Annotated in this window: 52 protein-coding genes and 1 pseudogene (1 of these 53 cut by a window edge); 27 read left to right on the forward strand and 26 right to left on the reverse strand. The window is 66.0% G+C overall.

What is annotated here, in order from left to right; all coding sequences use genetic code 11:
* Positions 1 to 3613 (forward strand): type I secretion C-terminal target domain-containing protein (locus E4487_RS24720; protein ID WP_175254247.1); only part of this gene is annotated, 3613 nt, incomplete at its 5' end.
* Between the two features lie 69 nt (positions 3614 to 3682).
* On the forward strand, positions 3683 to 4024 hold the full coding sequence (locus tag E4487_RS20520; protein WP_037054237.1) for a hypothetical protein: 342 nt from the start codon (positions 3683 to 3685) through the stop codon (positions 4022 to 4024).
* Positions 4025 to 4096: 72 nt separating this feature from the next.
* Here E4487_RS20520 and lapD read toward each other — a convergent pair whose 3' ends face one another.
* The 4 genes from lapD to E4487_RS20540 all read right to left on the reverse strand — a co-directional run bounded on the left by lapD (position 4097) and on the right by E4487_RS20540 (position 7827).
* Entirely contained in the window at positions 4097 to 6043 is a 1947-nt protein-coding gene (gene lapD, locus E4487_RS20525; protein WP_175254248.1) for a cyclic di-GMP receptor LapD, read from the reverse strand.
* Between the two features lie 10 nt (positions 6044 to 6053).
* On the reverse strand, positions 6054 to 6734 hold the full coding sequence (gene lapG / locus E4487_RS20530; RefSeq protein WP_037054232.1) for a cysteine protease LapG: 681 nt from the start codon (positions 6732 to 6734) through the stop codon (positions 6054 to 6056).
* A 72-nt stretch (positions 6735 to 6806) separates the two neighbouring features.
* Entirely contained in the window at positions 6807 to 7205 is a 399-nt protein-coding gene (locus E4487_RS20535) for a YbaN family protein (protein ID WP_037054230.1), read from the reverse strand.
* 37 nt (positions 7206 to 7242) lie between these two features.
* The gene (locus E4487_RS20540; RefSeq protein WP_175254249.1) at positions 7243 to 7827 is read right to left on the reverse strand and encodes a YecA family protein; all 585 of its coding nucleotides are present in this window, start codon (positions 7825 to 7827) and stop codon (positions 7243 to 7245) included.
* Positions 7828 to 7994: 167 nt separating this feature from the next.
* On the opposite strand from E4487_RS20540, the gene recQ reads away from it, so the two are divergent.
* From recQ to E4487_RS20560, 4 genes are all read left to right on the forward strand, one after another.
* Positions 7995 to 10127 (forward strand): DNA helicase RecQ, encoded by a 2133-nt coding sequence (recQ, locus tag E4487_RS20545; protein ID WP_175254250.1) that lies wholly within the window; start codon positions 7995 to 7997, stop codon positions 10125 to 10127.
* Positions 10128 to 10201: 74 nt separating this feature from the next.
* On the forward strand, positions 10202 to 11362 hold the full coding sequence (locus E4487_RS20550) for a diguanylate cyclase (protein WP_134678201.1): 1161 nt from the start codon (positions 10202 to 10204) through the stop codon (positions 11360 to 11362).
* Between the two features lie 116 nt (positions 11363 to 11478).
* Positions 11479 to 11910 (forward strand): MarR family transcriptional regulator, encoded by a 432-nt coding sequence (locus E4487_RS20555; protein WP_037054223.1) that lies wholly within the window; start codon positions 11479 to 11481, stop codon positions 11908 to 11910.
* A gap of 334 nt (positions 11911 to 12244) precedes the next feature.
* On the forward strand, positions 12245 to 14281 hold the full coding sequence (locus E4487_RS20560) for a FimV/HubP family polar landmark protein (RefSeq protein WP_175254251.1): 2037 nt from the start codon (positions 12245 to 12247) through the stop codon (positions 14279 to 14281).
* A gap of 60 nt (positions 14282 to 14341) precedes the next feature.
* Here E4487_RS20560 and E4487_RS20565 read toward each other — a convergent pair whose 3' ends face one another.
* Positions 14342 to 16528 carry a patatin-like phospholipase family protein gene (locus tag E4487_RS20565; RefSeq protein ID WP_175254252.1) on the reverse strand — a complete coding sequence of 729 codons (2187 nt, stop codon included), beginning with the start codon at positions 16526 to 16528 and terminating at the stop codon, positions 14342 to 14344.
* 72 nt (positions 16529 to 16600) lie between these two features.
* On the opposite strand from E4487_RS20565, the gene E4487_RS20570 reads away from it, so the two are divergent.
* Both E4487_RS20570 and E4487_RS20575 read left to right on the forward strand, forming a co-directional pair.
* Entirely contained in the window at positions 16601 to 16885 is a 285-nt protein-coding gene (locus tag E4487_RS20570) for a SelT/SelW/SelH family protein (RefSeq protein ID WP_134678199.1), read from the forward strand.
* Positions 16886 to 16999: 114 nt separating this feature from the next.
* Positions 17000 to 17500, forward strand: coding sequence for a hypothetical protein (locus E4487_RS20575; RefSeq protein WP_150609198.1), 501 nt, complete (start codon positions 17000 to 17002; stop codon positions 17498 to 17500).
* A 54-nt stretch (positions 17501 to 17554) separates the two neighbouring features.
* Here the strand turns inward: E4487_RS20575 and E4487_RS20580 are convergent, their stop codons facing one another.
* The 3 genes from E4487_RS20580 to E4487_RS20590 all read right to left on the reverse strand — a co-directional run bounded on the left by E4487_RS20580 (position 17555) and on the right by E4487_RS20590 (position 19589).
* The gene (locus E4487_RS20580; RefSeq protein ID WP_175254253.1) at positions 17555 to 18406 is read right to left on the reverse strand and encodes a DMT family transporter; all 852 of its coding nucleotides are present in this window, start codon (positions 18404 to 18406) and stop codon (positions 17555 to 17557) included.
* Entirely contained in the window at positions 18403 to 18738 is a 336-nt protein-coding gene (locus tag E4487_RS20585) for a tRNA-binding protein (RefSeq protein ID WP_037054214.1), read from the reverse strand. The genes E4487_RS20580 and E4487_RS20585 overlap by 4 nt, the downstream gene beginning before the upstream one ends.
* Before the next feature lie 86 nt (positions 18739 to 18824).
* Positions 18825 to 19589 (reverse strand): AraC family transcriptional regulator, encoded by a 765-nt coding sequence (locus E4487_RS20590; RefSeq protein WP_037054212.1) that lies wholly within the window; start codon positions 19587 to 19589, stop codon positions 18825 to 18827.
* Between the two features lie 134 nt (positions 19590 to 19723).
* Here E4487_RS20590 and E4487_RS20595 point away from each other — a divergent pair, with 134 nt between their 5' ends.
* Positions 19724 to 20542 (forward strand): UDP-2,3-diacylglucosamine diphosphatase, encoded by an 819-nt coding sequence (locus E4487_RS20595; RefSeq protein ID WP_037054210.1) that lies wholly within the window; start codon positions 19724 to 19726, stop codon positions 20540 to 20542.
* Positions 20539 to 21579, forward strand: coding sequence for a glycosyltransferase family 1 protein (locus tag E4487_RS20600; RefSeq protein ID WP_175254254.1), 1041 nt, complete (start codon positions 20539 to 20541; stop codon positions 21577 to 21579). Before E4487_RS20595 ends, E4487_RS20600 begins: the two co-directional genes overlap by 4 nt.
* Positions 21580 to 21634: 55 nt before the next feature.
* On the opposite strand, the gene E4487_RS20605 is transcribed toward E4487_RS20600, so the two are convergent.
* The 3 genes from E4487_RS20605 to E4487_RS20615 form a co-directional block, all read right to left on the reverse strand.
* The gene (locus tag E4487_RS20605; RefSeq protein WP_037054206.1) at positions 21635 to 23023 is read right to left on the reverse strand and encodes an adenylate/guanylate cyclase domain-containing protein; all 1389 of its coding nucleotides are present in this window, start codon (positions 23021 to 23023) and stop codon (positions 21635 to 21637) included.
* Between the two features lie 159 nt (positions 23024 to 23182).
* Positions 23183 to 23770, reverse strand: coding sequence for an HD domain-containing protein (locus tag E4487_RS20610; RefSeq protein WP_175254255.1), 588 nt, complete (start codon positions 23768 to 23770; stop codon positions 23183 to 23185).
* 39 nt (positions 23771 to 23809) lie between these two features.
* A complete protein-coding gene (locus E4487_RS20615) occupies positions 23810 to 24127 on the reverse strand; it encodes an Mpo1-like protein (protein ID WP_037054201.1) in 318 nt (105 codons plus the stop codon).
* Between the two features lie 133 nt (positions 24128 to 24260).
* Between E4487_RS20615 and E4487_RS20620 the strand changes: the two genes are divergently transcribed.
* A complete protein-coding gene (locus tag E4487_RS20620; RefSeq protein WP_037054198.1) occupies positions 24261 to 25274 on the forward strand; it encodes an AraC family transcriptional regulator in 1014 nt (337 codons plus the stop codon).
* Between the two features lie 18 nt (positions 25275 to 25292).
* Here the strand turns inward: E4487_RS20620 and E4487_RS20625 are convergent, their stop codons facing one another.
* On the reverse strand, positions 25293 to 26747 hold the full coding sequence (locus E4487_RS20625) for a TrkH family potassium uptake protein (RefSeq protein ID WP_037054195.1): 1455 nt from the start codon (positions 26745 to 26747) through the stop codon (positions 25293 to 25295).
* A gap of 3 nt (positions 26748 to 26750) precedes the next feature.
* Complete coding sequence (locus E4487_RS20630; RefSeq protein WP_175254256.1) at positions 26751 to 28205, reverse strand: TrkH family potassium uptake protein; 1455 nt, start codon at positions 28203 to 28205, stop codon at positions 26751 to 26753.
* A gap of 298 nt (positions 28206 to 28503) precedes the next feature.
* Here E4487_RS20630 and E4487_RS20635 point away from each other — a divergent pair, with 298 nt between their 5' ends.
* Together E4487_RS20635 and E4487_RS20640 are read left to right on the forward strand one after the other, a co-directional pair.
* Positions 28504 to 28875, forward strand: coding sequence for a YkgJ family cysteine cluster protein (locus tag E4487_RS20635; protein ID WP_152488469.1), 372 nt, complete (start codon positions 28504 to 28506; stop codon positions 28873 to 28875).
* Between the two features lie 116 nt (positions 28876 to 28991).
* Positions 28992 to 29552 (forward strand): nitroreductase family protein, encoded by a 561-nt coding sequence (locus E4487_RS20640; RefSeq protein WP_037054187.1) that lies wholly within the window; start codon positions 28992 to 28994, stop codon positions 29550 to 29552.
* Positions 29553 to 29564: 12 nt separating this feature from the next.
* Here the strand turns inward: E4487_RS20640 and E4487_RS20645 are convergent, their stop codons facing one another.
* The 5 genes from E4487_RS20645 to E4487_RS20665 all read right to left on the reverse strand — a co-directional run bounded on the left by E4487_RS20645 (position 29565) and on the right by E4487_RS20665 (position 32913).
* Positions 29565 to 30893 (reverse strand): HAMP domain-containing sensor histidine kinase, encoded by a 1329-nt coding sequence (locus tag E4487_RS20645; RefSeq protein WP_175254257.1) that lies wholly within the window; start codon positions 30891 to 30893, stop codon positions 29565 to 29567.
* Positions 30894 to 30958: 65 nt separating this feature from the next.
* Positions 30959 to 31372, reverse strand: coding sequence for a Spy/CpxP family protein refolding chaperone (locus E4487_RS20650; RefSeq protein WP_037054182.1), 414 nt, complete (start codon positions 31370 to 31372; stop codon positions 30959 to 30961).
* Between the two features lie 138 nt (positions 31373 to 31510).
* On the reverse strand, positions 31511 to 32188 hold the full coding sequence (locus E4487_RS20655; RefSeq protein WP_037054180.1) for a response regulator transcription factor: 678 nt from the start codon (positions 32186 to 32188) through the stop codon (positions 31511 to 31513).
* Positions 32189 to 32191: 3 nt separating this feature from the next.
* Positions 32192 to 32572 carry a translation initiation factor 2 (IF-2, GTPase) gene (locus E4487_RS20660; protein ID WP_037054178.1) on the reverse strand — a complete coding sequence of 127 codons (381 nt, stop codon included), beginning with the start codon at positions 32570 to 32572 and terminating at the stop codon, positions 32192 to 32194.
* A 41-nt stretch (positions 32573 to 32613) separates the two neighbouring features.
* Positions 32614 to 32913 (reverse strand): YciI family protein, encoded by a 300-nt coding sequence (locus E4487_RS20665; protein ID WP_037054175.1) that lies wholly within the window; start codon positions 32911 to 32913, stop codon positions 32614 to 32616.
* A gap of 119 nt (positions 32914 to 33032) precedes the next feature.
* On the opposite strand from E4487_RS20665, the pseudogene E4487_RS20670 reads away from it, so the two are divergent.
* The 7 genes and pseudogenes from E4487_RS20670 to scpB form a co-directional block, all read left to right on the forward strand.
* Positions 33033 to 33866 (forward strand): annotated as a pseudogene (locus E4487_RS20670) (PHP domain-containing protein); the annotation flags it as partial.
* Positions 33854 to 33916: a CxxxxCH/CxxCH domain-containing protein gene (locus E4487_RS25000; RefSeq protein ID WP_371923277.1), complete on the forward strand. Its 63-nt coding sequence runs from the start codon at positions 33854 to 33856 to the stop codon at positions 33914 to 33916. The pseudogene E4487_RS20670 and the gene E4487_RS25000, both read left to right, overlap by 13 nt.
* Entirely contained in the window at positions 33913 to 34539 is a 627-nt protein-coding gene (locus E4487_RS20675) for an L-threonylcarbamoyladenylate synthase (RefSeq protein WP_037054172.1), read from the forward strand. The genes E4487_RS25000 and E4487_RS20675 overlap by 4 nt, the downstream gene beginning before the upstream one ends.
* 82 nt (positions 34540 to 34621) lie before the next feature.
* Positions 34622 to 35836 (forward strand): tryptophan--tRNA ligase, encoded by a 1215-nt coding sequence (locus tag E4487_RS20680; RefSeq protein ID WP_175254258.1) that lies wholly within the window; start codon positions 34622 to 34624, stop codon positions 35834 to 35836.
* A gap of 139 nt (positions 35837 to 35975) precedes the next feature.
* Positions 35976 to 36689: a ScpA family protein gene (locus E4487_RS20685; RefSeq protein ID WP_175254298.1), complete on the forward strand. Its 714-nt coding sequence runs from the start codon at positions 35976 to 35978 to the stop codon at positions 36687 to 36689.
* Between the two features lie 43 nt (positions 36690 to 36732).
* On the forward strand, positions 36733 to 37626 hold the full coding sequence (locus E4487_RS25005; RefSeq protein ID WP_037054166.1) for a DUF4261 domain-containing protein: 894 nt from the start codon (positions 36733 to 36735) through the stop codon (positions 37624 to 37626).
* Positions 37627 to 37706: 80 nt separating this feature from the next.
* Positions 37707 to 38504: an SMC-Scp complex subunit ScpB gene (gene scpB / locus E4487_RS20695; protein WP_134678189.1), complete on the forward strand. Its 798-nt coding sequence runs from the start codon at positions 37707 to 37709 to the stop codon at positions 38502 to 38504.
* 18 nt (positions 38505 to 38522) lie between these two features.
* On the opposite strand, the gene gltS is transcribed toward scpB, so the two are convergent.
* The 3 genes from gltS to E4487_RS20710 are packed head-to-tail and all read right to left on the reverse strand — an operon-like array spanning position 38523 to position 41454.
* The gene (gene gltS / locus E4487_RS20700; RefSeq protein ID WP_175254259.1) at positions 38523 to 39731 is read right to left on the reverse strand and encodes a sodium/glutamate symporter; all 1209 of its coding nucleotides are present in this window, start codon (positions 39729 to 39731) and stop codon (positions 38523 to 38525) included.
* A 35-nt stretch (positions 39732 to 39766) separates the two neighbouring features.
* Entirely contained in the window at positions 39767 to 40708 is a 942-nt protein-coding gene (gene hutG, locus E4487_RS20705; protein WP_175254260.1) for a formimidoylglutamase, read from the reverse strand.
* 20 nt (positions 40709 to 40728) lie between these two features.
* Entirely contained in the window at positions 40729 to 41454 is a 726-nt protein-coding gene (locus E4487_RS20710; protein WP_175254261.1) for an IclR family transcriptional regulator, read from the reverse strand.
* Between the two features lie 164 nt (positions 41455 to 41618).
* On the opposite strand from E4487_RS20710, the gene rluB reads away from it, so the two are divergent.
* On the forward strand, positions 41619 to 42734 hold the full coding sequence (rluB, locus tag E4487_RS20715; protein WP_152488478.1) for a 23S rRNA pseudouridine(2605) synthase RluB: 1116 nt from the start codon (positions 41619 to 41621) through the stop codon (positions 42732 to 42734).
* Between the two features lie 56 nt (positions 42735 to 42790).
* Here rluB and E4487_RS20720 read toward each other — a convergent pair whose 3' ends face one another.
* The 5 genes from E4487_RS20720 to E4487_RS20740 form a co-directional block, all read right to left on the reverse strand.
* Positions 42791 to 43717 carry a GGDEF domain-containing protein gene (locus E4487_RS20720; RefSeq protein ID WP_150609223.1) on the reverse strand — a complete coding sequence of 309 codons (927 nt, stop codon included), beginning with the start codon at positions 43715 to 43717 and terminating at the stop codon, positions 42791 to 42793.
* A 241-nt stretch (positions 43718 to 43958) separates the two neighbouring features.
* On the reverse strand, positions 43959 to 44699 hold the full coding sequence (locus tag E4487_RS20725; RefSeq protein WP_037054145.1) for a YciK family oxidoreductase: 741 nt from the start codon (positions 44697 to 44699) through the stop codon (positions 43959 to 43961).
* A 105-nt stretch (positions 44700 to 44804) separates the two neighbouring features.
* Positions 44805 to 45476, reverse strand: coding sequence for an N-acetylmuramic acid 6-phosphate phosphatase MupP (gene mupP / locus E4487_RS20730; RefSeq protein WP_175254262.1), 672 nt, complete (start codon positions 45474 to 45476; stop codon positions 44805 to 44807).
* Positions 45476 to 46174 (reverse strand): bifunctional 2-polyprenyl-6-hydroxyphenol methylase/3-demethylubiquinol 3-O-methyltransferase UbiG, encoded by a 699-nt coding sequence (gene ubiG, locus E4487_RS20735; protein WP_037054140.1) that lies wholly within the window; start codon positions 46172 to 46174, stop codon positions 45476 to 45478. The genes mupP and ubiG overlap by 1 nt, the downstream gene beginning before the upstream one ends.
* 91 nt (positions 46175 to 46265) lie before the next feature.
* Positions 46266 to 47606: a TRZ/ATZ family hydrolase gene (locus tag E4487_RS20740; RefSeq protein ID WP_175254263.1), complete on the reverse strand. Its 1341-nt coding sequence runs from the start codon at positions 47604 to 47606 to the stop codon at positions 46266 to 46268.
* 159 nt (positions 47607 to 47765) lie between these two features.
* On the opposite strand from E4487_RS20740, the gene mtnA reads away from it, so the two are divergent.
* From mtnA to E4487_RS20770, 6 genes are all read left to right on the forward strand, one after another.
* A complete protein-coding gene (gene mtnA / locus E4487_RS20745) occupies positions 47766 to 48842 on the forward strand; it encodes an S-methyl-5-thioribose-1-phosphate isomerase (protein WP_175254264.1) in 1077 nt (358 codons plus the stop codon).
* 224 nt (positions 48843 to 49066) lie between these two features.
* Positions 49067 to 51838 carry a DNA gyrase subunit A gene (gene gyrA / locus E4487_RS20750; RefSeq protein ID WP_175254265.1) on the forward strand — a complete coding sequence of 924 codons (2772 nt, stop codon included), beginning with the start codon at positions 49067 to 49069 and terminating at the stop codon, positions 51836 to 51838.
* 119 nt (positions 51839 to 51957) lie between these two features.
* Positions 51958 to 53043: a 3-phosphoserine/phosphohydroxythreonine transaminase gene (gene serC / locus E4487_RS20755; protein ID WP_175254266.1), complete on the forward strand. Its 1086-nt coding sequence runs from the start codon at positions 51958 to 51960 to the stop codon at positions 53041 to 53043.
* Between the two features lies 1 nt (position 53044).
* Entirely contained in the window at positions 53045 to 54139 is a 1095-nt protein-coding gene (gene pheA, locus E4487_RS20760; RefSeq protein ID WP_373921553.1) for a prephenate dehydratase, read from the forward strand.
* A gap of 87 nt (positions 54140 to 54226) precedes the next feature.
* Positions 54227 to 55336 (forward strand): histidinol-phosphate transaminase, encoded by a 1110-nt coding sequence (gene hisC, locus E4487_RS20765; protein WP_175254268.1) that lies wholly within the window; start codon positions 54227 to 54229, stop codon positions 55334 to 55336.
* Positions 55333 to 56287 carry the start of a bifunctional prephenate dehydrogenase/3-phosphoshikimate 1-carboxyvinyltransferase gene (locus E4487_RS20770; RefSeq protein ID WP_134678180.1) on the forward strand. Its footprint extends 1286 nt past the window's final position, so the window shows 955 of its 2241 coding nt (coding positions 1-955); its start codon is at positions 55333 to 55335; its stop codon lies beyond the right edge, outside the window. The genes hisC and E4487_RS20770 overlap by 4 nt, the downstream gene beginning before the upstream one ends.

Below are 56287 nucleotides of genomic sequence, written 5' to 3' on the forward strand. Positions count from 1 at the left end.
TGCCAGCCTGGGCCTGACCTACGAAGTGGTACGCACCGATGGCGATGGCGACCAGGTCACCGCCTCGGAAACCCTGGTGCTGGCTGACGAACAAGGCTCGATCCTGACCTTCGACGACGACGGCCCGACCGTGACTCCGCCCGAATGCGCCGAAGTCGAGGAGGTCAACGGCTATGTCACGCAAGGCGTCATCGAAGCCGACTACGGCAGTGACGGAGGTGGCTTCGACCTCTCCGCCAATGGCGGGCCGACCGCGGATGGCCTGTTCTATACCGTGGTCAAGCTGAACGGCGTGACGACGCTGACCGCAACGGTGGGTGACGCCAGCGGTGAGACGTTCTTCATCCTCACCGTATATGACGACCCCGATGCGCTCGGCAACGGGAACAACTACCAGCTGGAGATCGTCAATTCGCGTCCGGTCACCACCGCCGACTTCAACCTGACGGGTATCTCTGCGGGGCAGCCGCAGCCGTCCTTCTACGTGGAAAGTGGCGAGGGCCTTGCGGTCACCCTGACGGGTAACGGCCTGGTCAATCCGTCCACACAGGGGGTCGGTGTCGGTGGCAACAACCTCATCGACGTCGGCGAAGAGCTGCACATGACCTTCAGCGCCACCGTCTACTCGGCGGAGGTGGATGTGCAGAAGCTGTCCTCCGGTGACGAGCTGTTCTGGCAGGCCTATGACAGCAACGACGTCCTGGTGGCGGCGGGTACCTACACCGGCCAGGGCTCCGAGAGCTCGCTGTTCAGCTTCAACCTGGCCGATTCCGACTTCACCACCGGTTCGGCAGCGTCGCTGTTGAATGGCTTCATCAAGCTGACCTTCGGCTCCAATGACGGTGACTATCGGATTCAGGAAATCACCCTGGAGCAGACGTTCCTGCCTCCAGACCTCGACCTGTCCTTCCAGATCGATGTCGTCGACGGCGACAACGATACGGTGAGCACGCAGCTCGATGTCTGCTTCGTCGATGACACGCCGACTGGCGGCTACGCGTTCGACCTGGTCGACGAGGAAGGGCTGTCCGGCGGCATCATCGGTGGCGTCGAGGACGATGCCGGGGCTGCCACCACGGTGACCGGCAGTCTGGGCTACGACTACGGTGGCGATGGCTTCGGCAGCTTCACCTGGCTGACGGACGACCTGCCGAGCATCACCTCGGGTGGTCAGACGGTCGAGTACGTGGTCAGTGGCAACGGCCAGGTGCTGACCGCGCAGATCGAAGGCAGCGGACAGCCGGTGTTCACCGTGACGCTCACCAATCCGGCAACGGGTGGCTTCCAGTTCCAGCTGTTCGAGCCTCTGGACCATCCGGCCCCGGGCTCCGGGAGCGTGGAGAACAACCTGAACTTCGAGTTCGACTACCAGATGGTCGACGGCAATGGTTCGCCAGCCGAGGGTGTGCTGGAAATCTCCGTGGATGACGACTCGCCGCTGGCCCAGAACCTCAGCCAGAGCCGCGAGGCGTCCGGCGACGTCAACACCAACCTGCTGGTGGTGCTGGACGTTTCCGGCAGCATGAACAGCTCCGCTGACTTCGGCGGGCTGTCGCGCCTTGAGGCTGCCAAGCTGGCAGTGCTCGAACTGCTGGAGCAGTACGAGGCGATGGGGGACGTGAAGGTGAGGTTGGTGACATTCGCCAGCGGCGCGGCTGCCTACGGCACCACCTGGATGACGGTGGATGCTGCCAAGGCGGCGGTGATCGGCTTCCCGGAATCCTCCAACAGTGCGACGACCAACTACGATGCCGCGTTGGACACGGCGATGAGTGCCTGGCAGTCGGCTGGCAAGCTGACGCTCACCGACAACCCGGGCGAGCCGCTGCAGAACGTCTCGTACTTCCTGTCGGACGGTGTGCCGAACCAGCCGGATGGCAGCGCGGGTATCAACCCTGCCGAGGAGGCCGAATGGATCGACTTCCTCAATGCCCAGCAGATCCAGTCCTACGCCCTGGGCATGGGACCGGCGGCAGAGGTCAATGACAACCCGCCCGGCAACTACAGCAACAACGATCAGCTCGATCCGATTGCCTACGATGGCACTTCAGGGAGCAACACCAATGCCATCGCGGTGAACGACTTCGCCGATCTGGAAGATGTTCTGGTCCAGACCGCGCAGGCGACACCGATCAGCGGCAATCTGACCGACGGCGTCAATGGCTTCGGTGCCGATGGCGGGCGGGTCAAGTCGGTGGTGGTCAATGGCGTGACCTACACCTTCAATGTCGGTGTCAACCCGACCATCACCGGTTCGGACGGCAGTGTGGTCAATGGCATGACCCTGAATCTGGTCCTGGCCGCCGGGGCGATGCTCTCGGTGAACATGGCGACGGGCGAGTACAGCTATGTGTCTGCCGCCAACGTGGGTAGCGGCACGACCCAGCAGGTCGGCTTCATCCTGATCGACAACGATGGCGACCAGAGCGGCCTGGCGAACCTGACCATCACGGTCGATCCGGCGGACGGCCCGATGGTGGCGCGCGATGACTATGTGATCGCACGCAGCAGCAGCTTCGACATCCCGGACTGGGCCCTGCTGGCCAATGACGGTGGGCCCAACAGCTCGATCCAGGCGATCACCAGCATCGTCTCGACTGCAGGCCTGACGGCAGTTCACGGCAGTTCCTCGGTGGCGGTGTCGTCGGCCAGCGATGGTGAGTCCTTCGTCTACCAGAGCCAGGCCGGAGGCCAGACTGCACAGGCCAAGGTGACGATCCTCGATGTCGACACCAGCGGTTCGCTGGACGGTGATTTCCTCGACGAGATACTCATCGATGGCGACAGCGGCAGGACCCTCAACGGCAACAGCGGTGACGACATCCTGATCGGCAATGGCGGCAATGACACGCTCAATGGCGGTGACGGTAACGACATCCTGGTGGGCGGTACGGGCAACGACACGCTCAACGGTGGCGATGGCAATGACACGGCCAGCTACATCGATGCCACCAGTGGGGTGAACATCACGCTGAACAACTCCGGCAACGCCAGTGGCGGTAGCGTGAGTGGCTGGGCCTCGGGTGATCAGTTGAGCAGTATCGAGAACCTGATCGGTTCGAACTTCAACGACACTCTCGTTGGCGGCAACCAGGACAACGTGCTCGGCGGCCTGTTGGGCAACGACACGCTGTACGGTGGCGGCGGTAACGATGTGCTGATCGGCGGTCGCGGCAACGACACCATGAGCGGTGGGTCGTTGGTCAACAGCAGTGGCCAGGACTCCTTCGTCTGGCTCAACGGCGACACGGGTATCGATACGGTGCTCAACTTCGTGCGCAACTTCAACGCGGGGGGCGACGGTGATCGCCTGGATCTCTCCGACCTGCTGGTCGGCGAGAATGGTTCCTCCGGCGATATCGGCAACCTGCTCGACTACCTGCAGATCACCTCCAGTGAGCTGCCCGGCCAGGGGACTTCGGCCTGGGATACGACGATCAAGATCAGTGCCATGGGCACGGGCGACTTCAGCAGCCCGGATCAGACCATCGTGTTGCAGGACGTCAACCTGCTGGGTGACAGCGGCGTGGGTGGATACGGTGCCGGGGGGGATACCGGTAGCGTGATCCTGGCCATGCTCAATGACGGTACTTTAAATGTAGATACGGTCTGACCTTCACTTATATGATCGACCCGCTACCTTTTCAGGTAGCGGGTTTTTTTTGGCCAGGAGAGAGCAGGCATGGTCTATGTACAGCGTGACGCCGCCGGGCGTTTGCTGCGAGTCGAATACGAACCCTTCGAGGGCATGACGGAAAACCTGGCAGTCGAAAGCGAAGAACTGCACAACTGGCTGGCCGCCAAGGAGGAGGTCAAGGCCCGCCTGGATAGCCTGAAACAATCCGACCTGGAGCTGGTGCGGGTACTCGAGGACGTCGTCAGCGTGCTGGTGGAGCGCGGTGTCATTCGCTACACGGACCTGCCTGAAGCGGCGCGCCAGAAGCTCGACCAGCGTGCCATCGCCCGTGCCGAGATCGAAGGTCTCAGCGGCCTGCTCGGCGACGACGAGCACCATCTGGTCTGACTCCCGGCGCTGCATCGCCTGCCCCGCAGCGCACGAGGGCCATGCCGCTGCGTCTGATCGGGGCGCCGGTCTCTAGCGATCGCTCCAGGGTGTGGGCGCACCGATCAGTCGGCCCATGGCCCCGTGGATGCCAAGTTCCGCCAGTACCGCGAGCTCTCCCTGCGTTTCCACCATCTCGGCGATCAATGGCAGGTCGATGCTGTTGGTCGCGCGATAGATGGCTTCGATGAACAGCCGCTTGTCGCTTTCCTGATCGATGGCCCGGATGTAGGTGCCGTCGATCTTCAGGTAGGCCAGGCCCAGGTGCGTCAGGTTGCCGATCAGGCTGAAACGACCACCGAAGTGCTGCAGCCCCAGGTTGAAACCAAGCCCCCGAATGCTCTGGCTCAGGGCCTCCAGCTCGGCAGGCGGTGGCAGATAGTGTTCGTCGATCTCCAGCGTCATCAGGTGCGCCAGCTCGGCATGACGGGCGAGGACTTCCAGCAGGCGGGCCTTGTCCGTGGCGTTGCGCAGCGTGGCCGCAGACAGGCTCAGGGCCAGCGGTCTGGGATGTCGCGCCAGGTGCTGCAGGCTGTGTTCGAGCATCGCCAGGTCGAAGCGCGCGGACCAGCCCAGGCGCTCGATCCAGGGCAGGAAGCGGCCGGCAGTGACCGCCTCGCCCTGCGCGTCGAGCAGGCGCGCCAGTACCTTGTACTGCATCACCGTGCCGCCGTGGCATTCGGCTACCGGCTGGAAATACAGCTGCAGCTTGCCCTGGTTCAGCGCGTCGTCGATCCAGCCGCGCCAGTCGTGCAGGCCCTGGTTGCTCTGCGCAGTGAAGTCGTCCAGGCGTGCCCAGCATCTGTCCGTGTGGCTCTGCGCCTGGGCCAGGGCCTGATCGGCGCGGCCGAGGACCGCAGTGGCCTGCTCGCCGGGGCGAAAGGCGGCGATGCCCAGGTGCGCGACCGGCTCGCAGTCACTGGCACCGGTCTGCTTCAGGCTGTGCAGCGCGTCGCTGATCTCGTTCGCCAGGTGGTCCGCATCGTCGCCGCTCAGGCCCGGGGCGAGCAGGGTGAACTCGCCGCCACGGTTGCGCGACGCCAGCCACTTGCTGCGCCCCGGAGCGCTCAGCAGGTTGCGCAGTTGTTCGCCCAGCGCCTCGATCAGGGCGTCGGTGCGTTGTCCGCCCAGGCGCTGGTTGAGGCCGGCGAGATCGTTGACGCGCAGCAGCAGCAGGTAGCCCTCGGCATTCTGTTCGCTCTGCACCAGCTGATTGTTCAGGCGGATATCGAACTGGCGGCGGTTGGCCAGTCCGGTGAGGCTGTCCTGATAGGCCTCGGCGCGCAGCTTCTCGCTGCGCGCGGCTTCCTCGGCGAACAGCGTCTTCAGCTTGTCGACCATCTGGTTCATCGCCAGTACCACGCGCTTGAGCTCCGGCGTGCGTGGTACCCGCGGCAGGGTGAGGAACTCCCGACGAGTGATGGCCTGTGCCTGACGCACCATGTTGTCCAGCGGACGCAGCTGCGTGCGCAGCAGCCAGCCGCCGAGGATGGCACTGACCAGGCCGCAGAGCAGCAGCCAGAGCAGGCTGCCGATGGCACTGTCCCAGAGCCTGGCCAGGGCGAACTGCGGATGACTGAGCACCTCGACCCGCGCCGCCTGCTCCCAGCCGCGCATGATCAGCGCATCGCCGCCCTCGGGTTGCAGATTCACCAGATCGATGAACCAGCCCGGAACGTTCTCCGGCCGGGCGTCGTTGCTGCGTTCGACCACCACCTTGCCTTCGGCGATGTCGACCACGCGGATGCTGGCGAAATAACCGCTGTCGAAGATCGAACTGACCATCAGTTCGAGCATCGCCGGGTCGTCGACATGCGGTGCCATCGACAGCCCCAGGGCGGTGGCGGCGTCCTGGGCGTGCGAGCGCAGCTGGCTGAGCAGTTGCTCGCGCGAGGTCTCGACGCTGGCCACGAAGCTGCCGGTGAAGGCCACCACGAGGAACAGGCAGATGGCCAGGAACAGTTGCTTGAGTAGAGACATGTCTTTCCTCCTAGCCTTCGCCCACGGCGAAGCCCTCGGCACGCATTTTTTTCAGGACGTCCTGCCAGCGCGAGAGCTTCTTCGAGTCGCTCTTGCGGGCGTTCGAACCCGGCAGGTAGAGCCCTTCGGCGTTGAAGGCGTACACCGGGAGCAGGTCCTTGCGCTGAGAAGCGGGACGGATATCGTTGATCAGGTTGTCGAGCACCAGCGGCTCGGCCGTCGGGCTGGCGTAGTAGGTCAGCACCATGTGCGCCTGGTTGTAGTTCAGGGCCTTGACGTAGGTGATGCGCAGCTTCTCGCTGGGAATGCCGAGTCGGCGCAGGGTGAAGTACTTGGCCAGGGAGTAGTCCTCGCAGTCTCCGGCACCCTTGACCAGCGCCTCGACCGGCGTGGCCCAGTAGTCGTTCTCGCGCCACAGCTTGATGTCGTCGACGAAGCGGAACTTGCGGTTGAAGAAGCGATTGACCTCGTTGAGCTTGTCGGCCTCGGTCAGCGCCGCGCTGCTCTTGATCAACGCCTCCCAGTCGAGAATGCGTTCACGCGCCGGGCCGAGGTTGCCGTAGCGACTCTCGGCATTCTTGAGAATCAGCGCGAAATCCCAGTCCGCCAGCGACAGGCCGGCCAGCAACCCGCCGCCGATCGAGAGGATCAGCAGCCGCCACCGCCATCCCTGAACGCGTAGCCGTCGCATGGGGTCGGGTCTCTGGGTCTGATCGAGGAAGTCTAGGCGATGGGCTGGCAATCTGCCGGCCGCAAGACGCCGTCAGCGGGTGCGCAGGGTTTTCTGCTTGAGGATGTACAGGCTGACCAGCACGGCGCTGGTCAGCATGAAGGCGCGCGCCCAGGGCAGCGGCACCAGGTAGCAGGAGAGGGCGATGCTCGCCCACATCAGCAGCAGGGCATAGACCTTGCCCTTGAGCGGGATGCCCTGGCCTTCGAGGTAGTCGCGAATCCAGGGCCCGAGGTGCCGATGGGTGACCAGCCAGATGTAGAAGCGCCGTGAGCTGCGCACGAAGCAGGCCGCGGCCAGGAGCAGGAACGGGGTGGTGGGCAGCACCGGCAGGAAGATGCCGATGACGCCCAGGGCCACGCTCAGCCAGCCGATGCCCAGCAACAGGTAACGGACGCTGCGGTGGCGACTGGGCTGGATATCACGTGGCATGGGCGGAAACAGCCGGGTTGACCCCGGCCGTGGCCAATCAGTGGCGGGGCTTGAGCAGCGCCGGCTTTTCTTCCGGTGCCTGGCACAGCAGGAACAGGGCGGTGAGCAGTTCCGGGATCTGGTCGATCATGCTGTCGACCAGGTCGCGGTCACGGGCGATCTCGGCGAATTCCTGCTGCTCGTCGAACAGGCCGGAGCCGACCATGATCGGCAGCAGCAGCTCGCTGACTTCGTCTTCGGCATCCTCGAACCATACGCCTTCGCGCAGGAACACACCTTCCATGAAACCGATGCACCAGCCGCGCAGGTCGGAGTCGTCCGGCTCGTCGCCCAGGTCCAGGTCGCAAGGCAGCTCGGGTTCTTCCTCGCCAGCCAGCTGACGGGCGATATGCGCCTTGAGGTGAACCAGGGTGCTTTCGATCTCTTCGCGCTCGGCGTCGCTGCGGTAGTGCGGCGGCTCGGCGAACAGGGCGTCGATCCACTCGCGCTCGGGCACCTGGTCAGGGCAGATCGACAGGGCGGTGAGGTAGCCATGGGCGGCCACATAGTCCAGCGCTTCTTCGTGCAGCTCGTCGGCATCGAGGAAGGCTTGCAGGCGGGACAGTTGCTCAGCGAAGGACATCGTGGGGCTACCTTGAAGGATTAAACGAGGCTGGATTCTAGTCTACACGGGCCCTTGCGGCCATAGCGGCAAGTCCGAGGGGGCAGAAAAAGAACGGCTTCGGACGGGGTGAGGAACCGTCACCGGCAAGAGTGCGGCATAATAGCCGGCTTCATTCGGAGGCCTTCATGCTCGACCACGCCCAGCGCATTCTCAAAGACGTTTTCGGCTACGACGCCTTTCGCGGCAATCAATCCGCGATCATCGAGCGCGTGGCCGGTGGCGGCGATGCCCTGGTGCTGATGCCCACGGGCGGCGGCAAGTCGCTGTGCTATCAGGTTCCCGCGCTGATGCGCGACGGCCTGGCCGTGGTGGTATCGCCGTTGATCGCGCTGATGGACGACCAGGTCGCGACGCTGGATGAGCTGGGTGTGGCGGCCGTGGCGCTGAACTCCACGCTGAGCCCCGATGAGCAGCGCGAAATCGCCGATCGCATTCGCCGTGGCCAGATCAAGATGCTCTACCTGGCTCCGGAACGCCTGGTGCAGGCGCGGATGCTGAATTTCCTGCAGGGCCTCGACATCGCCCTGTTCGCCATCGACGAGGCGCACTGCGTGTCGCAGTGGGGGCATGATTTCCGCCCGGAGTACCTGCAGCTCGGCCAGCTCGCCGAACTGTTCCCGGCGGTGCCGCGCATCGCCCTGACCGCCACGGCGGACAAGCGTACCCGCGAGGAGATCGTCCAGCGCCTGCACCTGGAGCGTGCCGAGCGCTTTCTCTCCAGCTTCGACCGGCCCAACATCTTCTATCGCATCCAGCCCAAGGATCAGCCACGCAAGCAGTTGCTGGGCTTTCTGGCGGCGCGCAAGGGCGATGCCGGCATCGTCTACTGCCTGTCGCGCAAGAAGGTCGAGGAGGTCGCCGATTTCCTCAGCAGCCAGGGCTTCCCGGCGCTGCCTTATCACGCGGGCTTGCCCAACGAGCTGCGGGCCTACCACCAGAAGCGCTTCCTCAATGAAGAAGGCCTGATCATGGTGGCCACCATCGCCTTCGGCATGGGCATCGACAAACCCAACGTGCGTTTCGTCTGCCACCTGGATCTGCCCAAGTCGCTGGAGGCCTATTACCAGGAAACCGGTCGTGCCGGGCGTGACGGCCTGCCTGCCGATGCCTGGATGGCCTACGGTCTGCAGGATGTGATCTTTCTCAAGCAGATGCTCAACAATTCCGAGGGCGACGAGCGCCACAAACGCATCGAGCAGCACAAGCTCGACGCCATGCTGGCCCTCTGCGAGGAGACCCGCTGCCGGCGCCAGGCGCTGCTGGCCTATTTCGACGAGGTGCTGGAACAGCCCTGCGGGCATTGCGACAACTGCATCGACGGCGTCGAAACCTGGGACGCCACCGAGCCGGCGCGGCAGGCGCTGTCGGCCGTCTATCGCAGCGGCCAGCGCTACGGCGTCGGCCACCTGGTGGACATCCTGCTGGGGCGTGACAACGAGAAGATCCGCGCCTCCGGTCATCAGCACCTGGCGGTGTTCGGCGTGGGCAAGGGCTTCTCCGAGGTCGAGTGGCGCACCCTGTTCCGCCAGCTGGTCGCGCGTGGCCTGGCCGATGTCGACCTCGAGGGCTTCGGTGGTCTGCGCCTGGACGAGAGCTGCCGGCCGCTGCTGCGAGGCGAGGTTACCCTGCAACTGCGTCGCGAACCCAAGCCGGCGCAGGCGGTCAAGGCCTCCAGCAGTGCGGCCAGCCAGCTGGTGCAGGGGCACGAGCGGGAGATGTGGGAAGCCTTGCGCAGTCTGCGCCGCAAGCTGGCCGAGGAGCACAGCGTGCCGCCCTATGTGATCTTCCCCGACGCCACCCTGCTGGAGATGCTGCGCAGTCAGCCGGGTTCGCTGAGCGAGATGGCCGAGGTCAGCGGCGTGGGCGCGCGCAAGCTGGAGCGCTATGGTCAGGCCTTCCTCGAAGTGCTGGCTGGCAACGCCCAGGACGAGGCACCGGCGCCGGTCGCGGACCTGCGTTACGAGCTGGTCAGCCTGGCACGCGCCGGCATGACCCCGGCGCAGATCGCCGGCCAGCTCAATTGCAGCGAGAAGAATGTCTACAGCCTGCTCGCCGAAGCCATCGCGCAGCAGCAACTGAGCCTGGAGCAGGCGCTGGACCTGCCGGAAGAGCTGCTGGGCGAGATCCAGGAGAGCTTCCTCGACGGTGAGGGCGAGTTGCCGGCGGTCAGTGAGATCGCGCCGCTGTTCGCCGGGCGGGTCGACGAGGCGGTGCTGTACTGCGTGCGCGCGGCCCTGCAGGCCGAGTTCGAACTCTAGCGCTTGGCTGTTTCTGGCGGCATCACGATGACGCGGCTAAGGTGTGGAGCAGGCCGCCTGACGACGAGGTAGCAGTGCCCAACTTTCACGCCTGGCTCGATGAAGTCCGCCCGAGCCCCTACGCAGACCAGCTGAGCCTGGGGTTTCGTGGTCTGCGCTTCGCGCGCGCGCTGGAGCGTGAATACCGCGCCCACCTGCTCGACGACAGCTTCGAACTCAAGCGTTTCGCGCTGAGTGTCGCCATGGTCATCTGGCTGGCACTGGCGGTGCTGGACCTGCTGGTGGTGCCCGCGTCGCACCTCGCCTGGGTGCTCGGCGTGAGGTTCGTGGTGCTGGTCATCCTGCTGGTCTGTGCCGCGCTGATCCTGCAGCGTCGCCACACCCATCTGCTGCTGCCGTTGAGCATGGCGTGCATCCTCACCCTGGGCGTGGGGGCCGCGCTGATCGTCGGCATTGTCCATCAGGTCGATCCCGGCTATCCCTACGAGGGGCTGCTGCTGGTGAGCATGGCCGCCTATTTCCTGGTGGGATTGCGCCTGAGCGAGGCGCTCGCCTGTTCGCTGGTCGTGCTGACGGCCTACGTGGTGGCGGAACTGCTCGCTGGCTTGCCGGCGGCGAGGCTGATCAACAATGTGCTGTTCCTTGCGTTCGGCAATCTCACTGGCGCCGTCGGTTGCTACCTGCTGGAATACAAATCGCGCGAGCACTTTCTGGTCAGTCGCCTGATGCGTCTGCTCGCCTATCACGACAGCCTCACCGGCCTGCACAACCGACGCAGCTTCAATCGCCAGTTCGAGCGCCTGTGGCGCCAGGCACAACGTGACGGCAAGCCGCTGGCTCTGCTGCTGTGCGACATCGACCACTTCAAGGCCTACAACGACTGCTACGGCCACCAGGCCGGCGATGCGGCCCTGCAGCGCGTGGGCATGCTCATCGAGCAGGCTGCACGGCGCCCGCTGGACATGGGCGTGCGCCTGGGTGGCGAGGAGTTCGCCTTGCTGCTGTTCGACATCGCTGCCGACGAGGCCCGGCAGCGTGCCGAGGCCCTGCGCCAGTCGCTGGAAGCGGCGGCCATCGCCCATCGCGGCTCCGACAGCGCCGAGGTGCTGACCATGTCCATCGGCGTCGCGTGCCTGACTCCGGGCGTCCAGGCCGAACTGGAGCAACTCTACGAGCAGGCGGACCGTGCGCTCTACGAGGCCAAGGCGTTCGGGCGCAATCAGGTCGCAGCCTGAGGCGGCGACCGTCTTATTCTGCAACGGAGCGGCGAAATCCGTGCTTGCTCTGCGCCTCGGGTTATGGCTAGCTGGCTAATAATTAGTTTTTTACCTTTGTATGAGTTCGCTTGCCCATGTCTTACCCCGATCAACATCGCTTTGCCATGCAAGTCGCCCAACTGTCACGCGCGTGGCGCTCGGAGCTGGACCGCCGCCTGGTCGGCCTGGGGCTGTCCCAGGCGCGCTGGCTGGTGCTGCTGCACCTGGCCCGCTTCACTGAAATGCCCACCCAGCGCGAGCTCGCGCAGAGCGTGGGCGTGGAGGGGCCAACCCTGGCGCGCCTGCTCGACAGCCTGGAAAGCCAGGAGCTGGTGACCCGCGTGGCGGTACCCGAGGACCGTCGCGCCAAGAAGATCGCGCTGCAACCCAAGGCGCAGCCGCTGATCGAGAAGATCGAAGCGATTTCCACCCAACTGCGCCACGAGGTCTTCGCTGGCATCGACGAAGACGACCTGCGGCGCTGCCAGCAGGTCCACGCGCGGGTGCTGGCCAACCTGGTTAAATGAGACCTGGTTGGCATTTTTCCGTCCGCTCGGTCAAGCGCTTTTTGTGCCTTACTTTTGACTGAAGTTGGTTGATGGCACTGTGCTTTCGTCGGCAAACTGACGCCTAATCCGCTACTTTGTGAATTAGTAGCCATAATGCAATTCAGGACGGTCTGGACAGGGACTCTGTTGATCGTCCTTTGCGTTTTTCGAGGGCGCCAGCCTCCCGGTCAAGGGAAGCCCGGACAGGAAGTCGAGGAGGTGGCGTTCGAGCCTGGATAACCCTGGAGGTCACATGGCTCGGGTGCGTCAGTTGATGTTGGGTTTGGCGTCGGGTTCCGCTCTCTATTCGGGAATGGCACCGGCGCTTGGGTTGGGTGATATCACGCTGCATTCGGCGTTGAATCAGCCGTTGGAGGCCGAGATCGAGTTGCTCGAAGTCGGCGACCTGGGCGCGCAGGACGTACGCGTCGGCCTGGCGCCTGCCGAGGTATTCAGTCGCTCGGGTGTCGAGCGCCTGTACTTTCTCAACGACCTGCGTTTCACGCCGCTGTTGCGCGGTTCGCGCAGCGTGATCCGGGTGGTGTCCAGTCGCCCGGTCCGTGAACCCTATCTGAACTTCATCGTCGAGGTGGCACGGCCCAACGGCCAGTTGCTGCGTGAATACACCGTGCTGCTCGATCCGCCGGGCTCCTCCGCCTATTCCTCGGTGGCAGCCTCCACTGCGGCGCCCGTTGCCCAGGCGCCTCGCCAGGCTGCACCGGCATCGTCGATACGTAGCGTGACGCCGCCGGCTGCCGTGGCGGGGCACCGTCATCAGGTAGTGCGCGGCGACAGCCTGTGGTCGATCGCGGCGCGTCTGCGCGAGGAGGGCAGCGGGCTGTCTCAGCAGGCGCTGATGGAAGGCATTCTTGCCCTCAATCCGGGGGCGTTCATCGGCGGCGACCCAGGCCTGCTGCAGGCCGGTGCCGACTTGCTGCTGCCCGATGCCGCACGCGCCGCTGCGGCCAGCGCGCCGACCGCGCCCGTGGCGGAGCGAGCAGCGGAGCCCGTTGCCGAGAGCAGCCTCAGCGCCGAGGGGCCGGTGAGTGCGCCGCTGACCGCGCTGGAGCCGACGCCGGAGCAGGCGGACAGCCTGCAACTGCTGGCCGAGAAACAGCGCCAGGTCGATCTGGAACTGGCCAGCCAGGCCGCCGAGAACCTGCAACTGCAGCAGGGCCTGGCCGAGTTGCAGCTGCAGGTTCAGCAACTGCAGGACCAGCTGGCGGCGAAAGACGCGCAACTGGCCGAGCTCGCCGCCGAGCGCACGCCGCAAGCGCCTGTCGTGCAACCCGCAGCCGAGGTGCCGGCCGAGCCGATGGCCCCGGTCACGGAAACAGGTGGCTGGTTCTCCACGCTGCTCGCCGGTGGCGCAGGTCTGTTGCTACTGCTCGGTGCGCTGTTCTGGGCCGCACGGCGTCGCGAGAAGGCCTCGCCGGTGGTGCAGGTTGCCGCCAAGGCGCAGCCTGTGGCTCGCCCCAGGGTCGTCGAGGCGGCGCCTGTCGCCGCCGTGGCGCCGGCCGCCAGGGTGACGCCGGCCCCGGTCGTGCAGCGCCCGCAGGCACCGACCGATCCGCTGGAGGCGGCCAACGTCTACATCGCCTATGGCCGTCTCAGCGAGGCGCGCGGCGAGTTGAACAAGGCGCTGTTGCAGGAGCCGCAACGCAGCGACCTGCGCTTCCGCCTGCTGGAAGTCCTGGCGCAGCAGGGCGATGGCCAGGCCTTCGCCCGCGAAGAAGCGGTTCTGCGCGCCGAGGGCTTCGACGAGGCGCGTCTGGACGCCCTGCAAGCCAGGCATCCCAACCTGCGGATGGCGCAGCCCGAGCCGAGCGAGCCTGTCGTTCAGGCAGCGGCGCCAGCACCGGACGAGCCGCTCACCGAGCCCGACTTTCAGCTCAACCTCGATGATCTGTCCCTGGATGCCGACTGGGACCTGGTCAGCCCGTTCTCGACCACCGTCCAGGCCAAGCCCAAGGCGGCCGCCGAGCCTGAGCTCGACGCGTCGTTCTCCAGCAACCTGCAGGAGCTGCCGGAGGTCTTCGAGCTGCCGCACGAGGATGAGCAACTGAGCGCGTTTGGCGAGATGGAGATGGTCCTGCTCGACGACGAGGAGCAGCTGGACGACAACTTCCTCGATGCGTTCGCCGGCGATGCCGATGCCACCGCCGCGCTGCAGGGGGATTTCGACCACCTGGCCGGCAACCCCGCGCACATGGCCAAGCTCAATCAGGCCCTGGCGTACATCAAGCAGGGCGATGTCGCCACCGCGTGTGACATCCTCAACGAGGTGATTGATCAGGGCGATGACGAGCAGAAGCGGGCCGCTCGCCAGTTGCTGGCGGAAATCGCCTGAGCCCGTTCACCGTGCTGGCCGACCAGGCCGCGCTCATGCGCGGCCTGGTCGTTGCTGGCCTCAGAAACTCTTGCCGAGGTTGAGGTACAGCGCTTTCTCGCGCTCGTCGTTGAAGCCGTAGCTGAAGTTCAGCGGCCCCAGGGGCGTGTCCAGGCCGAGGAAGACACTGGCGGCGTTGATGTAGCCGCTGTCGAAGGCATTGTCGTTGTTCCAGGCGCGGCCCCGTTCCAGCGAGAAACCCAGGTAGAGCGGCAGGTCCAGTGGCAGCAGCGAACTCTGCGTCAGGCGACGGTAGTAGATCATGCGCGCCAGGGCCATGTTCTGTCCGCTCAGGGAGTCCTGGCGAAAGCCGGAGAGTTCCTGGGCACCACCGAGGATGAAGCCGGATGTCACCACCTCGGCTTCGTCCAGCGTGCGTCCGTAGCGACCCCCCAGGAGCCAGGTGTTGGGGCCGTGGGTCAGCGCCTTGTTCAGCTCCAGCTGCCACTGCCTGTACTCGTCGTCCGAGCCCAGGCCCTTGTCGTACTGGCGCAACAGCAGGCCGATGTCTTCGCCCTTGATCGGGAAGTCGAGGTTGTCCAGGGTGTCGAAGGAGTACTTCAGTTCGTAGTAGCCCTCGCTGAAGCTGAAGCTGGGCAGGTCACGCTCGCCCACGCGCACGTCGGCCTCGCCCCAGGCCTGGCCGATGCCGAAGCGGATCTCGCCATTGTTGGCGATCTGTCGGCCGAGATTGAGGCCGTAGCCATAGCGCTCCAGGCGGTATTCGGCGATGGGGTCGTTATCCAGTATCGCCTCGACGTTCTGCGCCTCGCCGAACAGGTAGGGGGCGACGAAGTAGCGTGAGCCGGCGTCGAGCGGCTGGTAGAACTCGCTGTACAGCTCCTGGCGGTCACCCAGCTGCAGGCGGGTGAGCCATTCGGCACCGAGGGTGTTGATGCCGTTGACGCGGTAGCTGGCACCGATGTTGAAGGCGCTGTCGCCGCGCATGTCATCGGACAGGCTCAGCCCCAGGCGCAGGTAGTCGGTGCCGGTGCGCCTGCCACGGGCATCGATCACCAGGGCGCTGCCGCGCTGGTCCAGCGCCTCCACGCGGTACTGCACGCGCTCGAAGTAGTCCAGGCCGTACAGCGTCCCCATGTCCTTCTGCAGACGCTCCACGTCGAGGGGTTCGCCCAGGGGCTGGCGGATGTGGCTACGGATGACCTCGTCGCCGACCTTGGAATCGTTCTCCACGTGGATTTCACGGATCACCGGGTTGCGCTGCTCGCGCGAGCGCGCCATGGCCAGTGCCGGGCTGCCGGCGCTGCTGGTGCGCAGGCGGGCGAGGCTTTCGGCCTTGATCTGCGTGGCGCGATAGCCGGCGAGGATCATCTGCTCGCCGCGATTGAAATCGGCTACCCCGAAGCCGGCCAGCGCCGGCTGGATCAGCACGTCGTCATCGACCAGGGTGGCCAGCTGTTCTTCGGAGTTCCTGCGCATCATCAGGTTGATCGACTGGTTCATCACATCGACCACGGTATGCAGTTCGTCGGCCGGCTTCAGCGGCATGCCGAGGTCGACCACGATGACATGATCCACCCCCATCTGCCGCGCCACGTCGATCGGCACGTTGTTGAGCATGCCGCCATCGACCAGCAGGCGGCCGTCGACTTCCGTCGGCGCGAACACGGCAGGAATCGACATACTGGCGCGCATGACCTGCGGCAGGTGGCCGCTGCGCATGACCACCTGCTCGCCGCTGACCACGTCGGTGGCCACGGCCCGGTAGGGAATCGGCAGTTTGTCGAAGTCGCGGGTGGCGCTGCGGTGCACCAGCAGGCTTTCCAGCAGCAGCGCCAGGTTCTGCCCCTGGATCACGCCCAGCGGCAGGCCGAGGCTGCCGTCGTCGCGGAAACTGAGCTTCTGCTTGATCAGGAAGTCGCGGTCATCCTGCTTGCGGCGAAAGGGGATGTCCTCGCGTGGCGGCGAATCGGACAGCGCCTGCTGCCAATCCAGCTCCAGGGCCAGACGCTCCAGTTCTTCCACCGAATAGCCGGCGGCGTACAGCCCGCCGACGACGGCGCCCATGCTGGTGCCGGCGATGGCGTCGATGCGGATGCCTTGCTCCTCGAGCGCCTTGAGCACGCCGATGTGCGCCAGGCCTCGAGCCGCGCCACCGGAGAGCACCAGGCCGACGCGTTCGGCGGCGTGGCTGGGCAGGCCGTGAAGGGCGAGGAGACAGAACAGCGAGCAGAGCAGGCGGCGCATGACAGATACCGGGCGAGACGTATTCGAGGGCCGCTATTATAGGCACCGTCCGTCCAGTCCCAGAGCCTCTCCATGTCCGATAACAAGCCAGAAGTCATCATCACTTACTGCACCCAGTGCCAATGGCTGCTGCGCGCCGCCTGGCTGGCCCAGGAACTGCTCAGCACCTTCTCCGACGAGCTGGGACGAGTCAGCCTGGAGCCGGGCACGGGAGGGGTGTTCCGCATCCTGTGCGATGGCCAGCAGGTCTGGGAGCGCAAGGCCGACGGCGGTTTTCCCGAAGCCAAGGAGCTCAAGCGGCGGGTGCGCGACCTGATCGACCCGGCGCGTGACCTGGGCCACAACGACCGTCCCTGAGAGCCGTGTATCAGGAGTTTTACCCCCTCTTTACACAGGGCTTACCCCGCTGCCACGGCGGCGCGCGAATAATTTGCCTCGGGCCGATCAGGCCGTCACGTGAAGAGGTGAAACATGTCGCTGCAACGTTCAATGATCCTGGCCTTGATGACTCTGGCGCTGTCTACCCAGGCCCTGGCCGGTCCGCCCGGGCCTGGAGGTCCGGGTGGCCCTGGTGGGCCGGGCTGGGGCAATGCGGGGCCCGGTCCGGCTGGCGGGCATCGCCACGGCCTGCCGGACGGCGCCCGTGAACTGTGGATCGGCAGCGCGCTGTATTTCGTCGCCGCTGGTACCTATTACCTGTGGAACGCCAATGCTCAGCGCTACGTCGTGGTCACGCCGCCACCTGCGGTGCAGGGCAACAGCGTCGCCAGCTATGAAGTGATCGCCTACCCGGCCAACGGCCAGAGCACCGAGCTGCAGGGGCGTGATCGCTACGAGTGCCACAGCTGGGCGGTGGGGCAGAGCGGTTTCGACCCCGCCACGGCGACCCGCCCGGTGGGGGCCGACTCCACCGAGCGCTACCGTCGCGCCCTGGGTGCCTGCCTGACGGGGCGTGGCTACAGCGTCAACTGAGCGGCTGACGTCATCGGCGGGGTCGCTGCGCGCTGCAGCCTGATGCCGGCCGGCTCAGCGCGCCATCCGCGCCGAGACGAAGATGGCGCTGATGATCAGCAAGCCACCCGCGAGCATGCGCAGGGTGGGCTGTTCGCTGAACAGCCACCAGGCGAACAGAATCCCGTAGACCGGCTCCAGGGCGAAGATCACCGCCGTGGTACGTGCCTTGAGCACACGCAGGCTGGCGACGAACAGGCTGTGCGCCAGGCCCGTGCAGAAGATCCCCAGCATCGCCAGCCAGAGCCAGTCCAGCGGGCGCAGGCTGGGCACCAGTGGGGCCGCGAGGGGCATGAACACGACGAGCACGGTGACGTTCTGGTACAGGGCCGCCTGTATCGGGTCGAGGCCATGCGTGCTGGCCCGATTGAGCAGCGACAGCAGGGCGAACAGCAGGCCCGACAGGATGGCCCAGAGCAAGCCCACGGTGGCATCGCTGCCCAGGCTGAACTCGGGAGTCACCAGGATCAGCCCCAGGCACACCAGGGCGACCATGAGGAATTCGATGGGGCGTGTGCGCTCGCGGAACAGGGTGCCTTCGAGCAGTACGGTGAACGCCGGGAAGCTGGCGAAGCCCAGGGTGGCGATGGCTACGCCGGAGATTTTCACCGCCTCGAAGAAGGCCAGCCAGTGGCTGCCGAGCAGCAGGCCGCCGAGCACCAGCCGGGCCAGTTGGGGCCAGCTGGGGCGAGACGAGTCGGTGCGGCGCCAGAGCAGGGTCGCGAGGCCGAGGGCAAGCACGGCGAAGAAGGCGCGACCGCCGGCAATCATGTCCGGTGTGGTCGCCGCCAGCTTGCCGAAGATGCCCGACAGGCCGAACAGCAGGGCGCCCAGGTGAATCGCCAGCAGGGCGTTACGTTCCTTCATGCCAGACGCGCACCGTTGTCGAGCGGCTTGTCGAAGCCGGCGAGTACCACGCGGTTTTCGCTGTCATAGACGCCCGTGACCAGCACTTCGGAGCGCACGCCGGCGATACGCTTGGCGGCGAAGTTGCAGACGCACAGCACCTGGCGGCCGATCAGGCCGTCGCAGTCATAGTGCGCGGTGATCTGCGCGCTGGAGGTCCTGATGCCCAGTTCGCCAAGATCCACTTCCAGCACGTAGGCGGGTTTCAGCGCTTTTTCGTTGGGGCGGGCGCTGCGAATGGTGCCGACGCGCAGCTCCACTTTTTCGAAGTCCTGCCATTCGATGGTTTGCATGGGCTACTCCTCGGTGATGCCGCGCAGTCTAGAGGGGCTGGCGATGGCTGTCTGTCGCGGGAGTGACGGCTTTTGTCGCGAGGCTCTCAGCCGTGGCGCAGGGCCTGGCGATCGCGCCGCAGTTGCCGTGGGGTCATGCCCAGGTGGCGGGACAGCGCGGCGGTGAATGCACTTTGCGAGGTGTAGCCGACGCGGGCGGCGATCTCGCCGACGGGCAGTTCGCTGTCGCGCAGCAGCTGTTCGGCCCGTTGCAGGCGCAACTGGCGAATGTGCTCCATGGGCGTGCGCCCGGTATCGGCGAGAAAGCGGGCATGGAAGCGGGCGACCGACAGGCCGGCCAGTCGGGCCAGGTCGGCAACCTGCAAGGGATGGGCGACATGCTGCTCGATATAGTGGTCGAGCGCCGACAGCGGCAAGCGTGCCGCTTCGCCGGCGGGCTGCTGGCACGCCAGGCTGCCGAGCAGCAGGGCGGCACCCTGGCCGGCGATCACCGCATCGTTGATCGGGCCGTTGGCCAGCCAGTTGAGCAACTGGCCCTGGGTCGGGTCGAGCTGCAGGGCGCCGGGGCGTTCGAGCAGGCGCTGGATGTTGTCCGCGTGATGGCCGAGCTGCCGTGCGAGCCAGTCGTTGGCTGGCAGGTCCAGCACCAGGCACTGGCTGCCACGCGGGCTGCCGCAGGTATGGCGGGCCTCGGCCGGTACCACCGCCAGGTGATGACGCAGCACGCGGCTGCCCAGGCCCTCCACCTCGAACTGCAGCTCACCCGTCAGGCCGAACACCAGCTGGGCGTGGTCATGGCTGTGGCAGAGCACTTCATGGCTGTAGTGGCGCAGGGACAGGGCAGGGAGCATGGCGGTTCCTCGGTGAACGCAGGAGTGTAACGCCTTGGGGTGACGGCGTGCTGCGTCATCGAACGGTCTTTTTCCCGTCACAATCCTTTCACCGCCACGCCTCAAGCTCGTCTAAACCCAGCCGGAGGCAGCCCATGACCAGCGCCCAGCTCGCCAAGCCCACCCGCAAGCAACGTGTCCGCACCTTGTGGATCTCCGACGTGCATCTCGGCACTCGCGACTGTCAGGCCGAGCACCTGGCGGCCTTCCTCAAGCGCTATCACGCCGACCGCATCTACCTGGTGGGCGACATCATCGACGGCTGGAAGCTGCGCGGCGGTATCTACTGGCCGCAGGCGCACACCAACGTCATTCGCCGCCTGCTGACCATGAGCAAGCGGGGCACCGAGGTGATTTACGTCACCGGTAACCACGACGAGTTCCTGCGCCGTTATTCGAGCCTGCTGCTGGGCAACATCCAACTGGTGGACGAGGCCGTGCACGTCACCGCCGATGGCCGCCAGCTGCTGGTCATCCATGGCGATCAGTTCGACGTGATCACCCGCTACCACCGCTGGCTGGCGTTTCTCGGCGACTCGGCCTACGAATTCACCCTGACCCTCAACCGCTGGCTGAACCACTGGCGCAGCCGCTGGGGCTACGGTTACTGGTCGCTGTCGGCGTACCTCAAGCACAAGGTCAAGACGGCGGTGAACTTCATCAGCGACTTCGAGGAAGCCATCGCGCACGAGTGCGTCAAACGTGGCCTGCAGGGCGTCGTCTGCGGTCATATCCACCACGCCGAGATCCGCCAGGTGAGTGGTGTCGAGTACATGAACTGCGGTGACTGGGTGGAGTCCTGCACGGCACTGATCGAGCACTGGGACGGGCAGATCGAGCTCTACCGCCTGGCCGAGGCGCAGGCGCGCGAAGCCAGCGACGCGCAGGCCGTGGCGCTCGAGACCAGTGCATGAGAATACTGATCGTCTCCGATGCCTGGGCGCCTCAGGTCAATGGCGTAGTCACCAGCCTGGCGGCGCTGATCAGCGAGCTGCGCGGCCTCGGTCATCAGGTCAAGCTGCTGTCGCCCGCCGACTTCCGCTCCGTGCCGTGCCCGACCTACCCGGAGATTCCGCTGGTGTGGAATCTCTGGAGGGTCGGCGCGCTGATTCGCGACTTTCGCCCCGACTGCGTGCACCTGGCGACCGAAGGGCCGCTGGGCTGGGCGGCGCGGCGCTGGCTGGTCAAGCGTGGTCTGGCCTTCTCCACGGCGATCCACACGCGCTTCCCCGAGTATGTCAGCACCCGCTGGCCCTGGATCGCGCCGCGCTGGGGCTATGCCCTGCTGCGCGCCTTCCATCGCCCGAGCCAGGCGGTGCTGGTGACCACCGAACGCCTGCGCGAAGAGTTCGCCGGGTGGGACCTGCAGCGCCTGCAACTGTGGCGCAAGGGCGTGGATACCGGCCTGTTCAGCCCGAAGGGGACGCGCCAGCCGAAGGCGCAGCCGGTGTTTCTCTACGTGGGGCGTATCGCGCCGGAAAAGAACCTGCAGGCGTTTCTCGACCTGGCTCTGCCCGGCGAGAAGCGTGTGGTAGGCGATGGGCCGCAGCGTGAAGCGCTGCAGCTGCGCTACCCGCAGGTGAGCTTTCTCGGCTATCGCCGTGGCCAGGCACTGGCCGAGGCTTATCAGGACGCCTCGGTGCTGGTCTTCCCTTCGCGCACCGATACCTATGGCCTGGTGATGCTGGAGGCACTGGCCTGTGGCACGCCGGTTGCCGCGTTCCCCGTCGCAGGGCCGCTGGACGTGTTGCAGCAGGGGCTCAGTGGCGTGATGGACGAGGACCTGGGAGCGGCCTGCCTGGCGGCCCTGGAACTGGATCGCGGGCGTTGCGCCGAGCTGGCAGCGGCACAGTCCTGGCGCGCCTCGGCGCTGGAATTCCTGGCGCTGCAGCCGTTGATCGACGGTGAGCCGGTGGTGCTGGATGAGGCCCTGGCGGATACCGCGCTGTAGGCACTGTCCTGGCTACGTCGGGGGCCGGGCAGCGCAGCTGCCCGGAGGGTTCACCTCAGAGAATGACCTTGTCGCGCAGTTTCTCGGCCGCCTGGTTGAGCGCCTGGATCACGCGTTCCTTGTCGAAGTTCTGGATGCCGTTGGTGTCGAGGTACATGGAGAAGCCCGGCAGCTCGTGCTCGACGTAGCTGGAGGTGGCGCCCAGGTCGCGACGGAAATCCACCACCTGGTAGATCTGTACCGGCCGGGTGAAACCCTTGACCGTGATCTGGCCCTTGTCGCGGCACATGATCACGTCCTTGACCAGCGAGTAGGTCTCGTGGGAGATGAGGATCTCGCCGGATTCCGCCGCGCTTTCCAGGCGGCTGGCGAGGTTCACGTCGCGGCCGATGATGGTGTAGTCCATGCGCGTGTCGGCGCCGAAGTTGCCCACCGTGCAGTAGCCGGTGTTGAGGCCCATGCGGATTTCCAGCGGCTTGGTGATGCCCTGGGCACGCCACTGCTGGCGTAGCACCTTCATGTGCTTGCGCATGGCGATGGCCATGGAAACCGCCGCTACCGCATCCTTCTTGGCGCCGTTGCTGCTGGGGTCGCCGAAGAACACCATGACGCAGTCGCCGATGAACTTGTCGATGGTGCCGCCGTACTTCAGGCAGATCTTCGACATCTCGTTGAGGTAGGTGTTGAGCAGGTCGGTCAGCGCTTCGGCTTCCAGCTCTTCGGAGAGCTCGGTGAAACCTTTGATGTCGGAGAAGAACACGGTGAGCTTCTTGCGCTGGGTCTCCAGGCGCACGGTCTTCTTGCCGGTGAAGATCGACTCCCACACCTGCGGGGACAGGTACTTGGCCAGGTTGCGAGCCAGGCGTGCGGCCTTTTCCTGCTCGCGCTTGATCTCGCTGCGCACCTGCGCCAGGCGCAATCCCTGCTGGTTGACGAAGTAGGCGGTGATGCAGATGTAGAAGGTGGCGAAGAGAATGCTGACCAGGGCCACGGGAGTCGGCGTGCTGGTATTGGGGTGGATCTCCACCAGCGCCGCACACAGCGCCATGCCGCTGCCGGCGACCAGCAACGCCAGCCCCAGATAGCGCATGCCGCCGATGACCAGGGCGCTGAAGCACAGGGTCAGCATGAACATCAGGCTGGGTACCGTGGAGAACCCCAGCAGCACGCAGGCCGCGCCGGCGTGGATGGCATCGAGGAACAGCAGGGTGAGGTCGGTCTGTTGCGGATAGTCGCGCTTGAAGCGGCGGCTGAGGTTGTGCGCCAGGTGCGGGTAGAGCAGCGCGTAGGGCACCATCCAGAGGACGTCGTAGGTGAAATGCCCGACGTAGGTTCCGGCGGCGATGGCCGCGGCCGTGGCGATATAGGCCAGCACGCGCGAATAGTATTCGCGCAACGGCGGCGTCGGCAGCCCGTTGGCACGGCTGAGGGTGACTGACTTCATCTGCTGGAACTGTCCCTGCTGGAATTCTGGCGTCTCTGCTGGACGCCTGGCTGGTCTGCAAGACCTGAGCCAGAGGCTCTACAGGGCAGGGATCATAACCAAGGGTACGGCGGCCAGCCAAGCATGACCGCCGAACGGTGGCGTAACAGTGGCCGGCGGTCAGGCGTTCGCCTCGTCCATGGCCGCCAGGTAGATGGAGTTCTTCGGCCTGGCGAAGACCCGCTGCAGCATGGGTTCGAAGTAGCTCAGGGGCAGGCTTTCGTAGTCCGGATCGAAGGCGGCGGCATCGTAGCGGGCGCAGAACTCGATGGTCGCCTGGTACTGCGGGTGGTCCTTGAACTGCTCGCGCAGGTGACGATCCATGCCCAGGTGATGGAAGAAGTAGTAGCCCTGGAAGATCCCGTGCTTCTCCACCATCCAGTGGTTCTCGGCGCTGACGAAGGGCTTGAGGATCGCCGCCGCGATATCCGGGTGGTTGTAGCTGCCGAGGGTATCGCCAATGTCGTGGAGCAGGGCGCAGACCACGTATTCCTCGTCACGCCCGTCGCGGTGCGCGCGGGTGGCGGTCTGCAGCGAGTGGGTCAGGCGGTCGACGGGGAAACCGCCGAAGTCGCCATCGAGCAGGCGCAGGTGGTCGAGAATGCGCGCAGGCAGCTGGGCGGCATAGGCGGCGAAATCCTGGGCGATGATGGCCCAGTCCTCGGCCTGGCCGTCTTCCATGTGGGTGAAGCGGGCTCGGCTATTCATGGTCGTTCTCGTTCTTGTTGTTCTGGATTGGCGCCGGGGTCAGAAGCGAATCCGCCCGGTGAAGGCGTCCTTCAGCATCACCCAGTCGCCCATCAGGCTGTAGAGCGGGTACTGGAAGGTGGCGGGGCGGTTCTTCTCGAAGACGAAGTGGCCGACCCAGGCGAAGCCATAGCCGGCCAGCGGCATGGCCAGCAGCCACAGCCATTGCTGGGTGGCCAGGGCGTAGGCGAGGATCGTCAGCACCAGCAGGCTGCCGACATAGTGCAGGCGACGGCACACCGGGTTGCTGTGTTCCTGCAGGTAGTAGGGGTAGAACGCGGCGAAGCTCTGGAAGCGTTCGGTGGTCTGGGCGGTCATGGCGCACCTCCTGTTATTGTCAGTGTCAGTCTAGAGCGGCTGTCTCCATGGGCCACTGACTTAAGGTGCCAGTCTAGTATCCTTGGGCCGCCAACTCTGACCTTGCTGGCCTGATCTACATAAGAACAAGACGATGAGTGAAAGAACCACATCTTCCAACTGGGCCTTGGCCATCGTGCAGGCACTGGAGCTGGGCGGTGTCGACTGTGCCGGGCTGTTCGCCGAACTGGGCATGGACTACGCCGCGCTGAACGACCCGGATGCGCGCTTTCCACAAGATGGCATGACCCGCCTGTGGCAGCGCGCCGTGGCCCTGTCCGGCAACCCGGCGATCGGTCTGAACATGGCGCAGGTGGTGCGTCCGGCGTCCTTCCATGTGGTGGGTTACGCGCTGATGTCCAGCCGTAACCTGCGCGACGGCTTCACCCGCCTGGTGCGCTACCAGCGCATCATCGGCGAAGGGGCCGACCTGAATTTCCTGGCGCAGCCCGACGGTTACGCACTGACCCTGGCCATCCATGGCGACCGCCTGCCGCCGGCGCGGCAGAGCGCCGAGGCCTCGCTGGCCTACTGCCTGGCATTCTGTCGCTGGATGACCGGCAAGCTCATTCGCCCGCGTGAAATCCGCCTGCAAGGCCCGGCGCCTGCCGACCTGGCGCCCTATCAGCAGGTGTTCCAGGCGCCGCTGCGCTTCAATGCCGAGCACTACGGGCTGATCTTCGAGCGCGCCGACCTGGAGGCCCCGCTGCCCAGCGCCAACGAGGCCCTGGCGCAGTTGCACGACCGCTTTGCCGGGGAGTACCTGGCGCGCTTCTGCAGCAGCCGGGTGACCCATCAGGCGCGCCAGGTGCTGTGCCGCCTCTTGCCGCAGGGGGAGCCGCGACGCGAGGTGGTGGCGCAGGCGCTGCACCTGTCGCAGCGCACCTTGCAGCGACGGCTGCAGGAGGAGGGCACCAGCTACCAGCAGTTGCTCGACGACACCCGCCGCGAGCTGGCCGAGCAGTACCTGGGGCAGGTCGACCTGACGTTGCTGGAAGTCGCCTATCTGCTCGGCTTTGCCGACCCCAGCAACTTCTTCAGGGCGTTTCGCCGCTGGTTCGGCGAGACGCCGGGGGAATACCGCAGCCGGCGTGTGCCCGGCCAGTGACAGGGGCGCGCTGCCGTCTCAGTGGCGCCAGAAGGCGGGGAACAGCAGCACCAGCACGGTGAGGATCTCCAGGCGCCCGAGGAGCATGCCCAGGGTCAGCAGCCACTTGGCCAGGTCGGGTATGCCGGCGTAGTTGCCTGCCGGGCCGACCATCTCGCCCATCCCCGGGCCCACCCCGGAGACCATGGCGGCGGCGCCGGTGAGCGAGGTGATCCAGTCCACTCCGCACATGGCCACGGCCAGCGCCAGCGTCGCGATGGTGATGGTGTAGAAGAAGGCGAAGGCGAGGATCGAGCGAACGATGTCCTCGTCCAGGCGGTGGCGGTTGTACTGCTGCTTGATCACCGCGCGCGGGTGGATCAGCTGCTTGAGGTTGGCCTTGAGCAGGATGTAGGCCACCTGGAAACGGAACACCTTGAGGCCGCCGGCGGTCGAGCCGGAGCAGCCGCCGACGAAGCCCAGGTAGAAAAAGATCATGCTGGCGAAGGGGCCCCACAGGTGATAGTCGCCGACGGCGAAGCCGGTGGTGGTCATGATCGAGGTGATGTTCACCGCCACCAGGCGCAGGGCATCGAGCCAGTAGAGGTCGGTGGTCATCCATTTCCAGCAGGCCAGCACCAGCCAGCTGCCCAGCAGCAGGAGCAGGAAGCCGTGCACCTGGGCATCCCGCAGCAGGGGCCGGTAATTGCCGCGCATCGCCGTGACGTAGAGAACGAAGGGCAAGCTGCCGAGAATCATCACCAGCACCGCGACCCAGTGGATGGCGGGCTGCTGCCATTTGCCCAGCGACGAGTCGGAGGTGGAGAAACCGCCGGTGGCGATGGCCGACATGGCGTGGTTGATCGAGTCGAACAGGCCCATCCCGGCCAGCCAGAAGGCCAGTACGGCGATGGCGCTGAGGCCGACGTAGGCCAGCACCATGTACTTGGCGACCATGTGCGAGCGCGGCATGACCTTCTCCGAGCGGTCCGAGGACTCGGTCTGGAACAGGCGCATGCCACCGATGCGCAGCATCGGCAGGATCGCCACGGCCATGGCGATGAAGCCGATTCCGCCGAGCCAGTGCAGCAGCGAGCGCCAGATCAGCGTGCCCGGCGACATGTCGTCCAGGCCGCTGAAGACCGTCGCGCCGGTGGCGGTGATGCCGGACATGCTCTCGAAGTAGGCGTCGGTGATGCTCGCGCGCTCGGCGAAGATGAACGGCAAGGCGGCGAAGATCGACACCATCACCCAGCTCGAGACCGTCAGCATGTACATGTCGCGCGGGCGCAGCTGGGTCTGCTGCGGTCGGCCCTGGGCGATCATGACGATGCCGGTCAGGGCGGTGATCAGGCTGGACCAGAGGAAGGCATTGATGCCCTGTGGCTGTTCGAAGATCAGCAGGGTGATCACCGGCACCAGCATGCTCAGCGCCAGGGTGATGAGGAAAATGCCGTTGATGAAGGCGAGAATGCGCAGGCTGGACAGAGGCATCGATCAGTGTTTCCAGAAGCTGCGGGTGACCAGCACCAGGACGGTAAGGATTTCCAGGCGGCCCAGCAGCATGCCGATGGACAGCAGCCATTTGGCCGAGTCGGGCAGGCTGGCGAAGTTGCCGGCCGGACCGATGATCGGGCCGAGGCCCGGCCCGACGTTGCACACCGCGGTGGCGGCGCCGGTCAGGGCGGTGACCCAGTCCAGGCCGGTCAGGGTCAGTGCCAGGGCGAGGACGCCGATGGTGATGGTGAAGAAGAAGGAGAAGGTGATCAGCGAGCGCACGATCTCCTCGTCCAGGTTGTGGTTGTTGTACTGCTGCTTGATCACCGCCCGTGGGTGCACCAGTTGCATCAGGTTGGCCTTGAGCAGCACGTAGGCGACCTGGAAGCGGAAGATCTTCAGGCCGCCGGAGGTCGAGCCGGAGCAGCCGCCCATGAAGGTCAGGTAGAAGAACAGCAGGACCGCGAAGCTGCCCCAGGTGGTGTAGTCGCCGAGGGCGAAGCCGGTGGTGGTGACCACCGAGGTGACGTTCACCGCGACGATGCGAATGGCGTCCAGCCAGGCGTATTCCGAGTTGATCCACAGCCAGGTGCCGAACACCAGCCAGGTCAGCAGCAGGAAACCGATGAAGCCGCGCACCTGATGATCCTTGAACAAGGCCTGGCGGTTGCCCCGGACGAAGGCGACGTAGAGCATGAAGGGCATGCCGCCGAGCAGCATCAGGACGACGGCCGTCCAGTGCACGGCCGGTTGTGGCCAGTTGGCCAGCGACGAGTCCGAGGTGGAGTAGCCACCGGTGGAAATCGAGGTCATGGCATGGTTGACCGCGTCGAACAGATTCATGCCGGCAGCCCAGTAGGCCAGAATGCCCAGCAGGGTGAGGGCCACGTACACCAGCAGCAGGTACTTGGCGGCCACGTGCGAGCGCGGCATCACTTTCTCGCCCCAGTCCGACGATTCGGTCTGGAACAGGCGCATGCCGCCCACGCGCAGCAGCGGCAGGATCGCCACCGCCATGCCGATGAAGCCGATGCCGCCGAGCCACTGCAGCATGGAGCGCCAGATGAGGATGCCCGGCGACATGTGATCCAGCCCCGTCAGCACCGTGGAACCGGTGGTGGTGATACCCGACATGGTCTCGAAAACCGCGTCGGTGTAGCTGATGTGCGCGATCAGCATCATGGGCAGCGCGGCGAAGCTGCACACCACGCTCCAGCTGCCCGTGGTGAGCAGGTACATGTCGCGTGGGCGCAGCTGGGCGTTCTGCGGACGTCCGGGGATGACCAGCGCCAGGCCGGCAATCAGGGTGATCAGGCTGGACCAGAGGAAGGCGTTGAGGTCTTCGGGGTGCTCGAAGATCAGCAGGGTCAGCATGGGGATGGCCATGCTCACCGCCAGGGTAATCAGGAATATGCCGATGATGAATCCGATGATGCGCAGCGTCGGCAAGGCCATGTAGGGGGCTCTGGCGGTTGGAAATGCGCCATTCTACCCACCGACGGGCGGCTGTAAACCGCTGCAACCCGGCTGGGTGAAAACCAGGCGGGCGTGGCGCTGGCAGGCGAGAATGCGCTTTGCGGACAGTGTAAACGAGCCTCTCCAGCCTGCTCGCGCATGCGCCCCTCAGCGCCCGGCCATGGCCGCTTGCAGCGCTTTTCTCGCGAGCCGTGGGAGGGGGCTTTACAAGCGCATGGCCGCGCATAGAATAGCCGTCCGTTGCCGGCGTCCGTCGGTTTCCGAGTCCTTCCCCAAAATGTCCGAAGCTAATCCCTGCCTCACGTGCGGCGCCTGCTGCGCGTTCTTTCGTGTGTCCTTCTTCTGGGGCGAATGCCAATCCGCTGGCGGCAGCGTCCCCGATGAACAGGTGATCCAGATCAGCCCTCACTATGTCGCGATGCGTGGCACCGAGAGCAAGCCGGCACGTTGTGTCCAGCTGCTCGGCGATGTCGGCTGCGGCGTGCGCTGCACCCTGTACGAGCAGCGTTCGAGCAGTTGCCGCGACTTCCAGGCCTCCTGGGAGAACGGCGTGCACAACCCGCGTTGTGACGAGGCCCGCAAGGCACATGGGCTGCCGCCGCTGACGCCACCGGTGAAGCCGGTGATATCGCCCGACCGGGTCGCCTGACCGTCGCCTCCAGCAGCGCCGGTGCCGCAGTGCCGGGCTGCAGGCCTCCGCCTGAGCTTGCAGCCTGTAGCGTGCAGCACCGAGAATGCGCGTTCTTCGTTTCAAGGAGGTGGCCGATGGAGGCTCTCGACGCTCTGCTCAACCGTGTTTCCGTTCCCCGTCTGGTCGACCCGGCGCCGGATGCGGCGCAGCGTGAGCTGCTGTTCCGCGCCGCCCTGCGTGCCCCTGATCACGGGCAACTGCGTCCGTGGCGCTTTCTCACCATCGAGGGCGAGGCACGTGAGCGCATGGGCGAATTGTTCGCCGAGGCGCTGCAGGTGAAGGATTCCCAGGCAACGCCCGAGGCGCTGAGCAAGGCCCGTGGCATGCCGCTGCGTGCGCCGCTGCTGGTGGTGGTGATCGCACGGGTCCAGGCGCATCCCAAGGTTCCCGAGTCCGAGCAGGTGATCGCCGCCGGGTGTGCGGCGCACGGCATGCTGCTGGCCGCCCATGCCCAGGGTATCGGTGCCGTCTGGCGCACCGGCGACATGGCCTACGACGCGCATGTCGGCAAGGGCCTGGGCCTGGCGGCGGACGAGCAGATCATCGCCTATCTCTACCTCGGCACAGCGGAGCGCGAGCTGCGTCGCGCGCCGGAGCTGGCGCTCGAGGATTTCGTCAGCGCCTGGAACGGCTGAGCGCTGCGCTGATCAGCTCGCCTGTTGCTTGAGCGGCAGGCTGAGGGTGGCGATGAAGCCGCCCTCCGGGTGATTGGCCAGCAGCAGCTCGCCACTGTGGCGCTGTGCCGCGCGGCGGGCGATGGCCAGCCCCAGGCCATGCCCGGCTGCGCTCTGACCCGGCGCGCGAAAGAACGGCTTGCCCAACTGCTGCAGGTGCGCCTCGGCAACGCCCGGGCCGTGGTCGCGCACGCTCAGCAGCAGGCGCTGTTGCTGGCGCTGTACCCGGATCAGCACCGGCTGCTCGGGTGGATTGAAGCGCAGGGCATTGCGCAGCAGGTTGTCGAGCGCACGTTCGAGCATGTCCGGCCAGCCCATGAGCTGAATGCCCGGCTCCAGGTCGATCTGCAATCGCTGTTCGGGAGCGGTCAGGCGCGCGTCCTCCTGCAGCTTGTCGAGCAGGGCGGCGAGGTCGACCGGCTGCGCTGCACCGGTGTCGGCATCCAGGCGGGCGAGAGCCAGGATCTCGCTGATCAGCGCTTCCAGGCGATCGCATTCCTGGCTGAGGCGCGGCCACAGCTTGTCCCGTTCTGCCGGGCTGGCTCGTTCCGCCAGGGCCAGGGCGATGCGCAGGCGGGCCAGGGGCGAGCGCAGCTCGTGGGAAACGTCGCGCAACAACTGGCGCTGGCTGCCGATCAGTCCTTGCAGGCGTTCGCCCATGCGGTTGAAGTCCTTGGCCAGCAGGCCCAGCTCGTCGCGGCGCGTGGCCAGGCGCGCCAGGCTGTTCTGCTGGTAGGCGGTCTGCCCCAGGTCGTGCACGGCGCCGCGCAGGCGGTCCAGCGGGCGGGTGATCGACAGCGTCAGCAGCAGGCTGAACAGCGTCAGCACCACCAGGGCGATCACCAGCGCGCTGAGCGGCCAGAACAGGCTGCCCCGGTGCCAGGCGGCGAGTTCGGGGTGCGGGATGCGGTAGATGAACAGGTAGCTCTCGCCGCTTTCCGGGCTGGTGTACTCGGCCGTCAGACGGCGCCAGGGCAGGCGTCGTTCATCACGCTGGCGCGCCTCGAAAGCGGCGGCGCGTGATGGAAAGGTGCCCCTGACCAGCGACTGTCCGCTTTCGCCGAGCACCTGGGTGTCGATGCGGTAGCGGCGTTTGCGCTGTTCGAGGAAGTCCTGGGCGGCTTCCTGCCCATCGTGCTCGTAGCGCCGGACCCACTCGCTGTCGAGGCCGTCCAGGCCCGGGTGCATGCTGAGGACCCAGGCGTCCTGGTTGAGGGCGCGGCCCAGCAGCAGGGACAGGCCGGCCACCAGGGCGATGGCCAGCCAGAATGTCGCCAGGATGCGCCAGAACAATGAACGCACGCGATGTCCTCATGCAGAAGCCGCCGGGCCCGAAGGGCGCGGCGGCGGATCGATGGAGATGGATGTCAGTTGGCGTTCTTGTCCTTGTCGGCCTTCCAGGCCTTGAACTCGGCCATTTCGGCGCGACGTGCCTCCATCTTCTTCTGGTGCTCGTCGAACGCCTTCTGCTGTTCCGGGTTGAGCAGGTCACGCAGGGCCTTGTGCTGGTCGGCGCGGGCCTTGTCCAGCTCTTTCTTCATGGCCTGCTTCTCGGCTTCCGGCAGCTTGTCCAGGTAGCGCTTGGTGATGTCGCGATGGGCCTTCATCTGCTCGCCCATCAGCTTGCGGAACTCCTGGCGCTGCTCCTTGCTCAGGTTCAGCTCCTTGAACATGTCGGGGCCACGGTCGTGATGACGCGGGCCGCCGTCTTCCATGGGCATGGCGAAAGCCAGGGTCGGCAGGGTCGCGGCGAACAGCAGGGCGGTGAGGGTCTTGCGCATGGTGATTCTCCTTGTCTCGAAACCGGTAACGACCGGATGGGCTCAGTATGCGGCGGTCAAGGTCAAGGGCGGTCAGGCGACGGTAAAGCTTGGGTAAAGGCGATGTTGCAGGCTGTTTACGCAGCGCCGGCAGCGCACTCAGGGGGCGTAGTAATAGCCACGGCTGCGCAGGGCGACGATGCGCGGGCGGCCATCCGGGTGCGGGCCGAGCTTCTTGCGCAGGTTGCTGACGTGCATGTCCAGGCTGCGGTCGTAGAGCGTCAGCTTGCGGCCCAGGGCGAGCTGCGCCAGGGCCTGCTTGTCCACCGGCTCGCCGGGCTGACGCAGCAGAGCCTCCAGCAGGCGACTCTCGGACAGGGTCAGCGGCACGTCATGTTCGGCGATGCTGACCACGCCGCGATTGGGGCTGAAGCTGAGGTCGCCCAGCTCCAGCTGGCTGCTCGCCGGTGCGGGCGCCGTGCGCCGCAGCACGGCGCGCAGGCGGGCGGTCAGCTCGCGTGGGTCGCAGGGTTTGGCCAGGTAGTCGTCGGCGCCCAGCTCCAGGCCGAGAATGCGGTCCAGCGGCTCGCCTCGGGCCGAGAGCATCAGCACCGGCAGCTCCGCATGTTCGCCGCGCAGCTGCTTGAGCAGCTCCAGGCCGCTGCCGTCCGGCAGCATCACGTCCAGCACCACGGCGTCGGGCGCCTGCGAGGCGAGGGCCTGGCGGGCGCTGCCGGCTTCATGGCAGGCGGTGACCTGGAAGCCTTCCTGGGTCAGCCAGCTGGCGAGCAGCTCGCAGAGTTCCTGGTCGTCGTCGATCAGCAGCAGTCGGCTCATGGTTCAGTTGATCCACTCGCGGCGGCTCTTGCGATTGCCGCGCAGCAACGCGCCGACGAAGATCGAGACCAGGCTGAGCCCGGCGCCCAGGGCGAACCAGGTCTGCGTGTCGCTCAGCAGGCTGGGTTGCACCTGCGCCTGGCTTTCCTTGAGCTGCATGCGCAGGCGCTGGTTCTCCTGGCGCAGGCGCTGCAACTGCACGGTGCTGCTCGCTTCCTGCTCGCTGCGCAGTTGTTCGCTTTGCGCCAGGCGCTGTTCGAGCGCCTGGTGGTCGGCGTCGACGCTGACTGGCGCAGGAGCAGGCGGAACGGTTTCCTCTTCTGCCTGTGCCGCAGAGCCGATCAGCACCAGGGCGACCAGCAGGGACAACGGGATCGAGCGCATGGCGATTCCTTGTAGGCGCGAGCAGCGTGGTGGCTGTCCGTTCAGGGCAGCACTTTCTTGAAGGGTTTGACCAGCACGTTGGCATAGACGCCCGCGGCACGGTACGGGTCGGCGTCGGCCCAGCTCTGCGCCGCTTCCAGGGAGTCGAACTCGGCAACGATCAGGCTGCCGCTGAAACCTGCCGGGCCCGGATCGTTGCTGTCGATCGCCGGGTGCGGGCCGGCCAGCAGCAGGCGGCCTTCCTGCTTCAGCTGTTCCAGGCGGGCGAGGTGCGCAGGGCGCGCGGCCAGGCGGTTTTCCAGGGAGTTTTCGACGTCGGTGGCGATGATGGCGTAGAGCATCTCAATCCTTAATTCAGGGTCGAAGCGGGGGAGGGATGAAGCATTTGCGCCATACGGCGACAGCGTTGGCGCGGATGTGGGGCATAATAACAAACATCAATCTCAACGAAAGCGCCGCCATGATTGTCGATCTGCACTGCCACAGTACCGCCTCCGATGGCGCCCTGGCCCCCGCCGTACTGGTGGCCCGGGCGCATGAGCGTGGCGTGCGGGTGCTGGCGCTGACCGATCACGACACCCTGGAAGGCCTCGATGAGGCGCGGCGTGCGGCGACTGCCCTGGACATGCGCCTGATCAACGGCATCGAGCTGTCCTGCACCTGGGGTGGTGCGACCATCCACGTGCTCGGCTATGCCTTCGAGCGCGAGGCGCCGGCGCTGCGCGATGCCATCGAGGCCCTGCACCATGGGCGCTGGCAGCGCGCCGAGGAAATCGACCGGCGCCTGGCGGCCAAGGGCATGCCGGGTGCGCTGCAGGGCGCCCGGGCCGTGCAGCAGGAGCTGGGCGACAGTGGCAATGCGCCGGCGCGGCCGCATTTCGCCGAATTCCTCGTGCGTGCCGGCCATGTGCGTGACCGCGCCGAGGCGTTTCGCAAGTGGCTGGGCTCGGGCAAGCTGGGCGATGTCAAACAGCATTGGCCAACGCTGGAGGAAACCCTCGCCACCTTGCGTTCGGCCAGGGCCTGGATCAGCCTGGCGCATCCGTGGCAGTACGACTTTACTCGCAGTAAGCGTCGACGCCTGGTGGCCGACTTCGCGGCATTGGGTGGGCATGCCCTGGAAGTGGTGAATGGCATGCAGCCGGCCGAGCAGGTCGGTGGCCTGGCGATCCTGGCGCGTGAATTTGGCTTGATGGCCAGTGTCGGCAGCGATTTCCATGCGCCGGGCGACTGGTCCGAACTGGGCATGTACCGCCCGTTGCCCGATGACCTGACGGCGCTCTGGGAGCGCTTCGAACATGCACAGCCATCCGCTGTCACTCAATGAGCAGGGAGCAAGCGTGAGTCAATTTTTCCAGGTGCACCCGGAAAACCCCCAGGCACGCCTGATCAAACAGGCCGTGGAGATCATTCGTGGCGGCGGCGTGGTGGTCTATCCGACCGACTCGTCCTATGCCCTGGGTTGTGCCATCGGCGACAAGAATGCGGTCGAGCGCATTCGTCGCCTGCGCCAGCTCGACGACAAGCACAACTTCACCCTGGTCTGCCGTGACCTGTCGCAGATCGGCCTGTTCGCCAAGGTCGATACCGCCGCCTTCCGCCTGCTGAAGAATCACACCCCCGGCCCCTATACCTTCATCCTCAATGCCACGCGCGAAGTGCCGCGCATGCTCCTGCACCCCAAGCGCCGCACCATCGGCATCCGGGTGCCCAGCCATCCCATCGCCCTGGCGCTGCTGGAGCAGCTCGGCGAACCGCTGATGAGCGTCAGCCTGATAATGCCGGGCGACGAGCTGCCGATGTCCGACCCGTACGAGATGCGCCAGGTGCTCGAGCATCATGTCGACCTGATCATCGACGGCGGCTTCGGCGGGCTGGAGGCCTCCACCGTGGTCAATCTGGCGGACGACAGCCCCGAGGTCGTGCGGGTCGGCTGCGGCGATCCCGCGCCGTTTCACGATCTCTGAGATGGGCTGTCACGCGCCTTTTCCGTTGTGACCGCTGCTGCCCTATACTCCGTGGCCTTGTCTGGATTTTGGGTAGAACGGTTTGAGCCTTAACGACTCCGAACGTCGGGTGCTTTCTGGAATGCGTCCGAGCGGTCGTCTGCACCTCGGGCACTATCACGGCGTGCTGAAGAACTGGGTCAGGTTGCAGCACGAGTACGACTGCTTCTTCTGCATCGTCGACTGGCATGCGCTGATCACCGAGTACGCGGAGGTCGGTCAACTGTCCCAGCATGTCATGGACATGGCGGTCGACTGGCTGTCGGCCGGCGTCAGCCCCAGTTCGGCGACGCTGTTCGTGCAGTCGCAGGTGCCCGAGCACGCCGAGCTGCACCTGCTGCTGTCGATGATCTGCCCGCTGAGCTGGCTGGAACGCGTGCCGTCGTACAAGGAGCAGCAGGACGGTCAGTCCGGCAAGGACCTTTCCACCTACGGCTTCCTCGGTTATCCGCTGCTGCAGGCCGCCGACATCCTGCTCTACCGCGCCGGCCAGGTCCCGGTCGGCGCGGACCAGCTGCCGCACATCGAATTCGCCCGCGAAGTGGCGCGGCGTTTCAACCATCTGTATGGCAGCGAGCCGGACTTCGAGGTGAAGGCCGAAGCCGCCGTCGGCAAACTCGGCAAGAAGCTCGGCAAGCTCTACAGCAATCTGCGCAAGGCCTACCAGGAGCAGGGCGATGCGCAGGCGCTGGAAACCGCCCGCGCCCTGCTCAAGGAGCAGAGCACCCTCACTCTGGGGGACCAGGAGCGCCTGTTCGGCTATCTGGAGGGTGGCGGCAAGGTGATCCTGGCCGAGCCGCAGCCGATTCTCGCCGAGTTCTCGCGGGTGCCGGGCCTGGACGGGCAGAAAATGGCCAAGTCCAGCGGCAATGCGATATTCCTGCGCGACAGTGATGCCGAGCTGGAGGAAAAGCTGCGGCGCATGCCTACCGACCCGGCGCGCGTGCACCGCGACGATCCGGGCGAACCGCAGCGCTGCCCGGTGTGGTCGCTGCACCAGCTGTACTCCAGCGACGAGCAGTTGCACTGGGTCATCGAAGGCTGCCGCAGCGCTGCGATCGGCTGCCTCGACTGCAAGAGCCGCCTGTGCTCCTCGCTGCAGAGCGAGCTGGCGCCCTTGCAGCGGCGTGCGATCGACTACGAGGACAGCCCGGACCTGGTCCGCAGCATCCTCGCCGAAGGGGCCGAGCGCGCACGTGACGAGGCACGCGACACCCTGGCCGAGGTGCGCATGGCCATGGGCCTGAACTACCGCTGAAGGAGCGCTCGCCGTGAGTGAACCCGTCACGCCGTCGATGGACAACCAGGCTGGTGCCCAGCAGGAGCTGCCGTTCGCCCTGGTGTATGGCGAAGCGGTCACCGAACTGCCGCTGGACCTGTACATCCCCCCGGACGCCCTGGAGGTGTTTCTCGAAGCGTTCGAGGGGCCGCTGGACCTGCTGCTCTATCTGATCCGCAAGCAGAACATCGACATCCTCGACATCCCCGTCGCGGAAATCACCAAGCAGTACATGGGCTATGTCGAGCTGATGAAGTCGGTGCGCCTGGAGCTGGCCGCCGAGTACCTGGTGATGGCTGCCATGCTCGCCGAGATCAAGTCGCGCATGCTGCTGCCGCGCTCGACCGAGACCGAGGACGAAGAGGATGACCCGCGCGCGGAGCTGATCCGCCGCCTGCAGGAGTACGAGCGCTTCAAGGCCGCTGCCGAAGACCTCGACGAGCTGCCGCGAGTCGGCCGCGACGTCATCGTGCCCAGGCTGGATGCCCCCGAGGCCAGGGCGCGCAAGCTGCTGCCGGACGTCAGCCTGGAAGAGGTGCTGCTGTCGATGGCCGAGGTGCTGCGCCGCGCCGACATGTTCGAAAGCCATCAGGTCACCCGTGAGGCGCTGTCTACCCGCGAGCGCATGAGCGAGGTGCTGGAGCGTCTCAAGGGCGGCGCGTTCGTGCCCTTCGTCGAGCTGTTCGCTGCGGAGGAAGGGCGGCTCGGCGTGGTTGTGACCTTCATGGCAATTCTCGAGTTGATCAAGGAATCGCTGGTCGAACTGGTGCAGAATGCGCCGTTTGCCGCCATCCATGTACGAGCCCGCATCGAGCAGGATTTGGAGGCGTAACGCGCGAGTCGTCCTGGGAAGCGTTGAACAAAGGGAGTTTCAGGTGAGTATCTTTTCGCGTTTCTTCGGTCGCCGCGACGACGCTGCCGCAGAGCCGGCCCGTCTGGTCGCCAATCCCGCCAGCGAAGGGCGAGTCAGCCTGCAGGTGCTGTTCCCGGCTGCGCTGCAGCTGGATCAGGATGAGCTGACCCGCGTCCTGCGTGCCTATCACCCGGAAATGGCCGCAGCGAGCTGCGAGGTGTCCGACGAAGTCGAACAGTTCTTCGCCCTGGCCGGCTGGGGAGAGCACGTGGTGCGACTGCTCGGCTTCGATGCGCCGTTCCCTGCGCAATCGCTGGAGTCCTGCGTGGCCCCCGCGCATTACCCGCAGGCGCTCAAGGATGAGGTGCGCGCCCATGCCAGCCATGTCCTGCTGTACTACGCCGGGCATGACGACGACCCCCTGGAGCAATACGTGGTGCTGGCCGCAGTCGCCGGTGCGCTGGCGCATTTCGGTGCCATCGCGGTGCTCAACGAGAGTGGCAGGACCTCCTTGCCCGCAGCGATCTTCAATGACCAGGGACTGGGACGCGAGAGCCTGGACGTGCTGCGCGGCATGCCGCTGACCGCGCTCTACTGCGGCTTCGTCAAATACGACGTCGAAGGGGTGCAGGGCACCTGGATGCGTACCTACGGCGGTGGCGTGTTCGGTATCGCCGACTTCGCCGTGCTGGCCGAGGGGCACCATGAGGGCGAACGCTACTCGGAGCTGTTCGACAACGTGATGAGCTACCTGCTGAGCAGCGGCGCGCAGATGGCCCCGGGGCACACCCTGCAGGTCGGCGAGGACGCCTTCATGCGCCTGCGGGCGCCGCTGGCCGAGGAATACTTTCTCGACGGGCCGGACCCGCTGCTGGTCGCCGAGATCATCGCGGCGCACGAGGCCAATCCGGCCTGAAGCGCCCCTCGGCATTTGCTAGACTGCCGGGCCGCATTTAATGTGGCCCTTTCACTTCTTGCCCCCAGGTTTGCCAGATCATGACGCTGTCCGATCCGCACCAGCTTGCCACCGTGCTCGAAGGCCTGCTCCTGGCGGCAGGCAAGCCCATGTCCCTGGAGCGCCTGTTCGAGCTGTTCGAGGAGCACGAGCGTCCGGACAGCGGCGTCTTTCGCGAGGCCCTGGGCATCCTGGCGCGCAGCTGCGAGGGGCGTGCATTCGAACTGAAGGAAGTCGCTTCGGGCTACCGCCTGCAAGTGCGTGAGCGCTTCGCCCCCTGGGTCGGACGGCTGTGGGAGGAGCGGCCGCAGCGCTACTCGCGCGCGCTGCTGGAAACCCTGGCGCTGATCGCCTATCGGCAGCCGATCACCCGTGGCGAGATCGAGGATGTACGCGGCGTGGCGGTCAACAGCAACATCACCAAGACCCTGCTCGAGCGCGAGTGGATTCGCGTGGTGGGCTATCGCGACGTCCCGGGGCGGCCGGCGATGTTCGCCACCACCAAGGGCTTTCTCGATCACTTCAACCTCAGGAGCCTCGACGAACTGCCGCCGCTGGCCGCGCTGCGGGAGCTGGAACCCGAGCCGCAACTGGCGCTGGATGACGAGGCGGAAGTGCCGGAAGGGCTGCAGGCGCGCGCCGATCTGGCGCTGCAGGAGGAGGGCGAGGCCGCCGAGCCACGGGAGGAAACCAGTTTCCGCAGCCTGCTGGCCGAACTCGACACCATGGAGCTGGGGCTCAAGACCGATTTCGACGACTTGCCCGAGCCGGAGTCCGAACCCGAACCCGAGGCGCTGGAAGCGGACGAGCCCGAGCCACGGCCAGCGGCGGACGACTGAGGTCCGCCGCCCGCTGTATCAACCGGCGAAGGCGTTGATGAACCAGGTGATCGCCGGCAGCGCGACGATATCGATCAGCACGGCGCCGCACAGCGGCACGATGATGAACGCCTTGTAGGAAAACACCTTGTAGTGCTCGCAGACCGCGCCCATGTTCGCCACCGCGTTGGGCGTGGCGCCCAGGCCGTGGCCCATGAAGCCGGCGCAGAGCACGGCGGCGTCGTAGTCGCGGCCGAGCAGGCGGAACAGCACGAACACGGTCAGCAGCATGATCACCACCTGGATCAGCAGCACGCCCAGCAGCGGCAGGCCGAGTTGTTCCAGCTCCCAGAACTTCAGGCTCATCATCGCCATGGTCAGGAACAGCCCGAGGCTGACGTCGCCCAGGGTGCTGATGGCGCTGTCGGGCAGTTCCAGCAGGCGCATGCGGTCATTCAGGTTGCGCACGATGATGGCCACGAACATGGCGCCGACGTAGCTCGGCAGGACCACGCCCAGGTGCGCATCGAGCGCGCCGCCGAGCCAGAAACCCAGCACCATGATCACCAGGATGCAGGTCAGCAGACGCAGCAGGGTGGCGCTGTCGAGCGTGCCCACGCTGCCCTGGCTGGCGCGTTCGAGCTGGCTCAGCTCGGCGCTGTTGTGGCTGTCCAGGCGCAGCTGGTGGCGGCTGATCAGCCAGCGTGCTACCGGTGTGCCGAGCAGGCCGCCAGCGACCATGCCGAAGGTGGCCGCGGCCAGCGCCGCCGTGGCCGCGCCCTGGGCGCCGAGCCCTTCGGCCACCGGGCCGAATGCCGCCGCCGCGCCGAAGCCGCCTTCGAGCGACACCGCGCCGGCCATCAGGCCCAGCAGCGGGTCGAGGTTGAACAGCCCGGCGGCGCCGACGCCGACCAGGTTCTGCAGGATGGCCAGCGCCCAGCAGGCGCCGAGGTAGATGAACAGCGTCCTGCCACCGTGACGCAGCAGGCCGAGGCTGCCGCCGAGGCCGACGGTGGTGAAGAAGGCCACCATCAGCGGGCCTTGCAGGGCGGTGTCGAGGGTCAGTTCGAGCACGCCGAGCTTGCGCAGCAGCCAGATCAGCAGGGCGAAGCCGAAACCGGCGACCACCGGTGCCGGTACGCAGAGGAAGGTCAGCACGCGACTGTGGCGCTTGAGCAGCACGCCGCCGCCGAGCAGCAGCAAGGCGAGCGCCGTGGTGGTCAGGGCGTCGAGGTTAAGAGTCATCATTGTCATTGTTCTCTAGGGGTGGGCGGTGGCAGGGGTCACTCGAGCAGGCAGGCGGCCAGGCGTGCGGCGCAGCGAGCGGTATGGGCGTCGATGTCCAGACGCGGGTTGAGTTCGGCGATGTCGGCCAGGCGCAGCTTGCCGCTGGCCTTGACCAGGCGCAGCAGGCGTTCCACCAGCGCCAGCTCCACGCCATGCGCGGACGGGGCGCTGACGCCGGGCGCCTGGGCGGCGGGCAGCACGTCCAGGCACAGGGTCAGGTAGAGCTGGTCGATCTCGCCGAGAAAACGTTCCAGGGTCTGCTCGATCTGCGCCTGGTTGCCGGCGTGCATCTGGTGGTCGAGCAGGTAACGCACCTGGAGGCGCTCGGCCTCGGCGAACAGCGCGACGGTGTTGTTGGGCCGGCTGACACCCAGGCAGCAGTAGTGGAACGGCTGGCCCTGGCGCGCGCAGCGCTCGGCGATCTGGCGAAACGGCGTGCCCGAGGAGGCCCGCTCGGCGTGGCGCAGGTCGAAATGGGCATCGAAGTTGAGGATGCCGATGCGTGCCTCGGGGGCGTGTTCGGCCAGGTGATCGGCCAGGCCGCTGTAGCTGGCGAAGGCGATCTCATGGCCGCCGCCGAGGCCCAGCGGCAGGTGGCCGGCGTCGAGCAGGTGGCGGATATCGGCGGCAAAGCGCTGCTGGGCCTGCTCCAGGTCGGCATCCTCGCAGCGCACGTCACCGGCATCGTAGAGGGCATGGGGCGCGTGCCAGGCGAGATTGGCCAGGGCCCGGCGCAGGGCCAGCGGGCCTTCGCAGGCACCGGGGCGCCCCTGGTTGCGCTGCACGCCCTCGTCGCAGGCGAAGCCCAGCAGGGCCACGCCTGGGGGCTGTGGCGCGTGGTCCAGTGGCTGTACCCACTGGTGCCAGCGCCGGGCACCGCTGCCTTCGCCGGCGTCGATGCGGCCTTGCCAGGGGGTCATGTCCAGGTGTGCGTGCATGGGGTTCGTTCTCTCTCGTCTCAGTCCAGGCGCGCGCTGACTCGCGCGGCGCTCTCCAGGGTCCAGCGTTGCAGCTGCTCTGCGCGCGGCTGAACGCGGCTGGCCGGGCCCATCAGGCTCAGCGCGCCGTGCAGGCGGCCACGGCTGTCGAGCAGGGCGGCGCTCACGCCCCACACGCCCTCGTCGATCTCGCCCAGGCTGGTGCTGTAGCCGCAGGCGCGAATCTGCTCCAGCTCTTCGCGCAGCGCTGCGTGTTGACTGGCGTCCAGCCCCTGCTGGGTCAGCAGCGCCTCGAGCTCGCTGGGCTCCAGGTGGGCCAGCAGGGTCTTGGCCGAGGCGCCGTGCAGCAGCGGCTGGGCCAGGCCTTTCTGGTAGCAGCAGCGCAGCGGCTGCGGGCTGTCGATCAGCTCCACGCAGATCACCTGGCCGTTGCTCGGCAGCATCAGCCCGACGCTTTCCTTGCTCAGCTCGGCCAGGCGCCGCAGCTCGGGCTTGGCCAGGCTGACCAGGGTCGAGTCGCGGTCGAAGCGCTTGGCCAGCAGCAGGCAGGCCGGTCCCGGCAGGTAGCGACCGTGGCCCTGGTCTTCGGCCAGGCCCCAGCGCAGCAGGGTGTTGAGGTGCCGGTAGGTGCTGCTCAGCGGCTGGCCCAGGCTGGCCGACAGTTCCTTGGCCGACAGCGCCTGTGGCGAGCGGCCCAGGGTGACGAGAATCTGCAGCAGGCGGTCGGTGGGGTTCGAATAGTTCATGCTCGGCATCCTTGATGATTTTTTTCGTCTAGTGAAATCAGGTTCCCGCTGGGTGGGAATTTTTAGCGATTTTCCCCGCTTGCGCCTGGCCTGCTAGGCTTCAGGAGCCCACACGCGTATGATTCGCGCCCGTTTCTACCCTTGTCACACCGGGAGGTGCCCAGATGAACGAACACGAACAACCACGCCCTGCAGGCGAGAAACTGCAGAAAGTACTGGCCCGCATGGGGCTGGCCTCACGTCGTGAGATCGAGACCTGGATCGGCGAAGGCCGCGTCAAGGTCAATGGCGTTGCCGCGACCCTCGGCCAGCGCGTCGACAGTCACGACGCCATCGCGCTCGATGGGCGCCTGCTCAAGCGCGAAGAGATCGCCGGCTCGGTACGCCGCGTGCTGATCTACAACAAGCCCGATGGCGAGATCTGCACCCGCGACGATCCGGAAGGCCGTCCGACCGTCTTCGACCGCTTGCCGCGACCGAAGGAGGGCCGCTGGATCAACATCGGCCGCCTCGACATCAACACCACCGGCCTGCTGCTGTTCACCACCGATGGTGAGCTGGCCAACCGCCTGATGCACCCGTCCTACCAGATGGACCGCGAATACGCGGTGCGGGTACGCGGCGAGGTGACCGAGGAAATGCTCGAGAACCTGAAGAAGGGCGTCATGCTCGAGGACGGTCCGGCCAAGTTCACCGACATCAAGGAAGCGCCTGGCGGTGAAGGCTTCAACCACTGGTACCACTGCGTGGTGATGGAAGGCCGCAACCGCGAGGTGCGCCGTCTGTGGGAATCCCAGGGGCTGGTGGTCAGCCGTCTGAAGCGCGTGCGCTTCGGCCCGGTGTTCCTGACCTCCAACCTGACCATGGGGCGCTGGCGCGAGATGGATCAGCGCGAGGTCGACATCCTCAGCGCCGAAGTCGGGCTCACCCCGCAGGCGTTGCCGGCGATGAAGGAAAAGACCCGCGAGAAGCTCGACCGCCTGCAGCGCAAGTCGGCCAAGCCGGTGGACGTGCGCGGCAAGCGCGTGCTGCGTCCGGCCAAGGACGAAGCCGCTGGCGAGGCCCGTCCGGGGCGTGCGCCGCGCAAGGGTGCCGATGAACGCCGTGAGGGTGGGCGTGGTACGCCGGTCGCCGAGCGTCCGGGCGATACCAAGAAGCGCCAGCCGCGCCCGGCGGTCGAACTCGCCGATCGCCCCGCCCGCAAGCCGCGTCCGGCAGGGCCGGACAAGCGTTCGCCCACTGGCGATGGTCAGCGCCCAGGCTTTGGCCGCAAGCGCTGAGTGATGAAAAAAGGGACTCCATGGAGTCCCTTTTTCATTGCCGGCGTGGTGCGCTTTCAGCCTGCCATCGACAGGCGGTTGCGTCCTTCGCGCTTGGCCACGTAGAGGGCGTTGTCGGCGCGGCGCAGCAGGCTTTCACTCGACTCGCCGGGCAGCAGGCAGGCGCAGCCAAGGCTGATCGACACGTCGATGGGGCGGCCGGCGTCCAGGCATTGCAGCTCCATCACCGCGAAGCGCAGGCGTTCGCCGACCAGGGCTGCGCCCTCACGACTGGTGCCCGAGAGCACGACCAGAAATTCCTCGCCGCCGAAGCGGAACACCATGTCGATGTTGCGCAGCTGATTCTTCAGGGTCTGGGCCACGGCCTTGAGCACTTCGTCGCCCAGTGCGTGGCCATGGTTGTCGTTGATCGACTTGAAGTGGTCGATGTCCAGCATCAGCAGGGACAGCGGCTGCAGGTTGCGGCGGGCCAGATCCACCTCGCGCTGCAGCACCTGGTCCATGGCGATGCGGTTGCCGGTATCGGTCAGCGGGTCGCGCAGCGCGCTCTGCAGGGCCGTGCGGTAGAGCAGGGCATTGCGCAGCGGGAACAGCAGGCAAGCCAGCAGCGCCTCCAGTTGCACCAGCTCCTCTTCGGAGAAGCGCTGCTTGCGCCTGAAGATCAGTTCGCCCAGGTATTCCCCCTCATGGCTCAGGCGATAGCCGGCCGAGTGCGGCGCGCGTTCCCCCAGTTCCAGGCGCAGGTCCTGCGACGGGTGCTGGAAGGCCAGGGCGTCGAGTGGCACCAGGCGCTGCACTTCGCGGAAGAACAGGTTGAGGATGCGCTCCGCATCCAGGCTGGTCTGCAGTTGCAGGCTCAGCTGATGGTACAGCTCCACAAGGCTGGCGGGCTTGAGCGGCAGGTTGCGATTGCCGGCGAAGCCGAGACGCTGCAGCTTGGCCGCGTCGAAATCGATGGTGTTGGAACGGCTGGGGGGGACCATGGAGCAGAACCTCTGGCGCGATGGTGCGACGAGAGGGTTAGAGCGAATATCATGCCAAGTGGTTCAAGTGAGCTGAAACTCCTGTGAAGTCAGTCACTTAGCCGGTTGAAAAAATGTCACGTGGTAAGCGTTTGCCGGTTGTCTGACGCCAGTGCTGGCAATGTGCTGCCGCCAGGGCAGGGTGGTGGCAGATTTCTGTCATGCGGCGGGCCGCAGCTGCCTGCGGCCCGCAGTGGGCGGGTCACTGGGCGTCGAAGGCCTGACCGTTGACCCCTTTGCTGTCCGGCCCCATCAGGTAGAGGTACAGCGGCATGATGTCTTCGGGTAGCGGGCGAGTGGCCGGGTTTTCTCCCGGATAGGCCTGGGCACGCATGGCGGTGCGCGTAGCGCCGGGGTTGATGCTGTTGGCGCGCACGTTGCTGATACCGTCCAGTTCGTCGGCCATCACCTGCATCAGCCCTTCGGTGGCGAACTTGGAGACCGCGTAGGCGCCCCAGTAGGCGCGCCCCTTGCGGCCGACGCTGCTGGAGGTGAAGGCGACGGAGGCGTCCTGCGACAGCTTGAGCAGGGGCAGCAGGGTGCTGCTGAGCATGAACATGGCGTTGACGTTGATGTGCATCACGCGCATGAAATTGTCGCCGGAGAGTTGTTCCAGCGGCGTGCGCGGGCCGAGGACTGAGGCGTTGTGCAGCAGGCCGTCGAGGCGCCCGAACTCGTTCTCGATCATCACCGCCAGCTCGTCGTACTGGTGCGGCAGGGCGGTTTCCAGGTTGAAGGGGATCACCACCGGCTGCGGGTGACCGGCCGCCTCGATCTCGTCATAGACCTGGCTCAGGTTGGCTTCGGTCTTGCCCAGCAGCAGCACGGTCGCGCCGTGGGCCGCGAAGCTCTTGGCAGCGGCGGCACCGATACCCCGGCCGGCGCCGGTGATCAGGATGACGCGATCCTTGAGCAGGTCTGGGCGGGCGCTGTAATCGAACATGAACAATCTCCTTCGGCGAGCTGCAAGCCTCGGGCTGCAAGTCTCAAGATAAAGCGAAAGACGGGGGCAGGCAGCATGCCTGGTGTGGCGCGTGCGGCTGCTGCGTCAGCAGCCGCACAGGGCGCGGTCGAGCACCGCGCGCAGTTCCTGCGGGTGGTCGACCACGACGTCGGCCCCCCAGTTGCGCGGGTTGTCTTCGGGGTGGATATAGCCGTAGGTCACGGCGGCGGTACGGCAGCCGGCGGCGCGACCCGATTCGATGTCGCGGGCGTCATCGCCGATGAACAGCACTTCCTCGGGCTTGACGTTCATCTGCTGGCAGGCGAGCAGCAGCATGTCCGGGGCCGGCTTGCTCTGCTTGACGTGATCCGGGCAGACCAGCACCGCCGAACGCTCGGCGAGATTGAGGTGCTGCATGATCGGCTCGGCGTAGCGCACCGGCTTGTTGGTGGCGACGCCCCACTGCAGGCGGGCCAGCTCGATGTCGCCGAGCAGTGCCTCGATGCCGTCGAACGGGCGCGTCAGGACCGCGCAGTGTTCCTGGTAGCGCTCGAGAAACTCCTGGCGCAGGGTCTCGAAGGCCGCGGAATCCGGGTCCTCGTCGAAGGCGCAGGCGACCATGGCGCGAGCACCGCCGGAAACCTGGTCACGAATGGCCTTGTCCGCCAGCGGCGGCAGGCCACGAGCGGCGCGCATGGCCTGGGTGATGGCGATGAAGTCCGGCGCCGAATCGAGGAGGGTGCCGTCCATGTCGAACAGAACTGCGCGCAAACGCATCAGTCTTTCCTCAGCGTCTGGATCATGTAGTTGACGTCGACATCCGCTTCCAGCTTGTAGTGCTTGGTCAGCGGGTTGTAGGTCAGGCCGATGATGTCCTTGACCTCGAGGCCCGCCGCGCGGCTCCAGGCGCCGAGCTCGGAGGGGCGGATGAACTTCTTGAAGTCGTGGGTGCCGCGTGGCAGCAGGCGCAGGATGTACTCGGCGCCGATGACGGCGAACAGGTAGGCCTTGGGGTTGCGGTTGATGGTGGAGAAGAACACCTGGCCGCCCGGCTTGACCAGCTTGTGGCAGGCGCGGATCACCGAGGAGGGGTCCGGCACGTGCTCGAGCATCTCCAGGCAGGTGACCACGTCGAACTGGCCGGGCATCTCCTCGGCCATGGCTTCGGCGGTGATCTGCCGGTATTCGACCTCGACGCCGGACTCCAGCTGGTGCAGCTGGGCGACGGAGAGCGGGGCTTCGCCCATGTCGATGCCGGTGACCGTCGCGCCGCGCTGGGCCATGGCCTCGCTGAGGATGCCACCGCCGCAACCGACGTCCAGCACGCGCTTGCCGGCCAGGCTGACGCGTTCATCGATCCAGTTGACCCGCAGCGGGTTGATGTCGTGCAGGGGTTTGAACTCGCTCTCGCGGTCCCACCAGCGGTGTGCCAGGGCCTCGAATTTGGCGATTTCGGCGCGGTCGACGTTGCTCATAAGCATCTCTTTCAAAGCATGGAAAGCGTATCGCCGTCATGTTGCCAGTTTAAGTCCTGGCGTGGGGCGGCGCGGGTTCGTTCAATGTATGTCAGTTTGTCGCAGGTTCGGGCGAGCCTCTGCCGATTTTCCTGCCCCAGTCCCTGGCCCTGGCGATCAGTTCGCGCTCGTCCATGCGGGTCAGGCGGCCCTCGTCCAGCAATTGCTTGCCGCCCACCCAGAGGTGTTTCACGCAGTCGCGAGCGCTGGCATAGACAAGCTGCGATACCGGGTCATAGACCGGTTGCTGGGCCAGGCCGGAGAGGTCGAAGGCGACGAGGTCGGCCAGCTTGCCGGTTTCCAGCGAGCCGACCTGGGCGTCCAGGCCGAGGGCGCGAGCACCGTTGAGCGTGGCCATGCGCAGCGCGCTGTGGGCGTTCAGGGCCGTGGCCGAGCCCGATACGGCCTTGGCCAGCAGGGCGGCGGTGCGCGTTTCACCGAGCAGGTCCAGGTCGTTGTTGCTGGCGGCGCCGTCGGTGCCGATGGCGACGTTGACGCCGGCCTGCCACAGGCGCTCGAGCGGGCAGAAGCCGCTGGCCAGCTTGAGGTTGGACTCCGGGCAATGGACGATGCTGCAGTTGTGCTCGACCAGCAGGGCCAGGTCGTCGTCGTCGATCTGGGTCATGTGCACGGCCTGGAAGCGCGGGCCGAGCAGGCCCAGGCGGGCCAGGCGGGCCAGGGGGCGCTCGCCGTGCTTGGCGACGGCCTCGGCGACTTCCTGGGCGGTTTCATGCACGTGCATGTGAATGCCGGCATCCAGCTCGTCGGCCAGCATGCGCACCTGTTCGAGCTTGTCGTCGCTGACCGTGTAGGGCGCATGCGGGCCGAAGGCGATGCGGATGCGCGGGTGCTGCTTGAGGTCGTCGAACAGTTGCAGGCCCTTGCGCAGCGCCTCGGCGGCGTTGAGTGCGCCGGGGACGGGGAAGTCCAGCACGGGTACGGTGATCTGCGCGCGTACGCCCGCCTTGTGCACGCACTCGACGGCCGTCTGCGGGTAGAAGTACATGTCGGAGAAGCAGCTGATGCCGCCCTTGATCTGTTCGGCGATGGCCAGGTCGGTGCCGTCGCGCACGAAGGCCTCGTCGACCCATTTGCCCTCGGCCGGCCAGATGTGCTCGTGCAGCCAGGTCATCAGCGGCAGGTCGTCGGCGATGCCGCGCAGCAGGGTCATCGCCGCATGGCCGTGGGCGTTGATCAGGCCGGGGGCGAGCAGGCAGTCCGGCAGTTCGCGCACCTCGCTGGCGGGATGGCACAGGGCCTCGGCGCGCGGGGCGATCAGCACGATGTGCCCGTCGCGAATGCCCAGGCCGTGCTCGCGCAGCACCACGCCAGCCGGCTCCACGGGCACCAGCCAGGTCGGCAGGAGCAGAAGGTCGAGAGGGGCTTGGGGCATGGGAGCGTGTCCGTCTGGCTTGAAGGCTGCATGGAAGGCCGCCAGTGTATAGATGAACGCGCGTTGCTTGAAGTCGCCGGGGCTGCTGGATTGTTCGGTTGGCGCCTGCTTCTCTGCGTATAATCCGCGATTTTTTGATGGTTAAGGGTGGGGTGCGCAATGCGCGAGCAATTGCTGGCGGTGGAGAAGGTCCAGGCGATCGAGTGGCGCGATGGTGCGCTTTATCTGCTCGACCAGCGCCTGTTGCCGCATCGGCAGACCTGGTTGCGCTACGACTCCGCGGCAGCGGTGGCGGATGCGATTCGCGACATGGTGGTGCGCGGTGCACCGGCGATCGGGATCGCTGCGGCCTATGGCCTGGTGCTGGCGGCGCGCTCCAGGCTGCAGGCGGGTGGTGACTGGCGCGCTGCGCTGGAGGTCGACTTCGCTCGCCTGGAACAGGCGCGTCCTACTGCGGTGAACCTGTCCTGGGCCCTGCAGCGCATGCGCGAGCGCCTGGCGCGGCTCAAGGATGACGAGCAGGCGCTGCAGCAGCTGGAGACCGAGGCGATCGGCATTCACGCCAGTGATCGTGAGGCCAACCTGACCATGGCGCAGCTCGGCATGGAGCTGATTCGCAAGCACCAGGGTAATCCGCAGGTGCTGCTGACCCATTGCAATGCCGGGGCGCTGGCTACCGGCGGTTTTGGCACCGCGCTCGGGGTCATCCGCGCTGCGCACCTGGAGGGGCTGGTCGAGCATGTCTATGTCGACGAGACCCGTCCCTGGCTGCAGGGCGCGCGCCTGACCGCCTGGGAGCTGGCCGGCGACGGCGTGCCGGTCAGCCTCAACGCCGATGCGGCGGCCGCGCACCTGATGAAGACCAAGGGCATCACATGGGTGATAGTCGGCGCCGATCGCATCACTGCCAACGGCGACGTGGCCAACAAGATCGGTACCTATCAGCTGGCGGTCAACGCCATGCACCATGGCGTGCGGCTGATGGTGGTGGCGCCCAGCTCGACCATCGACATGAACCTGGAAAGTGGCGAGGACATCCTGCTCGAGGAGCGCGATGGGCGTGAGCTGCTGGATGTTGCCGGGCACCGGATGGCGGCGGATGTGCATGCGGTCAATCCGGTGTTCGACGTGACGCCGGCTGACCTGGTCGACTACATCGTGACCGAAAAGGGCGTGGTCGAGCGCCCGGACAGCGCGAAGATGACGCAACTGATGTGCCGCAAGCGCCTGCACTGAGTGCGCCGCGCACTCCCCGTCGCGGGGTAGGTGTGCGGCACGCTTTGTGGTAATCTCCGGCAGTTTTCAGGGGGGCTGGTCACAGCCGCCTTCACTGCATCGAATCGTGACATAACTCGTTGATTTGTCGTGAGTCGCTGATGGCTCGAAGCTATCGCGACGTGCTCCATGGCGTTCAGGAAGAATGACGCGGAGTTTCACCAGAAAAAGGAACCAGGCTTCTCATGGGCGAACTGGCCAAAGAAATCCTCCCGGTCAATATCGAAGACGAGCTGAAACAGTCCTACCTCGACTACGCGATGAGCGTGATCGTCGGGCGTGCGCTGCCGGATGCGCGCGATGGCTTGAAGCCCGTCCACCGTCGTGTGCTGTACGCCATGAGCGAACTGGGCAACGACTGGAACAAGCCCTACAAGAAATCCGCCCGTGTGGTCGGTGACGTGATCGGTAAATACCACCCGCACGGCGACACCGCGGTGTACGACACCATCGTGCGGATGGCGCAGGACTTCTCCCTGCGTTACCTGCTGGTCGACGGTCAGGGCAACTTCGGTTCGGTGGACGGCGACAACGCCGCCGCCATGCGTTACACCGAAGTGCGCATGACCAAGCTGGCCCACGAGCTGCTGGCCGACCTGGACAAGGAAACCGTGGACTGGGTGCCGAACTACGACGGCACCGAGCAGATTCCGGCGGTGATGCCGACCAAGGTGCCGAACCTGCTGGTCAACGGCTCGTCGGGTATCGCCGTGGGCATGGCCACCAACATCCCGCCGCACAACCTCACCGAGGTGATCGATGGCTGCCTGGCGCTGATCGACAACGCCGAGCTGACCGTCGATGACCTGATGCAGTACATCCCGGGCCCGGACTTCCCCACTGCCGGCATCATCAACGGCCGTGCCGGGATCATCGAGGCCTACCGTACCGGTCGCGGGCGCATCTACATCCGTGCCCGCGTCGAGGTCGAGGACATCGACAAGTCCGGCAACCGCCAGCAGCTGGTGGTCACCGAGCTGCCGTATCAGCTGAACAAGGCGCGTCTGATCGAGAAGATCGCCGAGCTGGTCAAAGAGAAGAAGATCGAAGGCATCACCGAGCTGCGTGACGAGTCCGACAAGGACGGCATGCGCGTGGTGATCGAGCTGCGTCGTGGCGAAGTGCCGGACGTGGTGCTGAACAACCTCTACGCCCAGACCCAGATGCAGAGCGTGTTCGGTATCAACGTGGTGGCGCTGGTCGACGGTCAGCCGAAGACCATGAACCTCAAGGACATGCTCGAGGTGTTCGTCCGTCACCGCCGTGAAGTGGTGACCCGTCGCACCGTCTACGAGCTGCGCAAGGCTCGCGAGCGTGGCCACATCCTCGAAGGCCAGGCCGTGGCGCTGTCCAACATCGACCCGGTGATCGAGCTGATCAAGGCCTCGCCGACGCCTGCCGAGGCCAAGGAGCGTCTGCTTGCCACGGCCTGGGAATCCAGCGCGGTGGAAGCCATGGTCGAGCGCGCCGGCGCCGACTCCTGCCGCCCGGAAGGGCTGGACGAGCAATACGGTCTGCGTGACGGCAAGTACTACCTGTCGCCGGAACAGGCGCAAGCCATTCTGGAGCTGCGTCTGCACCGCCTGACCGGTCTGGAGCACGAGAAGCTGCTGGCCGAGTACCAGGAAATCCTCGCCCTGATCGGTGAGCTGATCCGTATCCTGACCAGCCCCGAGCGCCTGATGGAAGTCATCCGCGAGGAACTGGAGAAGGTCAAGGCCGAGTTCGGCGATGCGCGTCGTACCGAGATCATCGCCTCGCGTCAGGACCTGACCATCGCCGACCTGATCACCGAGGAAGAGCGCGTCGTCACCATCTCCCACGGCGGTTATGCCAAGAGCCAGCCGCTGGCGGCCTACGAGGCCCAGCGCCGTGGCGGCAAGGGCAAGTCGGCCACCGGGGTGAAGGACGAGGACTACGTCGAGCACCTGCTGGTCGCCAACAGCCATGCCACCCTGCTGCTGTTCTCCAGCAAGGGCAAGGTGTACTGGCTGCGCACGTTCGAGATCCCCGAGGCGTCGCGCACTGCGCGCGGCCGCCCGCTGGTCAACCTGCTGCCGCTGGACGAGGGTGAGCGCATCACCGCCATGCTGCAGATCGACCTCGAGGCCCTGCAGCAGAGCGCCGGTGCCGACGAGGACCTGGACGAAGAAGGCGTGGTGATCGAAGGCGAAGCCGTCGAAGTCGCCGAGGTCGAGGAAGTCGAGGAAGTCGAGGGCGAAACCCCCGAGCTGGTCGCCGAGCCGACGGGCGCCTACATCTTCATGGCCACCGCCTTCGGTACCGTGAAGAAGACGCCGCTGGTGCAGTTCAGCCGTCCGCGAAGCGCCGGCCTGATCGCACTGCGCCTGGAAGAGGGTGACACCCTGATCGCCGCCGCGATCACCGATGGCGCCAAGGAAGTCATGCTGTTCTCCGACGCTGGCAAGGTGCTGCGTTTCGCCGAAAGCAAGGTGCGCACCATGGGTCGTACTGCGCGCGGTGTGCGTGGCATGCGCCTGGGCAAGGATCAGGAACTGATCTCCATGCTCATTCCCGAGTCCGGTGCGCAGATCCTCACGGCATCCGAGCGCGGCTTCGGCAAGCGCACCGGCCTGGGCAAGTTCCCGCGTCGCGGTCGTGGTGGTCAGGGCGTCATCGGCATGGTGACCAGCGAGCGCAACGGCAAGCTGGTCGGTGCCATCCAGGTGCAGGACGGCGAGGAAATCATGCTCATCTCCGACCAGGGCACGCTGGTGCGTACCCGCGTCGACGAAGTCTCCAGCTCGGGTCGTAACACCCAGGGCGTGACGCTGATCAAGCTGGCCAAGGATGAAACCCTGGTCGGTCTGGAGCGTGTGCAGGAGCCGACGCCGGTCGAGGACGACGAACTGCTCGAAGGTGAGGAGGGCGTCGAGGTCGCCGAAGAAGGCGCCGAGGTACCGGTCGCCGACGCCGAGGAAGGCAGCGAGGAATAAATGCGCGCCTCGTGGGAGGGGCTTCAGCCGCGACTGTCGCCGCTGAGGCCCGTCCCACAGATCGCGGGTTCAGGTCGTAGGATGGGGTGAACCCATCGAAATGAATTGAGAGAAGAGAAGTGAGCAAGCGAGCTTTTAACTTCTGCGCCGGCCCGGCCGCGCTGCCGACCGCTGTACTGCAACGTGCCCAGGCCGAAATGCTCGACTGGCAGGGCAAGGGCCTGTCGGTCATGGAGATGAGTCACCGTAGCGACGAGTACGTGGCCATCGCCAGCCAGGCCGAACAGGACCTGCGCGATCTGCTCGCTGTGCCCAGTGATTACAAGGTGCTGTTCCTGCAGGGCGGTGCCAGCCAGCAGTTCGCCGAGATCCCGCTGAACCTGCTGCCGGAAGACGGCGTGGCGGATTACGTCGAGACCGGTATCTGGTCGAAGAAGGCCATCGAAGAAGCGCGTCGCTATGGCGCCATCAATGTCGCCGCCAGCGCCAAGGCGCACGACTATTTCGCCATTCCCGGGCAGAACGACTGGCAGCTGTCGAAAGATGCCGCCTACGTGCATTACTGCAGCAACGAAACCATCGGCGGCCTGCAGTTCGACTGGATTCCGCAGGTGGGCGACACGCCCCTGGTGGCGGACATGTCCTCGGACATCCTCTCGCGTCCGCTGGATGTCTCGCAGTTCGGCCTGATCTACGCCGGTGCGCAGAAGAACATCGGCCCCAGCGGCCTGGTGGTGGTGATCGTTCGTGAAGACCTGCTCGGCCGCGCTCGTTCGAGCTGCCCGACCATGCTCGACTACAAGGTCTCGGCGGACAACGGCTCGATGTACAACACCCCGGCGACCTATTCCTGGTACCTCTCCGGCCTGGTGTTCCAGTGGCTGAAGGAGCAGGGCGGCGTCGAGGCCATGGAGCGCATCAACCGCGCCAAGAAAGACCTGCTGTACAAGACCATCGACGGCAGCGACTTCTACAGCAACCCGGTCGCGCACAATGCGCGTTCCTGGATGAACGTGCCGTTCCGTCTGGCCGACGAGAAGCTGGACAAGGTGTTCCTGGCCGGCGCCGACGAGCGTGGCCTGCTCAACCTCAAGGGGCACCGCTCGGTGGGGGGCATGCGCGCCTCCATCTACAACGCCGTCGGCCTGGATGCGGTCGAGGCGCTGGTGGCCTACATGGTCGAGTTCGAGAAGGAGCATGGCTGACATGTCCGAGCAGGAACTGCAGGCGCTGCGGGTTCGCATCGACAACCTCGACGAGCGTATCCTCGAGCTGATCAGCGACCGTGCGCGCTGCGCTGAAGAAGTCGCGCGGGTGAAGATGAAGGAGCTGAAGGAGGGCGAGTCGCCCGTCTTCTACCGCCCCGAGCGTGAAGCCCAGGTGCTCAAGCGCGTGATGGAGCGTAACCAGGGGCCGTTGGGCAACGAGGAGATGGCGCGGCTGTTCCGCGAAATCATGTCCTCCTGCCTGGCCCTGGAGAACCCGCTGAAAGTCGCCTACCTCGGCCCGGAAGGCACCTTCAGCCAGGCGGCGGCGATGAAGCACTTCGGCCATGCGGTGGTCAGCGTGCCGATGGCCGCCATCGACGAGGTGTTCCGCGAGGTCGCCGCCGGCGCGGTGAACTTCGGCGTGGTGCCGGTGGAGAACTCCACCGAAGGGGCGATCAACCACACGCTGGACAGCTTCCTCGAGCACGACATGGTCATCTGCGGTGAGGTGGAGCTGCGCATTCACCACCACCTGCTGGTGGGCGAGACCACCAAGACCGACAAGATCACCCGTATCTATTCCCATGCCCAGTCGCTGGCGCAGTGCCGCAAGTGGCTGGATGCGCATTACCCCAACGTCGAGCGCGTGGCGGTTTCCAGCAATGCCGATGCGGCCAAGCGCGTGAAGAGCGAGTGGAACAGCGCGGCCATCGCCGGGGACATGGCCGCCAACCTGTATGGCCTGACCAAGCTGGCCGAGAAGATCGAGGATCGCCCGGACAACTCCACGCGCTTCCTCATCATCGGCAGCCAGGAAGTGCCGCCGACCGGCGACGACAAGACGTCGATCATCGTCTCCATGCGCAACAAGCCGGGTGCCTTGCACGAGCTGCTGGTGCCGTTCCACAACAACGGCATCGACCTGACCCGCATCGAGACCCGTCCGTCGCGCAGCGGCAAGTGGACCTATGTGTTCTTCATCGACTTCATCGGCCACCATCGCGATCCGCTGATCAAGGACGTGCTGGAAAAACTGGCTCAGGACGCCGTGGCGCTGAAGGTGCTGGGTTCCTATCCGAAGGCGGTACTTTAAACTGCAGCCACAAGCTGCGAGCCACAGGCTGCAAGTGAGCGGCGCTCTGGCTCCTGGCTTGTGGCTTAGAGCTTGAGGCTTGCAGCTATGACTTGTGATTTCCTGACCCTGGCCCAGCCAGGCGTGCAGAAGCTTTCCCCTTACGTGCCAGGCAAGCCGGTCGATGAGCTGGCTCGCGAGCTGGGGCTCGATCCGGCCGGTATCGTCAAGCTGGCCAGCAACGAGAACCCGCTGGGCCCCAGCGACAAGGTACTGGCGGCGATTCGTGCCGAGCTGGATGAGCTGACCCGCTATCCGGATGGCAACGGTTTCACCCTCAAGGCTGCCCTGGCCAGCCGCTACGCTGTCGATGCGGCGCAGGTCACCCTGGGCAATGGCTCCAACGACATCCTCGAGCTGGTCGCTCGCGCCTACCTGGCGCCCGGTCTCAATGCCGTGTTCAGCGACTACGCCTTCGCCGTGTACCCCATCGCCACTCAGGCTGTCGGTGCCCAGGGCAAGATCGTGCCGGCCCGGGACTATGGTCACGACCTGGACGCGATGCTCGCCGCGATCGACGACGACACCCGCGTCGTGTTCATCGCCAACCCCAACAACCCGACCGGTACCTGGTTCGGCCCCGAGGCACTGGAAGCCTTCCTGGCCAAGGTGCCGGAGTCGGTGCTGGTGGTGCTGGACGAGGCCTACATCGAGTACGCCGAGGGTGATGAGCTGCCGGATGGTCTGGACTACCTCGCGCGTTATCCCAATCTGCTGGTCTCGCGTACCTTTTCCAAGGCTTATGGCCTGGCGTCGCTGCGGGTCGGCTACGCGATCAGCTCGCAGGCCATCGCCGACGTGCTCAATCGGGTGCGGCAGCCGTTCAACGTCAACAGCCTGGCGCTGGCCGCCGCCTGCGCGGCCCTGGCCGACAGCGACTACCTGGCCGAGAGCCGTCGTCTCAATGACGCCGGCATGCAGCAGCTGGAAGACGGCTTGCGTGCCCTGGGGCTCGGCTGGATTCCGTCCAAGGGCAACTTCATCGCCGTCGACTTCGGGCGCGACACCGCCGCGATCAACCAGGCGCTGCTGCGCGAAGGGGTGATCGTGCGGCCGATGGCGGGCTACCGTATGCCGAACTTCCTGCGCGTTTCCATCGGTTTGCCGAGGGAGAATGCGCGCTTCCTCGAGGCGTTGGCCAAGGTGCTCTCGGCGTGACTGTAACGGCCGTGCAATCGAATGCCCCTAAGATCGGCCGCCTCGTGGTGGTGGGCCTCGGGTTGATCGGTGGCTCCTTCGCCAAGGGGCTGCGTGAGCGTGGCCTGTGCCGCGAAGTGGTGGGTGTCGACCTGGATGCCGAGTCGCGGCGACTGGCCGTGCAGCTGGGGGTGGTCGATCGCTGCGAGTCTGACCTGGCCACCGCCTGTCAGGGTGCCGACGTCATCCAGCTGGCAGTGCCTATCCTGGCCATGGAGAAGCTGCTCGCCGAGCTGGCGAAGCTCGATCTCGGCACGGCGGTGCTGACCGATGTCGGCAGTGCCAAGGGCAATGTCGTGCGTGCCGCGCGCCTGGCCTTCGCCGGCAAGCACGTGCGCCTGGTGCCCGGGCACCCGATCGCCGGTTCCGAGCAGAGCGGGGTGGAGGCTGCCAACGCCGGCTTGTTCCGCCGGCACAAGGTCATCCTCACGCCTTGCGAGCACAGCGATGAGTCAGCCGTGGCGCTGGTCGAGAGCCTGTGGCGCGAGCTGGGGGCGGCTGTCGAGGTGATGGAGGTGGAGCATCATGACCAGGTGCTTGCCGCGACCAGTCATCTCCCGCATCTGCTGGCTTTCACCCTGGTCGACTCGCTGGCCAAGCGCAGCGAGAATCTGGAGATTTTCCGTTACGCCGCTGGTGGTTTCCGCGATTTCACGCGGATCGCCGGCAGTGATCCGGTGATGTGGCACGATATCTTCCTCGCCAATCGCGAGGCCGTGCTGCGTACGCTGGACACGTTTCGCGACGACCTCGACGCCCTGCGCGACGCGGTCGACGCTGGGGATGGGCATCAACTGCTGGGCGTGTTCACCCGCGCCCGTGTGGCCCGCGAACATTTCAGCAAAATTCTGGCCCGCAGGGCCTATGTGGACGCTATGCACTCGACCGATCTGATTTTCCTGGCAAAACCCG

Source organism: Pseudomonas sp. BMW13, assembly GCF_013357275.1.
Lineage (GTDB): Bacteria > Pseudomonadota > Gammaproteobacteria > Pseudomonadales > Pseudomonadaceae > Aquipseudomonas > Aquipseudomonas khazarica.

Excerpts from the sequence above, each read along its gene's own strand:
- E4487_RS20520 (WP_037054237.1), top strand. The coding sequence starts at position 3,683 with ATGGTCTATGTACAGCGTGACGCCGCCGGGCGTTTGCTGCGAGTCGAA.
- lapD (WP_175254248.1), bottom strand. The coding sequence starts at position 6,043 with ATGTCTCTACTCAAGCAACTGTTCCTGGCCATCTGCCTGTTCCTCGTG.
- lapG (WP_037054232.1), bottom strand. The coding sequence starts at position 6,734 with ATGCGACGGCTACGCGTTCAGGGATGGCGGTGGCGGCTGCTGATCCTC.
- E4487_RS20535 (WP_037054230.1), bottom strand. The coding sequence starts at position 7,205 with ATGCCACGTGATATCCAGCCCAGTCGCCACCGCAGCGTCCGTTACCTG.
- E4487_RS20540 (WP_175254249.1), bottom strand. The coding sequence starts at position 7,827 with ATGTCCTTCGCTGAGCAACTGTCCCGCCTGCAAGCCTTCCTCGATGCC.
- recQ (WP_175254250.1), top strand. The coding sequence starts at position 7,995 with ATGCTCGACCACGCCCAGCGCATTCTCAAAGACGTTTTCGGCTACGAC.
- E4487_RS20555 (WP_037054223.1), top strand. The coding sequence starts at position 11,479 with ATGTCTTACCCCGATCAACATCGCTTTGCCATGCAAGTCGCCCAACTG.
- E4487_RS20560 (WP_175254251.1), top strand. The coding sequence starts at position 12,245 with ATGGCACCGGCGCTTGGGTTGGGTGATATCACGCTGCATTCGGCGTTG.
- E4487_RS20565 (WP_175254252.1), bottom strand. The coding sequence starts at position 16,528 with ATGCGCCGCCTGCTCTGCTCGCTGTTCTGTCTCCTCGCCCTTCACGGC.
- E4487_RS20570 (WP_134678199.1), top strand. The coding sequence starts at position 16,601 with ATGTCCGATAACAAGCCAGAAGTCATCATCACTTACTGCACCCAGTGC.
- E4487_RS20575 (WP_150609198.1), top strand. The coding sequence starts at position 17,000 with ATGTCGCTGCAACGTTCAATGATCCTGGCCTTGATGACTCTGGCGCTG.
- E4487_RS20580 (WP_175254253.1), bottom strand. The coding sequence starts at position 18,406 with ATGAAGGAACGTAACGCCCTGCTGGCGATTCACCTGGGCGCCCTGCTG.
- E4487_RS20585 (WP_037054214.1), bottom strand. The coding sequence starts at position 18,738 with ATGCAAACCATCGAATGGCAGGACTTCGAAAAAGTGGAGCTGCGCGTC.
- E4487_RS20590 (WP_037054212.1), bottom strand. The coding sequence starts at position 19,589 with ATGCTCCCTGCCCTGTCCCTGCGCCACTACAGCCATGAAGTGCTCTGC.
- E4487_RS20595 (WP_037054210.1), top strand. The coding sequence starts at position 19,724 with ATGACCAGCGCCCAGCTCGCCAAGCCCACCCGCAAGCAACGTGTCCGC.
- E4487_RS20600 (WP_175254254.1), top strand. The coding sequence starts at position 20,539 with ATGAGAATACTGATCGTCTCCGATGCCTGGGCGCCTCAGGTCAATGGC.
- E4487_RS20605 (WP_037054206.1), bottom strand. The coding sequence starts at position 23,023 with ATGAAGTCAGTCACCCTCAGCCGTGCCAACGGGCTGCCGACGCCGCCG.
- E4487_RS20610 (WP_175254255.1), bottom strand. The coding sequence starts at position 23,770 with ATGAATAGCCGAGCCCGCTTCACCCACATGGAAGACGGCCAGGCCGAG.
- E4487_RS20615 (WP_037054201.1), bottom strand. The coding sequence starts at position 24,127 with ATGACCGCCCAGACCACCGAACGCTTCCAGAGCTTCGCCGCGTTCTAC.
- E4487_RS20620 (WP_037054198.1), top strand. The coding sequence starts at position 24,261 with ATGAGTGAAAGAACCACATCTTCCAACTGGGCCTTGGCCATCGTGCAG.
- E4487_RS20625 (WP_037054195.1), bottom strand. The coding sequence starts at position 26,747 with ATGCCTCTGTCCAGCCTGCGCATTCTCGCCTTCATCAACGGCATTTTC.
- E4487_RS20630 (WP_175254256.1), bottom strand. The coding sequence starts at position 28,205 with ATGGCCTTGCCGACGCTGCGCATCATCGGATTCATCATCGGCATATTC.
- E4487_RS20635 (WP_152488469.1), top strand. The coding sequence starts at position 28,504 with ATGTCCGAAGCTAATCCCTGCCTCACGTGCGGCGCCTGCTGCGCGTTC.
- E4487_RS20640 (WP_037054187.1), top strand. The coding sequence starts at position 28,992 with ATGGAGGCTCTCGACGCTCTGCTCAACCGTGTTTCCGTTCCCCGTCTG.
- E4487_RS20650 (WP_037054182.1), bottom strand. The coding sequence starts at position 31,372 with ATGCGCAAGACCCTCACCGCCCTGCTGTTCGCCGCGACCCTGCCGACC.
- E4487_RS20655 (WP_037054180.1), bottom strand. The coding sequence starts at position 32,188 with ATGAGCCGACTGCTGCTGATCGACGACGACCAGGAACTCTGCGAGCTG.
- E4487_RS20660 (WP_037054178.1), bottom strand. The coding sequence starts at position 32,572 with ATGCGCTCGATCCCGTTGTCCCTGCTGGTCGCCCTGGTGCTGATCGGC.
- E4487_RS20665 (WP_037054175.1), bottom strand. The coding sequence starts at position 32,913 with ATGCTCTACGCCATCATCGCCACCGACGTCGAAAACTCCCTGGAAAAC.
- scpB (WP_134678189.1), top strand. The coding sequence starts at position 37,707 with ATGACGCTGTCCGATCCGCACCAGCTTGCCACCGTGCTCGAAGGCCTG.
- gltS (WP_175254259.1), bottom strand. The coding sequence starts at position 39,731 with ATGATGACTCTTAACCTCGACGCCCTGACCACCACGGCGCTCGCCTTG.
- hutG (WP_175254260.1), bottom strand. The coding sequence starts at position 40,708 with ATGCACGCACACCTGGACATGACCCCCTGGCAAGGCCGCATCGACGCC.
- E4487_RS20710 (WP_175254261.1), bottom strand. The coding sequence starts at position 41,454 with ATGAACTATTCGAACCCCACCGACCGCCTGCTGCAGATTCTCGTCACC.
- rluB (WP_152488478.1), top strand. The coding sequence starts at position 41,619 with ATGAACGAACACGAACAACCACGCCCTGCAGGCGAGAAACTGCAGAAA.
- E4487_RS20720 (WP_150609223.1), bottom strand. The coding sequence starts at position 43,717 with ATGGTCCCCCCCAGCCGTTCCAACACCATCGATTTCGACGCGGCCAAG.
- E4487_RS20725 (WP_037054145.1), bottom strand. The coding sequence starts at position 44,699 with ATGTTCGATTACAGCGCCCGCCCAGACCTGCTCAAGGATCGCGTCATC.
- mupP (WP_175254262.1), bottom strand. The coding sequence starts at position 45,476 with ATGCGTTTGCGCGCAGTTCTGTTCGACATGGACGGCACCCTCCTCGAT.
- ubiG (WP_037054140.1), bottom strand. The coding sequence starts at position 46,174 with ATGAGCAACGTCGACCGCGCCGAAATCGCCAAATTCGAGGCCCTGGCA.
- E4487_RS20740 (WP_175254263.1), bottom strand. The coding sequence starts at position 47,606 with ATGCCCCAAGCCCCTCTCGACCTTCTGCTCCTGCCGACCTGGCTGGTG.
- mtnA (WP_175254264.1), top strand. The coding sequence starts at position 47,766 with ATGCGCGAGCAATTGCTGGCGGTGGAGAAGGTCCAGGCGATCGAGTGG.
- gyrA (WP_175254265.1), top strand. The coding sequence starts at position 49,067 with ATGGGCGAACTGGCCAAAGAAATCCTCCCGGTCAATATCGAAGACGAG.
- pheA (WP_373921553.1), top strand. The coding sequence starts at position 53,045 with ATGTCCGAGCAGGAACTGCAGGCGCTGCGGGTTCGCATCGACAACCTC.
- hisC (WP_175254268.1), top strand. The coding sequence starts at position 54,227 with ATGACTTGTGATTTCCTGACCCTGGCCCAGCCAGGCGTGCAGAAGCTT.